This window comes from Gilvimarinus chinensis DSM 19667 (assembly GCF_000377745.1).
In the GTDB taxonomy this organism is placed as follows: Bacteria; Pseudomonadota; Gammaproteobacteria; order Pseudomonadales; family Cellvibrionaceae; genus Gilvimarinus; species Gilvimarinus chinensis.
On record NZ_KB898709.1, the window covers coordinates 120,344 to 178,014 of the forward strand.

General features: G+C 52.1%; 48 protein-coding genes and 1 tRNA gene (2 of these 49 running past the window's edge). 16 read left to right on the forward strand and 33 right to left on the reverse strand.

All coding sequences use genetic code 11. The features are described 5' to 3' along the window. Positions 1 to 797, reverse strand: partial view of a pilus assembly protein PilM gene (locus D568_RS0112070; RefSeq protein ID WP_020209862.1) — the 5' portion only. 271 nt of this gene lie to the left of the window's left edge; 797 of the gene's 1,068 nt are visible here — the first part of the coding sequence; the start codon lies at positions 795 to 797; the stop codon falls past the left edge of the window. Between the two features lie 155 nt (positions 798 to 952). Between D568_RS0112070 and D568_RS0112075 the strand changes: the two genes are divergently transcribed. Then, positions 953 to 3,385, forward strand: a complete 2,433-nt coding sequence (locus tag D568_RS0112075; RefSeq protein ID WP_020209863.1) for a penicillin-binding protein 1A — start codon at positions 953 to 955, stop codon at positions 3,383 to 3,385. Positions 3,386 to 3,477: 92 nt separating this feature from the next. On the opposite strand, the gene rpmE is transcribed toward D568_RS0112075, so the two are convergent. Then, positions 3,478 to 3,699, reverse strand: a complete 222-nt coding sequence (gene rpmE, locus D568_RS0112080; protein ID WP_020209864.1) for a 50S ribosomal protein L31 — start codon at positions 3,697 to 3,699, stop codon at positions 3,478 to 3,480. Between the two features lie 234 nt (positions 3,700 to 3,933). Here rpmE and D568_RS0112085 point away from each other — a divergent pair, with 234 nt between their 5' ends. From D568_RS0112085 to D568_RS0112110, 6 genes are all read left to right on the forward strand, one after another. Continuing rightward, positions 3,934 to 6,132, forward strand: a complete 2,199-nt coding sequence (locus D568_RS0112085) for a primosomal protein N' (RefSeq protein ID WP_020209865.1) — start codon at positions 3,934 to 3,936, stop codon at positions 6,130 to 6,132. Between the two features lie 62 nt (positions 6,133 to 6,194). Continuing rightward, positions 6,195 to 6,782: an SPOR domain-containing protein gene (locus D568_RS0112090; RefSeq protein WP_020209866.1), complete on the forward strand. Its 588-nt coding sequence runs from the start codon at positions 6,195 to 6,197 to the stop codon at positions 6,780 to 6,782. Between the two features lie 145 nt (positions 6,783 to 6,927). Next, a complete protein-coding gene (hslV, locus tag D568_RS0112095; RefSeq protein ID WP_020209867.1) occupies positions 6,928 to 7,467 on the forward strand; it encodes an ATP-dependent protease subunit HslV in 540 nt (179 codons plus the stop codon). Between the two features lie 14 nt (positions 7,468 to 7,481). Further along, positions 7,482 to 8,798 (forward strand): ATP-dependent protease ATPase subunit HslU, encoded by a 1,317-nt coding sequence (gene hslU / locus D568_RS0112100; RefSeq protein ID WP_026287023.1) that lies wholly within the window; start codon positions 7,482 to 7,484, stop codon positions 8,796 to 8,798. An 8-nt stretch (positions 8,799 to 8,806) separates the two neighbouring features. Further along, positions 8,807 to 9,181 carry a gamma-butyrobetaine hydroxylase family protein gene (locus D568_RS0112105; protein ID WP_020209869.1) on the forward strand — a complete coding sequence of 125 codons (375 nt, stop codon included), beginning with the start codon at positions 8,807 to 8,809 and terminating at the stop codon, positions 9,179 to 9,181. Between the two features lie 73 nt (positions 9,182 to 9,254). Next, complete coding sequence (locus D568_RS0112110) at positions 9,255 to 9,932, forward strand: hypothetical protein (protein ID WP_020209870.1); 678 nt, start codon at positions 9,255 to 9,257, stop codon at positions 9,930 to 9,932. On the opposite strand, the gene D568_RS0112115 is transcribed toward D568_RS0112110, so the two are convergent. From D568_RS0112115 to tfpB, 9 genes are all read right to left on the reverse strand, one after another. Continuing rightward, entirely contained in the window at positions 9,929 to 10,804 is an 876-nt protein-coding gene (locus D568_RS0112115; protein ID WP_020209871.1) for a glycosyltransferase family 9 protein, read from the reverse strand. The two genes, D568_RS0112110 and D568_RS0112115, sit on opposite strands and share 4 nt — an antisense overlap. Before the next feature lie 140 nt (positions 10,805 to 10,944). Then, positions 10,945 to 12,375: a bifunctional D-glycero-beta-D-manno-heptose-7-phosphate kinase/D-glycero-beta-D-manno-heptose 1-phosphate adenylyltransferase HldE gene (hldE, locus tag D568_RS0112120; RefSeq protein WP_026287024.1), complete on the reverse strand. Its 1,431-nt coding sequence runs from the start codon at positions 12,373 to 12,375 to the stop codon at positions 10,945 to 10,947. A gap of 11 nt (positions 12,376 to 12,386) precedes the next feature. Continuing rightward, positions 12,387 to 14,159: a lipid A export permease/ATP-binding protein MsbA gene (gene msbA / locus D568_RS0112125; RefSeq protein ID WP_020209873.1), complete on the reverse strand. Its 1,773-nt coding sequence runs from the start codon at positions 14,157 to 14,159 to the stop codon at positions 12,387 to 12,389. 22 nt (positions 14,160 to 14,181) lie between these two features. Beyond that, positions 14,182 to 14,961 (reverse strand): glycosyltransferase family 2 protein, encoded by a 780-nt coding sequence (locus D568_RS0112130; RefSeq protein ID WP_020209874.1) that lies wholly within the window; start codon positions 14,959 to 14,961, stop codon positions 14,182 to 14,184. Continuing rightward, positions 14,948 to 16,222, reverse strand: coding sequence for an O-antigen ligase family protein (locus D568_RS0112135; protein WP_020209875.1), 1,275 nt, complete (start codon positions 16,220 to 16,222; stop codon positions 14,948 to 14,950). The genes D568_RS0112130 and D568_RS0112135 overlap by 14 nt, the downstream gene beginning before the upstream one ends. 63 nt (positions 16,223 to 16,285) lie before the next feature. Further along, a complete protein-coding gene (gene waaF / locus D568_RS0112140; RefSeq protein WP_020209876.1) occupies positions 16,286 to 17,353 on the reverse strand; it encodes a lipopolysaccharide heptosyltransferase II in 1,068 nt (355 codons plus the stop codon). Positions 17,354 to 17,356: 3 nt separating this feature from the next. Further along, complete coding sequence (locus tag D568_RS0112145; protein WP_020209877.1) at positions 17,357 to 18,286, reverse strand: branched-chain amino acid transaminase; 930 nt, start codon at positions 18,284 to 18,286, stop codon at positions 17,357 to 17,359. A 59-nt stretch (positions 18,287 to 18,345) separates the two neighbouring features. Beyond that, entirely contained in the window at positions 18,346 to 21,261 is a 2,916-nt protein-coding gene (gene glnE, locus D568_RS0112150; protein ID WP_020209878.1) for a bifunctional [glutamate--ammonia ligase]-adenylyl-L-tyrosine phosphorylase/[glutamate--ammonia-ligase] adenylyltransferase, read from the reverse strand. A 14-nt stretch (positions 21,262 to 21,275) separates the two neighbouring features. Then, a complete protein-coding gene (tfpB, locus tag D568_RS0112155; RefSeq protein WP_020209879.1) occupies positions 21,276 to 23,054 on the reverse strand; it encodes a type IV pilus assembly ATPase TfpB in 1,779 nt (592 codons plus the stop codon). A gap of 131 nt (positions 23,055 to 23,185) precedes the next feature. Between tfpB and D568_RS0112160 the strand changes: the two genes are divergently transcribed. The 5 genes from D568_RS0112160 to ilvD all read left to right on the forward strand — a co-directional run bounded on the left by D568_RS0112160 (position 23,186) and on the right by ilvD (position 29,733). Continuing rightward, positions 23,186 to 23,866, forward strand: a complete 681-nt coding sequence (locus tag D568_RS0112160) for a TIGR00153 family protein (RefSeq protein ID WP_020209880.1) — start codon at positions 23,186 to 23,188, stop codon at positions 23,864 to 23,866. Between the two features lie 50 nt (positions 23,867 to 23,916). After that, complete coding sequence (locus D568_RS0112165; RefSeq protein ID WP_020209881.1) at positions 23,917 to 25,191, forward strand: inorganic phosphate transporter; 1,275 nt, start codon at positions 23,917 to 23,919, stop codon at positions 25,189 to 25,191. 106 nt (positions 25,192 to 25,297) lie between these two features. Next, positions 25,298 to 26,467 carry an acetylornithine deacetylase gene (gene argE / locus D568_RS0112170; protein WP_020209882.1) on the forward strand — a complete coding sequence of 390 codons (1,170 nt, stop codon included), beginning with the start codon at positions 25,298 to 25,300 and terminating at the stop codon, positions 26,465 to 26,467. Beyond that, a complete protein-coding gene (argA, locus tag D568_RS0112175; protein ID WP_020209883.1) occupies positions 26,464 to 27,783 on the forward strand; it encodes an amino-acid N-acetyltransferase in 1,320 nt (439 codons plus the stop codon). Before argE ends, argA begins: the two co-directional genes overlap by 4 nt. Before the next feature lie 108 nt (positions 27,784 to 27,891). Further along, positions 27,892 to 29,733, forward strand: coding sequence for a dihydroxy-acid dehydratase (gene ilvD, locus D568_RS0112180; RefSeq protein WP_020209884.1), 1,842 nt, complete (start codon positions 27,892 to 27,894; stop codon positions 29,731 to 29,733). A 148-nt stretch (positions 29,734 to 29,881) separates the two neighbouring features. Here ilvD and D568_RS20065 read toward each other — a convergent pair whose 3' ends face one another. The 10 genes from D568_RS20065 to D568_RS0112230 form a co-directional block, all read right to left on the reverse strand. Next, a complete protein-coding gene (locus D568_RS20065) occupies positions 29,882 to 31,264 on the reverse strand; it encodes a tetratricopeptide repeat protein (protein ID WP_020209885.1) in 1,383 nt (460 codons plus the stop codon). A 12-nt stretch (positions 31,265 to 31,276) separates the two neighbouring features. Continuing rightward, entirely contained in the window at positions 31,277 to 31,897 is a 621-nt protein-coding gene (locus D568_RS0112190) for an energy transducer TonB (RefSeq protein ID WP_020209886.1), read from the reverse strand. A gap of 6 nt (positions 31,898 to 31,903) precedes the next feature. Beyond that, positions 31,904 to 32,308 carry an ExbD/TolR family protein gene (locus D568_RS0112195; RefSeq protein WP_020209887.1) on the reverse strand — a complete coding sequence of 135 codons (405 nt, stop codon included), beginning with the start codon at positions 32,306 to 32,308 and terminating at the stop codon, positions 31,904 to 31,906. Between the two features lie 40 nt (positions 32,309 to 32,348). Beyond that, positions 32,349 to 32,876: a MotA/TolQ/ExbB proton channel family protein gene (locus D568_RS0112200; RefSeq protein ID WP_020209888.1), complete on the reverse strand. Its 528-nt coding sequence runs from the start codon at positions 32,874 to 32,876 to the stop codon at positions 32,349 to 32,351. A 10-nt stretch (positions 32,877 to 32,886) separates the two neighbouring features. Further along, positions 32,887 to 34,263 (reverse strand): MotA/TolQ/ExbB proton channel family protein, encoded by a 1,377-nt coding sequence (locus D568_RS0112205; protein ID WP_020209889.1) that lies wholly within the window; start codon positions 34,261 to 34,263, stop codon positions 32,887 to 32,889. After that, on the reverse strand, positions 34,260 to 35,042 hold the full coding sequence (locus tag D568_RS0112210) for a DUF3450 domain-containing protein (RefSeq protein WP_020209890.1): 783 nt from the start codon (positions 35,040 to 35,042) through the stop codon (positions 34,260 to 34,262). The genes D568_RS0112205 and D568_RS0112210 overlap by 4 nt, the downstream gene beginning before the upstream one ends. A 783-nt stretch (positions 35,043 to 35,825) precedes the next feature. Next, positions 35,826 to 36,665 (reverse strand): thymidylate synthase, encoded by an 840-nt coding sequence (locus D568_RS0112215; protein WP_020209891.1) that lies wholly within the window; start codon positions 36,663 to 36,665, stop codon positions 35,826 to 35,828. Then, complete coding sequence (lgt, locus tag D568_RS0112220; RefSeq protein ID WP_020209892.1) at positions 36,662 to 37,486, reverse strand: prolipoprotein diacylglyceryl transferase; 825 nt, start codon at positions 37,484 to 37,486, stop codon at positions 36,662 to 36,664. The genes D568_RS0112215 and lgt overlap by 4 nt, the downstream gene beginning before the upstream one ends. Positions 37,487 to 37,553: 67 nt before the next feature. Beyond that, positions 37,554 to 39,818 (reverse strand): phosphoenolpyruvate--protein phosphotransferase, encoded by a 2,265-nt coding sequence (gene ptsP, locus D568_RS0112225; RefSeq protein WP_026287026.1) that lies wholly within the window; start codon positions 39,816 to 39,818, stop codon positions 37,554 to 37,556. Positions 39,819 to 39,858: 40 nt separating this feature from the next. After that, positions 39,859 to 40,356, reverse strand: coding sequence for an RNA pyrophosphohydrolase (locus tag D568_RS0112230; RefSeq protein WP_020209894.1), 498 nt, complete (start codon positions 40,354 to 40,356; stop codon positions 39,859 to 39,861). Between the two features lie 208 nt (positions 40,357 to 40,564). On the opposite strand from D568_RS0112230, the gene D568_RS0112235 reads away from it, so the two are divergent. Together D568_RS0112235 and D568_RS0112240 are read left to right on the forward strand one after the other, a co-directional pair. Beyond that, on the forward strand, positions 40,565 to 41,221 hold the full coding sequence (locus D568_RS0112235) for a histidinol-phosphatase (protein ID WP_020209895.1): 657 nt from the start codon (positions 40,565 to 40,567) through the stop codon (positions 41,219 to 41,221). A 6-nt stretch (positions 41,222 to 41,227) separates the two neighbouring features. After that, positions 41,228 to 42,274, forward strand: a complete 1,047-nt coding sequence (locus tag D568_RS0112240) for an imelysin family protein (RefSeq protein WP_020209896.1) — start codon at positions 41,228 to 41,230, stop codon at positions 42,272 to 42,274. On the opposite strand, the gene D568_RS0112245 is transcribed toward D568_RS0112240, so the two are convergent. The 7 genes from D568_RS0112245 to doeB2 form a co-directional block, all read right to left on the reverse strand. Continuing rightward, positions 42,242 to 43,429: a class I SAM-dependent rRNA methyltransferase gene (locus D568_RS0112245; RefSeq protein WP_020209897.1), complete on the reverse strand. Its 1,188-nt coding sequence runs from the start codon at positions 43,427 to 43,429 to the stop codon at positions 42,242 to 42,244. The two genes, D568_RS0112240 and D568_RS0112245, sit on opposite strands and share 33 nt — an antisense overlap. Before the next feature lie 99 nt (positions 43,430 to 43,528). Beyond that, the gene (locus D568_RS0112250; RefSeq protein ID WP_020209898.1) at positions 43,529 to 43,957 is read right to left on the reverse strand and encodes a hypothetical protein; all 429 of its coding nucleotides are present in this window, start codon (positions 43,955 to 43,957) and stop codon (positions 43,529 to 43,531) included. 51 nt (positions 43,958 to 44,008) lie between these two features. Continuing rightward, positions 44,009 to 45,484 carry a glycoside hydrolase 5 family protein gene (locus D568_RS0112255; RefSeq protein ID WP_020209899.1) on the reverse strand — a complete coding sequence of 492 codons (1,476 nt, stop codon included), beginning with the start codon at positions 45,482 to 45,484 and terminating at the stop codon, positions 44,009 to 44,011. Between the two features lie 185 nt (positions 45,485 to 45,669). Next, positions 45,670 to 47,031: an NAD-dependent succinate-semialdehyde dehydrogenase gene (locus D568_RS0112260; RefSeq protein WP_020209900.1), complete on the reverse strand. Its 1,362-nt coding sequence runs from the start codon at positions 47,029 to 47,031 to the stop codon at positions 45,670 to 45,672. Between the two features lie 8 nt (positions 47,032 to 47,039). Then, positions 47,040 to 48,308 (reverse strand): ectoine hydrolase, encoded by a 1,269-nt coding sequence (gene doeA, locus D568_RS0112265; RefSeq protein WP_020209901.1) that lies wholly within the window; start codon positions 48,306 to 48,308, stop codon positions 47,040 to 47,042. Continuing rightward, on the reverse strand, positions 48,308 to 49,579 hold the full coding sequence (locus D568_RS0112270) for an aspartate aminotransferase family protein (RefSeq protein WP_020209902.1): 1,272 nt from the start codon (positions 49,577 to 49,579) through the stop codon (positions 48,308 to 48,310). The genes doeA and D568_RS0112270 overlap by 1 nt, the downstream gene beginning before the upstream one ends. 48 nt (positions 49,580 to 49,627) lie before the next feature. Continuing rightward, positions 49,628 to 50,788, reverse strand: coding sequence for a N(2)-acetyl-L-2,4-diaminobutanoate deacetylase DoeB2 (gene doeB2, locus D568_RS0112275; RefSeq protein WP_020209903.1), 1,161 nt, complete (start codon positions 50,786 to 50,788; stop codon positions 49,628 to 49,630). A gap of 516 nt (positions 50,789 to 51,304) precedes the next feature. On the opposite strand from doeB2, the gene D568_RS0112280 reads away from it, so the two are divergent. Further along, positions 51,305 to 52,327 (forward strand): sulfite exporter TauE/SafE family protein, encoded by a 1,023-nt coding sequence (locus D568_RS0112280; RefSeq protein WP_020209904.1) that lies wholly within the window; start codon positions 51,305 to 51,307, stop codon positions 52,325 to 52,327. A 16-nt stretch (positions 52,328 to 52,343) separates the two neighbouring features. Here D568_RS0112280 and D568_RS0112285 read toward each other — a convergent pair whose 3' ends face one another. Next, on the reverse strand, positions 52,344 to 54,374 hold the full coding sequence (locus D568_RS0112285; RefSeq protein WP_211211686.1) for a PKD domain-containing protein: 2,031 nt from the start codon (positions 54,372 to 54,374) through the stop codon (positions 52,344 to 52,346). Between the two features lie 206 nt (positions 54,375 to 54,580). Between D568_RS0112285 and D568_RS0112295 the strand changes: the two genes are divergently transcribed. Next, entirely contained in the window at positions 54,581 to 55,369 is a 789-nt protein-coding gene (locus D568_RS0112295; RefSeq protein ID WP_020209907.1) for a polysaccharide deacetylase family protein, read from the forward strand. Positions 55,370 to 55,408: 39 nt separating this feature from the next. Here D568_RS0112295 and D568_RS0112300 read toward each other — a convergent pair whose 3' ends face one another. From D568_RS0112300 to mutY, 4 genes are all read right to left on the reverse strand, one after another. Then, positions 55,409 to 56,770, reverse strand: coding sequence for a sugar MFS transporter (locus D568_RS0112300; protein WP_020209908.1), 1,362 nt, complete (start codon positions 56,768 to 56,770; stop codon positions 55,409 to 55,411). 450 nt (positions 56,771 to 57,220) lie between these two features. Next, a tRNA-Phe gene (locus tag D568_RS0112305) sits at positions 57,221 to 57,296 on the reverse strand. Between the two features lie 81 nt (positions 57,297 to 57,377). Continuing rightward, entirely contained in the window at positions 57,378 to 57,656 is a 279-nt protein-coding gene (locus tag D568_RS0112310) for an oxidative damage protection protein (protein ID WP_020209909.1), read from the reverse strand. After that, positions 57,653 to 57,671, reverse strand: partial view of an A/G-specific adenine glycosylase gene (mutY, locus tag D568_RS0112315; protein ID WP_020209910.1) — the end only. It continues 1,052 nt past the right edge of the window; the window shows 19 of its 1,071 coding nt (coding positions 1,053-1,071); its start codon lies beyond the right edge, outside the window; the stop codon is at positions 57,653 to 57,655. The genes D568_RS0112310 and mutY overlap by 4 nt, the downstream gene beginning before the upstream one ends.

Below are 57,671 nucleotides of genomic sequence, written 5' to 3' on the forward strand. Positions count from 1 at the left end.
TTGAATGGCTCAAGCACTTCTGAGTGATAATCATCAGGCAAACCACCTTGCTTTTTCGCAAGCCCGGCTTCCTCCATCGATAATCCATAGCGCCGCTGTATTTCTTCGGTGAGCTGGCGCCCCCCAAACAGCTGTTCACGCGTATAGATAGTACGGCCATCGACCAAGACACTTAATGTGGTCATTGTTGCACCCACATCAAGCACCGCCACCACTTGATTGTCCTGATCTTCGAGCTGCTCTAGCACCAACTCAAAAGCTCGCTCCATGGCATACGCTTCAACGTCGACCACTTTTTCTTCTAGGCCAGCCCCCTGAAGTGCCTCTACCCGAGAATCCACGTTCTCGGTCCGACACGCGGCCAGCAACACCTCGACCATCTCAGGATCGTTTGGAGACTCTCCAACCACCTCGAAGTCAATGGACACTTCGTCTGTGTCAAAAGGAATGTACTGGTCGGCTTCTAAGTAAATACGATTTTCCAGGTCGTCATCACTTAAGCCTACGGGCTGCTCAATAACCTTGGTGATGACCGCAGACCCCGCTACCGATACAGCCGCCTGCCTCAACTTGGTTTTTGACTGTTTCACCAGAGTGCGAATAACTTCCGCCACTGCGCCCGGGTCATTTATGTTTTTTTCGACCACAGAGTTGGGAGGTAGAGGTCTCACCGCATAAGTTTCTACACGGTAGCGATCCCCATTACGGCTCAACTCCAGAAGCTTGACTGAAGTAGAGCTTATATCGACCCCCAGCACCGGCTTGGTCTTTTTATCCAAGAATCCGAAAATGCCCATTTTTCTATCTATATCCGTAACTTAGCTGTCGTTTATGTTATAGCACTTTAACTTAAGCCTGCAACAAGTACACACGTATGTAAACCGATAAAAACCCCGTATAATGCACACCTCTTACGGCAAGTGTTGCTAACCCTCTAATTCCCATAGAAAAAATGCTTAAAAAATATTCTTTTATCAAAGTGCTTTTATGGTTAATCGCAGCCGGATGCGGCGTGACAGCCATCACATTTGCCGGCCTATACCTATATCTCGACCCCAAATTGCCCGAAGTTCAGACACTAAGGCAAGTAAAACTGCAAACGCCCCTGCGCATTTACTCTAGCGATAATAAGCTGATAGGCGAGTTTGGTGAGCAGCGACGAACCCCTATCAGCTATAACGAAATCCCGCCCTTATACATAAAAGCTCTACTTTCCGCAGAGGATGCACAATTCTACGGCCATAACGGCGTCTCTATTAAAGGACTTTTGCGAGCAGCGTCACAATTATTGCAAACAGGGCAAATCCAGTCGGGCGGCAGCACGATCACCATGCAGGTCGCAAGGAACTTCTTCCTGACCTTTAACCAGACTTTTGCCCGTAAATTCAACGAAATCTTGCTCGCCCTGCAAATAGAGAGAGAACTCAGCAAAGCCGAAATCCTCGAGCTTTACAACAACAAAATCTATTTTGGAAATAGAGCATACGGCATACAAGCGGCGGCTAATGTCTACTATGGCAAAGATATTGGCGATTTAAACTTAGCTCAGTGGGCCATGATTGCCGGCTTACCCAAAGCGCCGTCCGCTTACAACCCTTTGGCAAACCCTTCGCGTGCTTTAATTCGTCGAAACTGGATTCTCGGACGGATGTACGAGCTAGGCCACATTGACCAGAACACTTGGCGCAGCACAACAGCTGAGCCAATTACCGCCCGCTACCATGGACTTACACCAGAACTATACGCCCCCTATGTTGCAGAAATGGCTCGCCAAGAGGCCATTGATCGTTTTGGCCAAAGCGCCTACACGGACGGCTACAACATCTACACCACAGTAAACGCTCACTTACAAGAAGTCGCCCAAAAAGCGGTGACTCAGGGTGTTGTTACTTACGATCAGCGCCATGGCTATCGCGGCCCTGAGCAGAGCTTTGCCAACACCGACCCAACTGCATGGCTCGAGCAAGTGAAAAATATCCCTGCTTACGGCGGCCTTGAACCCGCCGTGGTGACCCAAGTAGAAGAGCAGTCGGCCGAGGTATTACTGCGCGACGGCAGCACTGTGACATTAAGCTGGGAGCAGGGGCTGTCCGATGCACGGCCTTATCTTAACGAGAACTACCGGGGCAAAAAGCCGTCCACAGCAGCCGACGTGCTCTCTGCTGGCGATTTAATTCGCCTGCGCCAATCCGCCGCAGGATGGCAGCTGAGCCAATTACCCGCAGCAGAAGCAGCTCTTATTTCTCTCTCCCCTGAGAATGGCGCTATTGTTTCCATGGTTGGAGGCTTCGACTTCAACCAAAGCCACTTCAACAGAGTCACACAAGCGACTCGACAGCCAGGCTCATCTTTTAAACCTTTTATTTACACCACCGCTCTAGAAAACGGTTTTACGCCCGCCACAATCATTAACGACGCGCCCATCGTCATTGAAGATGCGAGCCTTGAAGGCACATGGAGACCTGAGAACGATGGCGGGAAGTTCCTAGGCCCCATGAGAATGCGAACCGCCCTCTATCGATCACGAAACTTGGTTTCAATCCGAATTTTACGCACGCTGGGCATGAAAACGGCGCATGAGAGCTTAGCCAGGTATGGCTTTGACGCAGATGCAATGCCTTACGATCTCTCATTAGCTTTGGGCAGCCACGACGTAACCCCCCTCAAATTAGCTGAAGGTTACGCTGTCTTTGCTAACGGTGGCTATAAAGTCGCCCCCTACCTTATAGAGCGCATTGAAACGGTAGACGGAGAGCTTCCTTTTAAGGCAAACCCGGCTACTGTATGCCGTGAATGCGATACTGAAATGGATAAAACCAATACTGAGGCCAACACCTTAGAAGAGTTGCTTGCCACAAACTCAGCCCCAACAACTCCTACCCCAGCCCCCATGAAAGCACCACGTATTCTGGATGCGCAAACCGCTTTTATTGCCGACTCTATGCTCCGTGATGTCATTGCTCGGGGCACAGGGAAACGGGCACGAGTACTGGAGCGAGGTGATATTGCAGGAAAAACAGGCACCACAAACGGCCCACGTGATGCCTGGTTTGCGGGCTACAGCCCCGACATTGTCACAGTGACCTGGCTCGGCTTCGATAACAACACGCCGCTCGGCAACAACGAATACGGCGGCTCCGCAGCGCTACCCATCTGGATTGACTATATGCGCGCAGCCTTGGCAGACAAACCCGAGAAGCCCAGCAAAAGACCCAGCGGTATTGTTACAGTGCGTATAGACCCGGAAACCGGCAAACGTGCTGGCCCGAATGACCCAGACGCAATATTCGAAATATTCCGTGAGGACAATATTCCACCACTGCAAGGCTCTGGAACCAGAGCAGAAGACAAAAGCTCGCAAATGATTCCTGAAGAACTTTTTTAAGTAAGAGAAAACAATAATTGCCAACAAAAAAGCCCGTCATAAAGACGGGCTTTTTTGTTGGCCTGAGAGAGATCCCCTCAACGCACTCTGTCTTACTTTTTAGCGCCGCCGATACGACCGCCAAAACGCTTGTTAAAGCGATCAATACGACCACCGGTATCAACAACTTTCTGCTTACCAGTAAAGAACGGGTGGCACTCAGAGCAGACGTCAATGTGGAAGTCTTCGCCCAGAGTAGAACGAGTTTTGATTTGATTTCCGCAGCTGCAGCTCGCAGTCACGTCGGTATAATTTGGATGGATATCAGCTTGCATGATCTTAGCCTATGTTGTGTATACCGCCACCTGAACACAAGGTCAAAGCCTCTTTGCCTGGCACGGTATCGCGGGTTATCGCAATTTCGGGGCCGCGATACTACCACAGCCACACCCCAAATCAAGGGGAATGTGCATTTTTTAGCCGCAACGGCCCCGCCAACTTTAACCGATGAGTTCTAGCCCCAATTAACGTAAGATTATTAGCCACTTAAGCGTTAGTGTCAGCCTCAGATGCCCTACTCCAACAGTGTACAAGTCGCCTTGCCAGTACCCTTGCGGCAGCTCTTCGACTACCACTTACCTATCGCCACTTCTGATGCCAGCGTCGGGGCCCGTATTCGAGTCCCTTTTGCAGGGCGTGAGCTGATCGGCATTGTTATGTCTAAGACAGCCAGCGGCAAAATTGACGACGCAGACATTAAACCTGCGAAGGAGCTTTTAGATTCTTCGCCAGTTATACCTGAGGATGTGATCCAGCTGCTTCGCTGGGCTGCGAATTACTATCACTGCCCATTAGGCGAAGCCATGCAAGCGGCTTTACCCAGCCTTTTACGCCAGGGAGAACCTCCCAGGTATCAGCAGGATTCTAACGAGTGCTACTGGCAGCTGACTGCGGAGGGGCAGGGACTGCCCGACGCACCGTTACCCAAGGCGCCTCGCCAAGCGGAACTCGTCCTCCACCTAAGGAAGCAGGGCTCCTGCAAGTGGGAAGAACTCAAATCTCTTGGCTTTACCCGTGACACTCTTAAACGCCTGACCGAACGCAACCTTATTGAACCCAGCTCAAGCCCTGAACGTTTACGCCCAATTCAACCACCACTCCCCCTAAACACTGAGCAACAACAAGCGCTTGATCGTATTCAATTGGGGAGCTACAACACCTATTTGCTTGATGGAATTACCGGTAGTGGCAAAACTGAGGTTTACCTGCAAGCCATCGCGCGCTCTTTTGAACTTAATCCTCTCTCCCAAACGTTAGTGCTAGTGCCTGAGATTGGATTAACCCCGCAAACAATTCGCCGTTTTGAACGCCGTTTTCAGCAGGAAATCGTCACCCTGCACTCTGGCTTAACAGACCGTGAGCGACTCAACGCATGGGTGAAAGCGTCTGATGGCAGAGCCCGTATCATCATCGGGACCCGCTCGGCGATATTCACACCATTACGCCATCCGGGTTTGATCATCGTAGATGAAGAACACGACATCTCTTTTAAGCAGCAGGACGGGTTTCGCTATTCGGCCCGGGATTTGGCATGTCTTCGGGCTAAGAACCTAAACATCCCGGTCATACTCGGCAGCGCCACACCGGCACTTGAATCGCTACACAACGCCCAAACCAACCGTTTTGTTCATTTATTATTGCGCCAGCGAGCCAATCAGCAAGCCGCCCCGGCAATACAAATCGTCGACAGCTCCCTGTGCCCTCCGGACCGGAATATTACGGATATAAGCCTCCAAGCCATCCGCCAACATCTCAGTGCAGGCAACCAAGTACTGGTATTTATAAATCGTCGCGGATACGCCCCTACCTTGCAGTGTCACGACTGCGGTACTCAAGTGCTTTGCCCCAACTGCGATGCACGCCTTACGTTACATCAACAACCCAGACATCTGCACTGCCACCACTGTGACTACCAGTGCTCAGTACAGTCGCGCTGCCCAAGCTGTAACAGTCACAGGTTAATTGCGATAGGCGCAGGAACCGAACGCAGTGAAGCGTTTTTATCCCATGAGCTGCCCGGCACCGACATTATCCGAATAGACCGCGACTCCACCCGCCATAAAAACTCACTTGAAAGCAAGCTAGCCAGCATCAAAAAAGGCGCTCCCTGCGTGCTTGTCGGAACACAAATGATCGCCAAAGGCCATCATTTTCCCGACGTCACCTTAGCGCTTATTTTGGATGTAGATAGCGGTTTATTGAGCGCCGACTTTCGTGGCCCAGAGCGTATGGGGCAGCTCATTACTCAGGTCGCAGGCCGAGCGGGGCGCGCCGAAAAGCCCGGCGAAGTCATTTTGCAGACGCGCAACCCGGACCACCCACTGCTCGGTTTATTAGTCGAACAAAATTACCAGCATTTTGCGACCGCAATAATGACCGAGCGGGAGATCACCCAAATGCCTCCTTTCGGCCATTTAGCCATGCTTCGAGCAGACGCCCCCAGTGCAGAGCAGGCTCAGCATTTTCTGCAACAATTGCGAATGTACAGCGATAGCCTACCGGCTAACCCAGCACTGCAGGTACTCGGCCCCATGCCCGCGCTGATGGAGAAACGCGGTAAACGCTTCCGCTACTTGATTCAGTTAAAATCAAACAGTCGCGGAGCACTCAACTCGCATCTTCAGCACCTGACACACTACATCGCTAACCTCAAACCGCCTCGTCATCTGCGCTGGTCAATCGACGTTGATCCTCAAGATATGGGCTGAGTAACAATTGCAGCCTGGATCCGACTGCCCGTAAAATACCCGCTTTTGCAAGAGCGCCCACCATGACCCGAGATTACGCCAAGAAAAAGCGCCCTGCGGCGAAAAAAGCCGCACCCAAGCCCCAGGTTCCCTGGTGGGTATGGCTTTTTATCGGCTCAATGCTGGGTGCTTTTATTATGTTTTTGGTTTACTTGGCCGGGTTATCGCCCAGCCAACAGGCATCCCCCGCCGCCCCGGCACCTGTCCCTCAGGCCAAGGTATCTCAACCTGAACCCGAAACCGAAAAAGAAAAGCCCGACCTTCCCAAGCCACGGTTTGACTTCTATAAACTGCTGCAAGAAAGTGAAGTGATTGTTCCCGCCACCGAACCGGTAGAAACAGGACAAACCGTCAAACAAGAGCCCGCGGTAGAGTACTTATTGCAAGTAGGCTCATTTCGCAAAGCGGAGGATGCCGACAAGCTGCGAGCGCAATTAATTTTACTGAATCTTGATGCGCGCACTGAGGATGTCACTATTCGCAATGGTGAACTCTGGCACCGAGTGGTGGTAGGGCCGTTTGACAATCAATCGCGCTTAGCCAAAGCCCGTTCAACGCTAGTGTCCAACCGCTATAACGCGCTTGTACTGAAACGCAAGCCAGGCGGTTAATCCAATTTGGAGGGGGCATAGCCATTGCCCCCTAACGCGACCACCCATTTCCGCTTGAATTCTGAAAACTTGCCCCCACCGTGAAGTTACTCGTGGCGCTACTCTCCTAGCACCCTATCCAATTACCGACAGCAAAGGATACACAGTGGAACAGTACCGAGGTACCACCATTCTCTCCGTGCGCCGTGGCAATACTGTTGTCATTGGTGGCGACGGCCAGGTCTCACTGGGCAACACCATTATGAAAGGCAACGCCCGTAAGGTAAGACGCCTGTATAAAGATCAGGTTTTAGCGGGTTTCGCCGGCGGCACTGCCGATGCCTTCACCCTTTTTGAGCGCTTTGAAGCCAAGCTCGAAGCCTACGGTGGCCAGCTTACCCGCGCGGCAGTCGAGCTTGCCAAAGACTGGCGCACCGAACGCTCGCTGCGCCGCTTGGAAGCTCTACTTGCGGTAGCGGACAAAGAAGCCTCGCTGATCATTACCGGCAATGGCGATGTCATTCAGCCAGAAGACGATCTGATAGCGATTGGCTCCGGTGGCGCATTCGCCCAATCGGCGGCCCGCGCCCTGTTAGATAACACCGAGCTGGATGCAAAAACTATCGTCGAGAAAGGGCTGTCCATCGCAGGCGACGTTTGCATTTATACCAACCACAACCAGACCATTGAATCTCTGGATTACTGATTGCGAGTAACTTTATGTCCAGCATGACCCCACGAGAAATCGTGCACGAACTCGACCGTTTTATCGTCGGCCAACACGATGCCAAGCGTGCCGTCGCTATCGCGTTACGCAACCGCTGGCGTCGCATGCAAGTGAATTCCGACTTGCGCGGTGAAATCACCCCAAAAAACATTTTAATGATCGGCCCAACCGGGGTGGGCAAAACCGAAATCGCCCGCCGCCTGGCCAAGCTTGCCAAGGCACCTTTTATTAAGGTGGAAGCCACTAAATTTACCGAAGTTGGCTATGTGGGTCGTGATGTGGAATCCATTATTCGCGACCTGGTAGAAAGCGCCATTAAAATGCAGCGTGAACAGGCCATGAAGCGTGTTGAAGTACGCGCAGCCGAAGCCGCCGAAGAACGCGTGTTAAATGCCTTGTTGCCCAAAGCCCGCGGCGAAACCGATAGCGAATCAGGCGCGAATACGCGTCAGGTTTTTCGCAAAAAGCTTCGCGAGGGAGACCTGGACGATAAAGAAATCGAAGTGGATGTGTCCGCCACACCAGTAGGCGTTGAAATAATGGCACCCCCTGGCATGGAAGAAATGACCAGCCAGCTGCAAAACATGTTTTCGTCCATGTCCAACGGCAAAACCCAGACCAGTAAAATGACCGTTAAACAGGCGCTGAAAACACTTCAGGAAGAAGAAGCCGCCAAGCTTGTAAATCATGACGACATTAAGAGCCTGGCCATTGAATCAGTCGAACAAAACGGCATCGTATTTCTGGATGAAATCGACAAAGTCGCAAAACGCGGTGAAAGTGGCGGTGCCGACGTGTCCCGTGAAGGCGTGCAACGCGATTTACTGCCGTTAATTGAAGGCTGCACGGTAAGCACGAAACACGGCATGGTCAAAACCGACCACATTCTCTTTATCTCCTCGGGGGCGTTTCATTTATCCAAGCCTTCAGACTTGATACCCGAACTGCAGGGCCGGCTACCGATTCGCGTGGAGCTCAGCGCTTTGACACCCGATGATTTTGAGCGAATTCTCACCGAACCTTCAGCTTCTCTTACTGAGCAACATCACGCCCTGCTACAAACCGAAGGGGTAGATATTGAATTTACCAAAGAGGGAATTCGTCGCATTGCCGAGACAGCGTTTGAGGTTAACGAGCGCACCGAGAACATTGGCGCACGCCGTTTACATACACTACTTGAACGCTTGCTTGAAGACATATCCTTTGATGCGGGCAGTGCCGACAGCCGTTTTGTGATCGATGCCGACTATGTGGAAAAACATTTAGGCGAACTGGCACAAAACGAAGATCTGAGCCGGTATATTTTGTAAAACCCGTTATGCAGGCACCCCGCAAAATCAAACTGCACCGGGACACCGCCGAACTGGAAATCCAGTTCGGTGCAGACTCCCACCGCTTGAGCGCAGAGTTTTTGCGGGTGTACTCCCCCAGCGCCGAAGTGAAAGGCCACGGCCCGGGGCAGGCCATCCTTCAGCATGGCAAGAACAACGTTGCTATCACGAGCATAGAGCCGGTAGGCAACTATGCCATACGGCTCACGTTCAGCGATGGCCACGACTCGGGCATATACACTTGGCAGCAGCTTAAAGATTTTACAGACAACCAGCAAAGCTATTGGCAGCAGTACACAGACGCACTGGAGAAAGCAGGACTCAGTCGCGACCCTCACACCTCGGTAATCCGGCTTAAGTAGCGGTTACTTCGCTTTTTACGCCGTCGATCCGCTATAATGCGGCGCTACATTCATTTTTCTAAGCGTAATCTGCATGCCGGACGTTCCCGCCCAACCCATTCGCTACCTGGTTCGCCTCGCTCTTCTGCTGGCAGCTTTAGTGGCTATTATCATCTACTATATCGGTGCAGGTGATGAAGCCGCGCAAGCAGCGGCTCAAGAAGGCGGCCTTATAGATTTTTCCTCTGCGCTCGGGTATTTCCTCTGCGCGGCATTAATGGCCGTTGTGGGTGGCCGGCATGTTATAAAGCACCATTACCCGCTGATACTCGCACTCACTTTGCTGGGCATGCGCGAGCTGGATCTGGATAAACGCCTCTCTACCTTCGGTATATTTAAAAGCCAAACCTTTCGCTCCGCCGATGTTTCATGGCTGGAAAAAGGCATTTCGTTAGCCGTCATCATCGGGGTTTTATGGCTGCTTATAATCATGGTTCGACGCTACACCAAGCCGCTGTGGTTTAGCGTATGGCGTTTTGAAGCCGTATCGCTGATAACCGGATTTGGCTGCGGCATGTTGGTATTGGCACGTTTGCTGGACGGCATTGCGAGAAAGCTTGCCACTCTCAACATTGCTTTTTCCGAGCACCAAGAAGTACTCACCACCATCACCGAGGAAGTACTAGAGCTGGGCGTGCCACTGTGTTTTATTCTGGCGTTTTTTGCTTATTATCGGGTTTATCATCCAGCATCTATACGCAAAAAAAACTAGCTGCCGTGGGTGATCCGGTTAAATGCTTTTAACACTCGGGAAACAGTAAGCGCCTGTTTCCAAAACTTATCTTTCAGCGGGCGGCAGAATAACCAGGCCGGAGCCAGCACTGCCTCATTTTTTTCCCAAGCCGGAGCCCACATACGTGCCGTGCCGGCGCGAATACACAATGAGACAGTAGGCAAGCCGATGCTTGAGGCCAAGTGGCCGATTCCCGAATCTGAACCGATAAAATAGTCACAACTCGTTAAGAACTCAGCCACTTCAGCCAAGTCAGGTTTACTTACTATCATGTCTTCAGGTAAACCCACCCAATCCCGAACTTCAAATGGAGCCAAAATAAATATTGGTTTAAATCCGCTATCTTTTAGCCGATTCGCCAGTGCAATAAATTTCTGCTTAGGCCACTCTTTAAAGGAATCAGCTGAGGTAGGGTGTATGGCAACCACTTTTGAGTTATCAGCCTTAGAAGTCGGCACCACCATACCGTTGCGCTGCGTAGGGTTCTTGACACCCCAGAAATTTGCGCAATACTCGGCCTGAATACTTACCATAGAGCGCTTAGCCTTAAAGAGTTTTGCATCACTCATAACCTCGACAGGCACTTGAGCCTTTCTGAGCAAAGCAACGAAAGGCCTATCGAACATCACGACAACTCGATCGAACTGATTCCAAAACACCTGATCTTTCTGCAAGTTTTCAGTGGGAGAAGGTTGTACCTGAAACTGCTCGAAATAAGCTTTTAACGAGTGAATATAGGTATTGAAAACCACCACATTGTTACCTTGGGCCACTAAATTATTAGCCGCCACCATACCGATCAGCGAATCGCCGAGACGGTCACTCAAAATTAAAGCAATTTTCTTAGGCATAAAGAGCTACTCAGTCCTTTTGAGCAATGTAAATGGGTGACACTAAGTACAGAAATTTATCTAGCCATTGAATAAATCAGCGGACACACTTTATTCGACTCAAAAGTGTGCATGGGATATAAAAACCGCAACCTAGAGAACTAATCAGATTGGGCAAGAATTTTTTCCACAATACCCGTTGTTGAACAATCATCAAGAAACTGCAGAACCTTCACATCACCACCATAAGCTCGAACGATGGGCGCACCGACCACCTGCTCTTCGGTGTAATCACCACCTTTTACCAGCACTTCGGGCTGTAGCGCTCGCAGCAAATTCTCTGGTGTATCATCGGCAAAGCTCACCACCCAGTCCACCGCCTCGAGTCCGGCCAATACCGCCATGCGCCTGTCGACGGGGTTAATGGGCCGCGATGGTCCTTTAAGTCGGGACACCGATTCATCGCTATTCACCGCCACGATTAACCTATCCCCCAGCTCACGAGCCGATTGCAAATAGCCAACATGGCCTGCGTGAATAATATCGAAGCAGCCGTTGGTAAATACGATCTTTTCACCTTTGCTGCGCGCTTCCTGCAGCGCAGTTTGCAGCTGCTCTTGAGAGACAACACCGCGCTCTACACCTTGCTCGGCCTGTACAGCCAGACGCAGCTCAGGGCCACTGATGGTTGCCGTCCCTAGTTTCCCCACGACCATGCCTGCGGCAAGGTTAGCCATGCCCACCGACTCCGGCAGGCTATAACCTGCAGCAATAGAAGCGGACAGCACCGCAATCACGGTGTCACCGGCGCCCGTCACATCAAACACTTCACGGGCGCGAGCAGGCAGATGCAGTTCGGGCTGCGCTTTACGCAACAGTGTCATCCCCTGCTCGCCACGGGTGACCAATAACGCTTCCAGGTTTAACGTCGTCATTAATTGGTTCGCTTTATCAACCAATTCCTGCTCGCTATTGCAGGCGCCAACCACGGCTTCAAACTCATGCAAGTTAGGCGTTAGCAACGTGGCCCCAGCGTAACGGGTGAAATCTGTACCCTTGGGGTCTACCAGTACGGGCACATTGGCTTTGCGAGCAGTTGCAATTAAAGCCTGACAATCCCCAAGTGAGCCTTTCGCGTAATCCGACAACACCACGACATTCACGTCGCCTATTTGTTGCTGTAACTTTTTCTGATGCTCGCTGCAATCGGCCTGAGTAAACAGCTCCTCAAAATCCATCCGCAACAACTGCTGATGACGGCTCATTACCCGCAACTTAGTGATTGTCGGCTTAGCCGAAGAAACTTGAAACTGAGTTGAAACTCCGGCAGCACGAAGCTGACCAGCCAGTACATCAGCGGCTTCATCCTGCCCCACGACGCTAATCAACGAGGCCGACGCCCCCAGAGCCGCAAGATTAAGAGCAACGTTGCCTGCACCGCCTGCGCGATCGTCCGTTTGCGAAACCTTCACCACCGGTACCGGTGCTTCAGGAGAGATGCGCGATGTGCCTCCGTGCCAATAGCGATCCAACATAACATCGCCGATCACCAAAACCCGCGCACTATCGTATCTGGGGGTAGAGAGATGCATAGTAATAAACCTTAAAGTGTCAGCGAATCCGATTGGGTCGCACTGTGTAAGCGGGCGTAGTGCCCCTGCTTCGTCATAAGCTCGGCATGGTTACCTTGCTCGACAATACCGCCATCTTCCATCACGACGATCAAATCCGCTTTTTCAATCGTTGACAAACGGTGCGCAACAACAAAGGTCGTGCGCCCGCGAGAAACCGTATCCAAGGCCTGTTGAATATAACGCTCAGACTCGTTATCCAGCGCCGAAGTGGCCTCATCCAAAATTAAAATGGGTGCGTCTTTTAAGATGGCCCGGGCGATCGCCAGCCGTTGTCGCTGGCCACCAGAAAGTTTGGCGCCACCTTCACCAATAAAGGTGTTATATCCTTCAGGCAACTCGTCGATAAACTCATCCGCGTAAGCCAGCTGCGCTGCGCGCTTGATATCCTCAAGGCTGGTTTTATCAAGCGCACCGTAAGCGATATTGGCAGCAACGGAATCGTTGAATAACACTACTTGCTGAGTCACCAAAGAAATTTGGCTGCGCAAATTTTGCAGTTGATATTCGCGAACATCAGTATCGTCTACGCAAATATCCCCTTTAAAGCCGCTGTAAAAGCGCGCCAATAGGTTCACGAGTGTTGATTTACCACTGCCTGATTTACCGACCAAGGCGACCACCGTACCCGGTTCAACCTCAAGATTAATACCTTTTAACGCTTCTCGCTCACTGCCTTGATAAGCAAAGTGCAGGTCACGCACAGACACTTTACCGCGCACGCGCGTGGGTTTGAAAAGGCCACTATCCTCTTCGGTTTTTTCGTCCAGCACCTGAAAAATGCTGTCTGCGGCTGCCACACCTTTTTGGATGACTGGCACCATTTCACTGAGCTGGCGCATCGGCTTTAGCACCATACCAACGGCTAAAAAGTAGGCAACAAAGGCACCCGAATCTTTAATTTGCATTTGGCCCAATGCCACCCACAATAAACCGCCCATGGCCAAGGCCACAATAATTTGAATCAAGGGGGTATTTAATGTGGAGGTCAAAACAATTTTTAGGTTTTGCAAATAGTTACGCCAGCTGGCTTCGCGGAAACGCTGCGTTTCATAGTCCTCGCCACCGAAGCTGCGCATCACACGGTAACCATTAATCATCTCAGAGGTTACTTGAGTTATGTCGCCCATACTGTGCTGGACTTTGGTACTGAGCCGACGCAGGCGTTTACCCACGTAACCGACCAGCGCCGCAATTAACGGCACCACCCCCATCATCAGCAGAGTTAATACCCAGTCCTTATAAAACAGGTAACCGAGCAGTGCGATGACGGTGGTGCCCTCACGAATCATGGTTTTCAACGCTTCAGTAGAAGCGGTGGTGACATTATTAACATTAAACGTCACCAGCGACATCAACTGCCCCGAATCATTGCGCTCAAAATATTCGCCAGGCAAATACACCATGTGGCTGAACAATTGCACCCGCAAGGTATCGACAATACGGTAAGAAACTTTGGCAATAAAAAAGTTACCCAAAAAACCACCAAAACCGCGAATCGCAATAATGCCAATAATAATCAACGATGGCAGCCACAAAGGGCCTCGCTCCTCAGTCTCGATAAAATTCAGCAAATACTCCATATACTGAGCCATCGCCGGCTGCGAAGCGGAGTAAACGATAAAGCCGACAACACTGATTAAAAAGCTCAGCCAATGAGGTTTAACATAGCTGAGCAGGCGAAAATAAACCGTTAAGGATGCTGAATCAGATGATGCGTTGGGTGAGCTTTTTGTGTCACTCATAGGCTCGTACCAAATAATTAATTTACGAAGAGGTGCGCGTGCGCACCCAAAGATCGGCGTATTTCACAAACGTCGCGTGAGACATCACTAACGCAACAAGTAAACCCTGACCGCCATCAAGAAAACCACGCTTAAGAACATACATACGTAAAAAACAGGATAGGCCATGCAAGCAAGCGGACCACAGTGACCCTGTTTTACCGCTCTCTTGCTTTGCAATCGCCCAGTGTTCTGCATAAAGGGCGGACTTTGTAACCAGATGCCGAACACTATCATAAACGTAATGCAATAAATCACCCTGTAGACGTTTTACCGGCAGACGATTTGAATTTCGCAATCGCTCGTGCACACGAGTGTCATCAAAGCCGGCGAGCAATCTGGGGTAAAGGCGTGGTATCCAATCGGGGTACATATCGGTGTGCCGCATGTAACGACCAAAGCACCAGCTCAGGCGATTAATTTCGTAAATACAGTCATCGCCATCTATAACCTGTAGCATCTCTTGCTTTAATTCATCACTAACGCGCTCGTCTGCATCGATGCACAACACCCATCGCCCCCGAGCAAAAGCTTGAGCACGCTGCCTTTGCACGCCAAACCCCTGCCAATCGGTATTGATTTCCACACGAGCACCAAAGCGTTTAGCCATCGCCAGCGTATCGTCGGTACTTCCGGAATCCAGCACGACAATCTCGTCGACAAAGTCCAGAGATTGCAGACACGCCTCCAGTTTTTTGGCTTCGTTTTTAACGATGAGTACGGCGGAAAGGCGTATAACCTGATTGGCACTATCGACAGGCATCAGAAACCTCCCGACGCTGGGCGCAGCGCATATAACCCCACAATGCCACCAGAAAAAATGCGTACAAAGTAACGCCGCTGTTATGCCGCAAAAACGCCTGGGTTAATCCGAACAAAGCGACCGACACAACCAATATTATTCCCGACATGGCAAACGCCTTGGCCTCAACCTGAGTACTTTTCGTTCGCACAGCTTCACGACAAAAAAGCACTAATGGAACAAGGTAAATAACCATAAGCGCCAGCAACCCTAGCACTCCTCGCTTTACAGTCACATCCAGCAGATCGTTATGAACATGAGAGAACTCACTGACTTCCACCCGAACCTCCAGGTCTTCTATCCGCTCTGCCATGGGCTTGATGTAACCTTCCTCACCCCAGCCCGCCACAGGCTTTTCGTCGATTAAACTGGACGCGGAACGCCACATTTCTAAACGCAGCCCCACCGAGCGCCCCACACTTTTTCCACTTAAATATTGAGCCGTCTCAATGGCCCCTCGATTAACGCGCTCTTGAATACCGGTTTGTGGAATTACGTAAAGTACCGTCAAAAACAATAGCGCCCCGATAGCACTCAGATACAAAACCCGACGGGGAAGATGACGCCGTAAATTAAAAAACAAAATGAGCACGATAGCGGGCAGCGCCAACCAACCGCCGCGAGCACCCGACAACATTGAGGCCAGCATTCCCAAAGCCGCAGCCACAGATAAAGCAACAATCCAGCGTCGACCATGGGTTTGCCTTTTTGCCCACCCCAATCCAGCCAGACACAAACCACTGGTTAGAATTGCCAAGTTGCCGAATTGAATCGGGTTCATTAAGCCAAAAGCTCGCTCGCTATCGTTAAACCACACCTGGAATAGCGCGTAACACCCGGCAGAAGAAGCGCCGACGATTAAACCGAGCCACCAGAACTTAACCCTTGGCTTAAAGCCAAGAATAGCCAATAACGCCCCGGCCGCTAACAGATAACGACTGGGCTCTTCGTAATATCGAGATGAGGCTCCGTGAATCACATTAACCAGCACATTTAGCGCAAAACAGCTCAGCAGCGCTGCGATCATAATGCCATCGAAGCGATTCAGGTTAAGTGCCGGGCGTTTCACCAGCAACCAAGGAAAGCCCAATAAAAAAACCAGCGCAGGCCCATAGGAATAACCACTGGGTAGCACAAAACACAGGGCACTACTTAACGCGATACACAGAGATAAAAACCAGCGAAAGCGGCTATTCTCCGCGTAAAATCCAGCAGCTGTCATAAGGTGTTATCCAAACCTAACGGGTGACCAGCAAACGTACAGTATCTTTCACGCCAAGCCATTTTACTGGCTAGCGCCGCGGTTATGATCAATGTCGGCAACTGGTCCTGAAGCCAACAATGACTGCAACGCAACAATAACCTGAGATGGCGACAAATCCTGTAAACATTTTTTATGCTCAAGCGGGCACTCACGCGAAAAGCAAGGCTGACAGTCTAACGCCAAGGACACCGTCGCCACCTTTTCTCCCAAGGGTGGAGTAAAGCGCGGGGAGGTTGATCCGTAAACGCCCACCAGAGGCAAACCTAACGCAGCGGCAATGTGCATAAGACCGGAATCGTTGCTCACGGCGGCCTTGGATAACGACATTAAATCCATCGCGTCAGCCAATGTGGTTTGGCCAGCCAAAGCAGTAGCATAAGTGTTCTCGGGTAACAGGGAGATTATTTCTGCCGCAACCGACCGATCTTTTTCAGAGCCAAATAGCCATACCTGCCAGCCATTGGCAATAAACGCTTGAGCAACTTCCGCGTAATGAGCCGCTGGCCACTGCTTCGCAGGGCCGAACTCAGCACCCGGGCACAAAGCCAAAACCGGCCGACTGAGATTCACGTGGTATTTATCGCAGAGCACCTCTGCATTATTTTGCTCTGCCACCAGCTTCGGTTTTGGCGGCTCAGGCAATGAAGCTCCCGGCGCAAACGCCAAAGCCGTAAAACGCTGCACCATAAGTGGATAGCGAGCCGCGTCGAGCTTACGAATATCGTTGAGCAAGCCATAGCGCATCTCACCGCGCCAACCTACTCTTACCGGAATACCAGCGAATGCGGGTATGAGTGCGGATTTAAGGGAATTAGGAAGAACATAGGCGCGGCTATAATGTTGCCTGGCAAGCGCCCGGGCCAGCTGCCAACGCGCTTTAAGCATGATTTTGCCATGCCCAACGGGCATATCAATGCTGGCCGAGACCTCTGGCATCCGCTCGGTAATAGGGCGACTCCAGGCGGGAGCCAGCACATCAATCGTCGCACCTGGATATTGCTGGCGCAGCACTTTGAACAGCGACTGCGCCATCACCATATCGCCAACCCAGGACGGGCCAACAATTAATATCCGTTCGCTCGCGGCCACGAATTACCCTTTAACCGGCGCCAACCACGCTTTGTGCTGAGGTAGCCGGCCTTTTACCGCATCGAAGTACAAGCTTTGTAATTCAGTGGTAATAGGACCGCGCTTACCTTCTCCGATAGCACGACCATCCAGCTCACGGATAGGCAATACCTCGGCGGCGGTGCCAGTAAAGAACACCTCATCTGCTACATAGACTTCATCGCGGGTAATGCGCTTTTCTTTTACGGTATAGCCGCACTCAGCTGCCAGAGTAAAAATGGTGTTGCGAGTGATGCCGTCCAGGCACGAGGTCAGCTCGGGGGTATAGATAATGCCGTCGCGAATCACAAACACGTTTTCGCCACTGCCTTCGGCGACATAGCCTTCGTTATCCAGCAGCAAAGCTTCTTCACAACCGCTGTCCAGGGCTTCTTGCAACGCCAACAGCGAGTTGATGTAATGACCATTGGCCTTGGCTTTACACATGGAGATATTCACGTGATGGCGAGTATAGCTTGAGGTACGCACCTTAATACCCAAATCACGGGCCTCGGGCGACATGTAAGAGGGCCAGTTCCAGGCCGCCACCATTACATGGACGCGCAGGTTATCGGCGCGCAATCCCATACCTTCCGAGCCATAAAACGCCATAGGGCGCAGATAACTCTCGTGGAGATTGTTTTCACGAACCACCAGCTTTTGCGCTTCGTTGAGCACGTCTTTTTCAAACGGCAATTTCATACGCATAATGTGCGCAGAGCGGTATAAGCGGTCGGTGTGCTCTTGCAGGCGGAAGATGCTGGTGCCATCTTCTGCGGTTTCATAGGCGCGTACACCCTCAAAAACGCCCATGCCGTAATGCAGTGTGTGGGTCAAAACGTGCACTCGCGCATCGCGCCAAGGCACCAGTTCGCCATCAAGCCATATTACGCCGTCGCGATCGGCAAATGACATAGCCAACTCCTAAATAAAGTCTCAATGTAGTATGGGATTATCGGTTTGACGGCCAGCTTTTAAGAGGCTTCCGGATCGAGCAACAATTGCCGCCACATATCGGTTACCTGTTTGCGCTCGGCGGCAAACACATCTGTGCCTTGCAAAACCGCCTGCTGGTGCTGTAGCGCCAGGCGGTGTCCGGTGGATCGATAAGCTTTGTAGGCATCGATCAATTGCAATACCCCGGCTTCAGGCAGCAAGGCCTCCTGCGCCAGGGTTTCCAAAATTCGTATATTGTCCGTATACCGGGTCAGGGCGGGCGCTTTGTGGGCCCACGCCAAAACCGCGTATTGAACCATAAATTCAATATCGACGATACCTCCGCCATCCTGCTTGAGGTGAAATTCTTCACGGCCAGCGGCGGTGCCCAGGTGAGAGCGCATTTTTTCCCGCATGTCTATGACATCGCCGCGCAACTTTGCCAAGTTGCGATCACGCTGTAATACCCGGCCGCGCACGGCCTCAAACTCTGCGGCAAGGCTTTCGCTGCCCGCCACCGGGCGGGCCCGCACCAGAGCTTGATGCTCCCACGTCCAGGCCTCGTTTTCCTGATACTTTTCAAAGGCACCAATGGAGGCAACCAGCATGCCCGAATTACCCGATGGACGCAGACGCATATCCACCTCATAGAGCTGCCCGGAAACCGTCTGAGTATTGAGGATATGAATAATGCGCTGCCCCAGACGGGTATAAAAAGTCAGGTTATCTACCGACTTTTCGCCGCCCGTAGCGCCACTGGCCCACGTGTTGTGCACAAACACCAAGTCCAAATCCGAGCCGTGCCCCAGCTCAATACCGCCAAGCTTACCGTACCCGAGGATGCATAACTCCGGCTCGCGAGCCTCACCACCGCCCTCTTGCGCAGGAAAACCGTGGCGAGACACCATTTGCTCCCAGGCAAGCGCAAGCACATGCTCTAAGATCACCTCGGCAATGTAGGTCAGATAATCGCTGACTTTCATCAGCGGCAAAGCCCCTGTCACTTCGCTGGCCGCCACTCGCAGAGCATGGGCGCTGCGAAAGTAGCGCAAAGACTCCATGTGGCCTTCTAAATCATCCCAGCCCAAACGGAGCAACTCTCTGCGCAACTCATCTCGCAGCGCATCTTTATCCGGCGGAGAGTAAAGACTTTCTGGCGTGAGCAGCTCATCCAGCAAAATGGGATGCTGCGCCAGTTGATCGGCAATCCAGGGGCTGACTGCACTTAACTGCACTAACTGGTTCAAAGCGGTTGGGTTTTCAACCAGCAACACCAGGTAAGCACTGCGTCGCGCTACAGCCTGGACAAAAGGCAGGATTCTTTTTAAGGCCGCGCCCCGGTCAATCTCTTCCTGGCTTGCCACACACGCCAGCAGCCGCGGCACAAACGCATCCAGGCGAGTACGGCTGGATGCCTGCATTGCCAACACCTGGCGGGACGTTTTTAACTCTTCCTGCCACTGCATGACGGTGTCGGGGTCGGCAAAGCCCTGCTCCGCCAAAAAGGCCGAAGCCTCTGCCCCGGCTAAGGTTCCATCCCAAAGGCCGAGCCAGTTCGCCAACTCAGCATCGTCGACACCAGCCTCAGCATCCGGGTCGGCAATCACTGCTTGAAACTCTTCATTGACGAGAGTGCGGTGAGCCGATAGCACCTCGTAAAACTCTGCCCAGCTGTCAAAACCCAGCATAAAGGCCAGACGCCGCTGGCCCTCTTCGTCCATCGGTAATGACTGGGTTTGCCGGTCTTGATAGCCCTGAATAGCGTGCTCTGTATTGCGCAAGAAAATATAGGCCTGCAACAAGGCCTCGCCGCTGCCGCTGGGTAGGTACTTTTCTTTCTCTAACAGCGGCAACAATTTACACACCTGACGCTCACGCAGCGCTTTTTCTTTACCGCCCCGAATCAGCTGAAACAGTTGCACCACGAATTCGACTTCGCGGATACCACCCTCCCCGAGCTTCACATCAAGGTCCATGCCTTTGCGCTGCACCTGGCGGTTAATTAAGCCTTTCATGTCCCGCAAAGACTCAATCACACTGAAATCCACATACTGCCGATACGTAAAAGGCGCCAGTGTTTGCATTAATTCGTCTGCGGCGGCCTGACCACCAGCACTCCAGGCTACGGGGCGCGCCTTGATCATGGCATAGCGCTCCCAGTCCCGCCCCTGAGACTGGTAATAACCTTCCATCGCATCAAAGTTTTGCACCAAAGCGCCGCTCTGGCCATGGGGGCGCAAGCGCATGTCAACGCGAAACACAAAACCATCTGCGGTTTGCGCATCCAGCGTTTTAATCAGCTTTTGCCCCAAGCGAACAAAAAACTCCTGGTTGCTCAGGGTTTTACGCTCGCCATTGGTTTCGCCCGACTCCGGATACGCGAAAATCAAATCGATATCGGATGAGACATTCAGCTCGCAGGCCCCAAGCTTGCCCATGCCCAATACAATCATGGACTGTACCTGGCCCGAGTCACGCCCCACCGGTTCGCCAAAGCGTTGCACAAGGGCTCGATAATGCCAGTCCAGACACGCTTGGATAACGGTGTCCGCAAAAGCCGACAACTCAGCCGTTATTTCGGTCATGGACGCCATGCGATTCAGATCGCGCCAGATAATACGTACCATCGCACGATTGCGCGCCAGCCTGACGCGCCGATCAAGCTCGGCCTCATCTTCAGCAGAATCTAGAGTTTCTGAGAGCGAGGTCAGTTGCTCCTGCGACTGAGAAGCAAACAACTCCCCGGACTCCACCAACGATTGCAGGTGTTGTGGATTACGGGCGCAAGTTTGGGCAATAAATTCACTGCCCGCTAAGGCGAAGTCTAACTGCCGGGAAAATGACTCCGGCGCTTTTTTGATCAGTGATTGCAGGTCACAGGTTTCAGCCAATTGCTCGCGATAACGCAATGCAACTGCAGCCAAGGGGTCGGGCAGGGGGCGGTGTTGACTCATACAAATAGTTACTCTCAGTGATCGGCGCGCTCAGGAGGTGGAGCCACCCGCAGCACTTCTTCCATGGTGGTGAGGCCAGCGGCTATTTTTTGCGCGCCGGATAAGCGCAGAGTTCGCATACCCTCGCGCATGGCCTGCTTACGCAGCGCCTGTAAATTGCAATGGCTGGTGATTAAATCTTTCACCGAATCGCTCAAAGTGAGAATCTCGTAAATGCCCTGCCGTCCCAGATAACCGGTGTTTCGGCACTCAAGACAACCGACGGGGCGGTAGACTTTCTCAGGCATATTAACCTTCCAGGGTGCCACCAAAGAATCCCACTCATCTCGCTTAATGGCTCCTTCCTCTTTGCAATGCGGGCACAGTGTGCGCACCAAACGCTGCGCCATTACCCCCAGCAAGGTGGCATTGATTAAATAAGACGGAATACCCAAATCCAGTAGGCGGGCAACAGTGGCCGGTGCGTCATTCGTATGCAGCGTAGATAACACCAGATGCCCCGTGAGCGCAGCTTGCACAGCCATTTGCGCGGTTTCTAAATCGCGCATTTCGCCCACCATAATAATATCCGGGTCTTGCCGCATAAGCGTGCGGATACCTGCGGCAAAGTCCAGCTCGATTTTGTGGTGCACCTGAGTTTGGTTAAAGCTCTCTTCCACCATTTCAATCGGGTCTTCGATGGTGCTGACATTCACCTCGCTGGTCGCGAGCTTGCGCAGCGATGAATAGAGCGTAGTAGTTTTGCCCGAGCCGGTGGGGCCCGTCACCAGCACAATGCCATTGGGGCGCGACAGCATGCCATCCCAGCGCTTAAAGTCATCCCCTACCAGGCCTAAATCGTGAAAGCTGCGCAGCAGCACTTCTGGGTCGAAGATGCGCATCACCAGCTTTTCACCAAAGGCGGTTGGCAAGGTAGATAGGCGAAGCTCTACTTCCGTGTCATCCGCACGACGGGTTTTAATACGGCCATCCTGAGGCTTGCGTTTCTCGGCGATGTTCATCCGCCCCAACACTTTAAAGCGGCTTACCACCGCCATAGCCACCGAGGCAGGGAACTCGTAGACATCGTGCAACACCCCATCAATTCGAAATCTCACCTTGCCGACTTCGCGTCTGGGTTCTATATGAATATCACTGGCACGCTGACCGTAAGCATACTGTAACAACCAATCGACAATATTAACGACGTGCTTGTCGTCTGCATCAGCATCACCGAGGGATTTAAGCTCCACCAGCTGCTCAAAGTTAGTGGCGCCACTGGCTCCAGGCCCACCACTGGCACCAGACACCGACCGGGCCAGGGTGTAAAACTCGATTTGATAACGGAAGACATCAGCCGGGTTCGCAAACACTCGGCGCACATGCTTGCGAGCGACATGCTCAACCTGAGGCTCCCACCCGGTCAGAAAAGGCTGGGCACAGGCGATAACGATTTCGTCGGAGGTAACCTCGACACAGAGAATGCTGTGGCGCTTAGCAAAACCATAAGACACCACAGAGGTAACTTTTGAGACATCAATTTTGAGCGGATCAATGTGCACTACATCCAAGCCGGCGCGCCCCGCCATCCAGTGGGTAAGTGCTTCGCCGTCCAAGAGTTTGCCGGGGCGGGCAGCATCATCAACATTCTGGCTGGCAACATACGCCATCGGATGCATGGCTATTTGTGCTCGACTGCGATTTGCCCCCAGCAATATATTGGCGTCAGCCTGGCTGATGCGTCCATCCACAAGCAACTCATTAATGATAAAACGCAAATCCAAAACCGTACCTGACGGCACCTGCTGGGGCATAGCACACTCCCTATCATTTGACTCGTGGGTCGATTGTAGCCTGCCGACAGCAAATGAGTCACCCGCTCAACGTGACCTGAGCCGGCAATGTTTTTATACTGCGCGCTGAATTCGAGAGAGGACTCAAGATTATGGCTTTCAGCAACCCGTTTTCCAATATGTTCGGGCACTCCCCTATTAAACCCATGCAGGAACACATGAGTGCTGTGGTGGAGGCCTCAAGCAAATTACCCGACTTTTTTGCCGCCGCAATCGCCGGCGACTGGGATAAGGCCAAACAGATTCAACACGACATCTCCGAGCTTGAAACCAAAGCCGATGACATGAAAAAGCAGCTGCGCCTGCATTTACCCAAAAGTCTGTTTCTACCCGTCCCGCGTACAGACCTGCTGGAGCTACTGGCAACCCAAGACCGTATCGCCAACAAAGCTCAGGACATCACCGGCATTATGCTGGGGCGCCAAATGGCTATTCCCAGCACTCTCAAAGAGCCCTTTCAGGAATTTGTTAGCTCCGCCCAGAAAACTGCAGAGCAAGCACTGTCTGCCATTAACGAGCTGGATGAGTTACTGGAAGCTGGTTTCAGTGGTCGTGAAGTAAGCCTAGTTGAGAACATGATCGAGAAGCTTGACGAATACGAACGCACCAATGACCAACAGCAGGTGGAAATTCGCTCCACACTTTTCGCTCTGGAAGCAGAGCTTCCGCCCGTGGACGTAATGTTTCTATACCAGATTATCGATTGGATTGGCGACTTGGCAGACAGGGCGCAAGCCGTAGGCAGTCGCTTACAACTATTACTGGCGCGCTGAAGACGGCCGCTTAACACACTCAAGAACTACAGAGACATTGGGGAACTTCCATGACCGTGATCGCTGAATACGGCCAGATTTTACTGATACTTGCCTGTGTTTTTGGCCTATTTATGGCCTGGGGGGTCGGCGCTAATGACGTCGCCAACGCCATGGGCACATCAGTAGGCTCCAAGGCATTGACCATCAAGCAGGCGATCATTATCGCCATGATATTTGAATTTTTAGGCGCCTACCTTGCCGGTGGCGCGGTAACATCCACTATACGTAAAGGCATCGTCGACCCAGCCATAATGGCGGGCTCTCCCGAACTCCTTGTTTACGGGATGCTTTCGGCGCTGCTCGCAGCCGGCACCTGGCTACTGATTGCCAGTATCCTAGGTTGGCCTGTGTCGACTACCCACTCCATCGTCGGTGCCATCGTCGGCTTTGCCGCCGTGGGTATTTCGGTGGATGCCGTGGCCTGGGGCAAAGTGGCATCCATTGTCGCCAGTTGGGTGGTATCTCCCATGCTTGCGGGTACCATAGCGTTTTTTATTTTCCGCTCGGTGCAGCGGCTTATCCTTAACACCGAAGACCCGTTTGCCAACGCCCGTCGTTACATCCCCTTTTACATGTTTGCGGTAGGCTTTTTGATCGCCATGGTGACCCTGCTAAAAGGGCTCAAACACGTCTTCAAGGATTCAGGATTCTCGCTAAACTTCTTAGAGAGCGCCCTCATTGCCGCGGTTATCGGTGGCATTGTGTGTGTGGTAGGCATCTTTTTGCTGCGCCGTATTCAACCCGAAGAAACACCCTCCGGCGGTAATCGCTTTGCCAACGTTGAAAAACTGTTCGCCATTTTGATGGTGTTCACTGCCTGCGCAATGGCGTTTGCTCATGGTTCAAACGATGTCGCAAATGCGGTTGGCCCCATGGCGGCGGTTATCAATGTTATTAACACAGGAGGCATAGCGGCTAAATCTGTCATGCCCAGCTGGGTCTTACTGATCGGCGGTGTCGGTATTGTGATCGGCTTGGCCACCTACGGCTTTAAAGTGATGGCGACCATTGGTAAGAAAATCACCGAGCTGACCCCAAGCCGCGGCTTTGCCGCTGAACTTGCCGCGGCGGCCACCGTGGTGCTCGCTTCCGGCACAGGCCTGCCTATCTCGACCACACACACGCTGGTCGGTGCCGTACTGGGCGTTGGTCTTGCTCGTGGTATCGGCGCCCTCAATTTGGGTGTTGTCGGTTCTATTTTCATGTCTTGGGTCGTCACCCTTCCTGCAGGTGCCGGCCTGGCCATTTTGTTCTTCTTTTTCTTCAAGGGCATTTTTGGCTGATCGGCCATCGCGCTTTTACCCTAAGAATTATTCAAGGTAAAAGCGCGACCTCTTGTGCCCCACCACCACTGTATTACACTGGCGCTTCCCAACCCGGAGACGCCCAATGTCACTCGATCTACCCCGCTATAGAAGCTTTCTTAAACAGTTAGTTGCCGAGCCGTCGGTAAGCTGTGCTGTTCCTTCATGGGACATGAGCAATCAGCGCGTTATTGAGCACCTGGCCAATTGGCTGGAAAGCTTGGGCTTCAGCTGCGAGGTCATGCCCATCCCCAACCACCCGGGTAAATTCAACCTTCTGGCCACGTTAGGCAAAGGCGATGGCGGCTTAGTCTTTGCCGGCCATAGCGACACTGTGCCCTATGACGAGCACTTATGGCAAAGCAACCCCTTGGAGTTAACCGAAAAAGAGGGGCGCCTCTACGGCCTGGGAGCTACGGACATGAAAGGTTTTTTTCCGGCAGTACTGGAGGCGGTAAAAGGTCTGGATGCCCGCAAGCTGAAACAGCCGGTTATGCTTCTCGCTACGGCCGATGAAGAAAGCAGCATGAGTGGCGCGAGAGCGCTGGCAGAAGCCGGTGGCCTAAAGGCCCGCTATGCGGTCGTCGGAGAGCCCACAGGCATGCGCCCTATCCACATGCACAAAGGTATTTTGATGGAGTCGGTGCGGGTGAAAGGCGCAGCCGGGCATTCATCCAATCCAGCCTTAGGCAATAGCGCACTGGAAGCCATGCACGAGGTAATCGGTGAACTTATCCAGTATCGCCACGAGCTGCAGCAGCGCTACCACAACCCGGGGTTTGCGGTTGCACTGCCCACGTTAAACCTGGGCTGCATTCACGGCGGCGACGGTGCCAACCGAATTTGTGGCGAATGTGAACTGCACTTTGATTTGCGCTCTATCCCCGGCATGCATAATGATGAACTACGAGCTGGCATTACCGCGCGCTTAACGCCCATCGCAGAGCAGCGCCAACTGGACATTGTATTTTCAACCTTGTTTGAAGGGGTCGATCCGTTTTACCAGAACGAGAACTCAGAGCTGATTCGCACCTGCGAGCACCTGACTGGCCAAAGCCCAACCAGCGTAGCATTCGCCACCGAGGCCCCTTTTTTCCGTGAGATGGGACTGCAAACTGTGGTAATGGGCCCTGGCTCCATTGACCAAGCCCATCAGAGCAACGAATATATTGAACTGAGTCAAATCGAACCCGCGGTCAATACCATTCGCAGAATGATTGAACACTTTTGCCTGAGAGAGATGCCTAGCGCATGAGCGAGCAACAGCACCAAGATTATGTAAAGTGGTTCCGCCACTCATCGCCTTACATTAACGCGCACCGCGGACGAACCTTCGTGGTTATGCTGCCAGGTGAAGCCTTAACCCACCCTAACTTTAGCAACATCATTCACGACTTGGCTCTGCTCTCAAGCCTTGGGGTGCGCCTGGTACTGATTCACGGCGCCAGGCCACAAATTGATGCGCGTCTGTCGACAGAAAACCGCAGCAGTGACTTTCATAAACACCTTCGCATTACCGATGCCGACAGTTTAAGTGCGGTGCTGCAAGCCATTGGCGGCGCGCGTATTACCATGGAGGCAGCCCTGTCCACAGGGCTGCCTAACTCGCCCATGCACGGCTCACGTATTGAAGTCGTCAGCGGTAACTTCATTTCTGCCATGCCCCTCGGCGTACTGGATGGAATAGACCTGCAACACACCGGTAAGGTGCGCCGTATTAATGTGGCTCAACTCACCCGTTCACTGGATGCCGGAGCAATCGCCCTGCTATCACCGCTAGGTTACTCCGCCACAGGAGAAGTCTTTAACCTGAGCTACAGCGATGTGGCCACTCAGGTAGCCAGCGCCTTAAAAGCCGATAAATTACTCGCTTTTTGCGACGGTGATGGTGTTTACGAGGCTGACAGCACACTGATTCGCCAACTCCCGCTGAGCCAGTGCAAAGACTACCTTGCGGCAAACGCTGGCGAGCTTAGCGATATGACCCGTCAGGCCCTTGAAAGCGCCTACCTGAGCTGCCTGCAGGGTGTACAACGGGCTCAACTGGTGAACTTCACAACTGACGGCGCTCTCCTGGGGGAGCTTTTCACCCGCGACGGCCAAGGCACCATGATTTATTCAGGCCAATACGAGCAGTTGCGAACCGCCACCATTGACGATGTGGGGGGTATTCTGGAGTTAATTTCACCTCTTGAAGAGCAAGGCATTTTAGTCAGGCGCTCTCGCGAGCTGCTGGAAACCGAAATCGACAAATTCAACGTAATGGAAAAAGACGGCACAATCATCGCCTGTGCAGCTCTTTATCCTTACGGTGAAGTTGCCGAGCTTGCCTGCGTCGCCACACATCCAGAGTACCGTAAAGGCGGACGCGCGAGCCAGCTGCTTGAGCAACTTGAACAGCGCGCCCGACGTAACGGCACTCACACGCTGTTTGTCCTGACCACCCAGACTGCTCACTGGTTTTTAGAACACGGTTTTGTGCCAGGAAAAATTGATCAGCTCCCCCAAGAGCGTCAATCTTTCTACAACTATCAACGGGGATCAAAAGTCTTTTTCAAACAGATCCACTGAGCCTCTGCCGTATCGCGGACTCTGTTGATACGCCAAAATCTGTTATCCTGCACGGTTACAGAAAGCCTTCGGGCGCCTTACAAGATCACCCATACAACCGGGGATGTTATGCCTACTTATCGCTCCAGAACCACTACCGCCGGCCGCAACATGGCCGGCGCTCGCGCCCTATGGCGCGCCACCGGCATGAAAGATGATGATTTTCAAAAACCCATTATCGCCATTGCCAACTCTTTTACCCAGTTTGTGCCAGGGCATGTACACCTGAAAGACATGGGGCAACTGGTTGCCCGCGAGGTAGAAAAAGCCGGCGGTGTCGCCAAAGAATTCAACACCATCGCGGTAGATGACGGCATCGCCATGGGCCACGATGGCATGCTCTACTCTTTGCCCTCACGAGACATTATCGCTGATTCCGTAGAGTATATGGTCAATGCCCACTGTGCAGACGCCTTGGTGTGCATCTCTAATTGCGACAAGATCACCCCCGGAATGTTGATGGCCGCCATGCGCCTTAACGTACCCGTGATATTCGTGTCTGGCGGGCCCATGGAAGCCGGTAAAACCAAGCTGCTCGATCATGGCCTGGACCTTATCGACGCCATGGTCATGGCAGCTGATGACAGTGTCGATGATGAAACTCTGACGGAAGTAGAGCGCAGCGCCTGCCCAACCTGTGGTAGCTGTTCGGGCATGTTTACCGCCAACTCGATGAACTGCCTCACTGAGGCACTGGGGCTAGCCCTACCGGGAAATGGCACCATCGTGGCAACGCACGCGGATCGAGAAAAGCTCTTCAAACGAGCTGGCCACAAAATCGTTGAATTAGCAAAACGTTACTACGAGGGCGACGAAGAGCACTTGCTACCGCGCGCCATTGGCAACCGCGCCGCGTTCAGTAACGCAATGGCTCTCGATATCGCCATGGGCGGCTCTACTAACACCATTTTGCACTTGCTTGCCGCCGCACAGGAAGCTGAGCTTGATTTCGGCATGTCGGACATTGACCGAATTTCCCGCGAAGTCCCACAGCTTTGCAAAGTTGCACCCAACACTCAAAAGTACCATATCGAAGATGTACATCGTGCCGGCGGCATTATGGGTATTTTGGGCGAACTGGACCGTGCCGGCGTACTTGATACCAGCGTGCCTACGGTTTACGGCGATACACTAAAAGACGCCTTAAATGAATGGGATATTATGCGGGACCCATCTCCCGAGGTTGTTGAGTTTTTCAAAGCAGGGCCAGGTGGCATTCCCACTCAAGTAGCTTTCAGCCAGAGCGCTCGCTGGCCAAGCCTAGATGGTGACCGCAAAGAAGGCTGCATTCGTAATCTGGAAAACGCTTTTTCAAGAGAGGGTGGCCTGGCCGTACTCTACGGCAATATTGCTGAAGATGGCTGCGTGGTTAAAACGGCTGGTGTCGATGACTCCATTTTAGTTTTCGAAGGCCCTGCACACGTGGTGGAAAGCCAAGAAAAAGCGGTAGAACACATTCTTGAAGGTAAGGTAAAACCGGGTGACGTGGTCATTATTCGCTACGAGGGCCCGCGTGGTGGGCCAGGCATGCAGGAAATGCTCTACCCGACCAGCTATCTCAAATCCAAGGGCATGGGCAAACAGTGCGCCCTTCTGACCGATGGCCGTTTCTCCGGAGGCACTTCTGGACTATCAATCGGGCATTGCTCCCCTGAGGCGGCGGCTGGCGGAGCCATAGGGCTGATAGAGACCGGTGACATCATCCGAATCGATATTCCCCAGCGCAGCATTGATGTGAAGCTTTCCATGCGCGAACTGCACGATCGACGCGAGCAAATGGAAGCACGGGAAGCCCCCTGGAAGCCTTTGGAGCAACGTCCGCGTAAAGTCAGCGCCTCACTCAAAGCTTATGCAAAACTTGCCACCAGTGCGGATAAGGGTGCCGTAAGAGATTTATCTCAACTGGACTAACGCATTTCATAATGTGAATGCACTAAATACCCGCTGATAGCGGGTATTTTTTTGCTCAGGCAATCTGCCCTAAGAAACACCTATTGCCAGACAAAAAAACGGCGGGTGAAGTACCCGCCGTTTTTTGTCTTACCGATCTTAAAAAGCGTTAGCCATCACTTTTTAAAGCTTCCTGGCGTTTCTTTTCACCTTCAGCGTAATTAATCCACTGGCTGGCAAATTTTTGGCTGCGCTTGTCACGAGAAGCTTTGGTAAAGGCCTCAATCGCCTCATCAAAATTACCCTGCGCCAATTCCGCCTGACCAATAGTCAGATGGACCGAATCAGGGCGACTCAAACCACCCTTTTTCAGCGCATTGCGTGCGGCAGAAACAGAGGCCTCGAAGTCATCTCGCGCAAACAATAAGCGGGATAAATTGAAATAAAGATCGCCATCTTCGGCTTTAGCCGCGGCGCGTTTCATTTCAACCAGCGCTTTATCGGTTTCTTGCGACAGACGCCAAGAGTTCGCTAACAGCTCCAGGTTGGTAGCCGTAGGATCAACAATTTTATCTGTGTTGATACCCTTATCGAGAATTTTCGCCGCCTTATAGGGGGCGTCATTTTCAATAAAGTGACCCGCAAGACTTTTCAGCTCGTTTTCTTTTTTCAAACCACCCATCACATACATGGAATCCATGGTGCGATAATAGTTTTCCAGCTGCCCCAACTCGTAGTACAAGCTCGCCATTTGCGACCAATAGCTCATTTTAGGGTAGATGCGAACTAACTCCTGAACCACCGCTAAAGTAGAGTTAAAGTCTTCTTTGTAGAAGTAAAGTGCACGCAAAAAGCTCAGCCATTCTTCACGCGGCATTTTACCTTCGGCTTCGTACATTTCGATCGCTTGCAGCATATTAGCCAAAGCTTTTTCATGCTGCTCGGCACCGTAGTAAATCTGCGCCAAAGTCGAATACTGAGTCGCAGAGATCATGGTCACCATTTTTGACCAGCGCTCTAAATACTCAACCGCTTTTTTTTCGTTCTCTTCTTGAGCGTAAAGCTGTCCCAGGAAGTAGTAGAACTGCGCTTCGGTACCAACAGGCAAATTCGGACTCTGCGCAACCACCATTTCAAAATACTTAATGGTGTTAGGCATGTCTTCACGCTCGTAGTAAAGCTGACCCAATACCTGATAAAGCATAGCCTTAGCGTATGGGTTCAAATCGCCTGCTTCACGCTCCATTTCTTTTGCCATCTGAAAAGCTTTAGCCGGGTCGGCTTTCGCACCATCAGCGACTTGCTCTTCAGAAGGCTCCATGGTCGAGGTGATTTCCGAATAGTCTTTAATAAAGTCTTGAGGCAAACCGGGTAAACGACGCGGATCTGGACGCTGCTCGGCAGGTTTCAGATACGCGGCATTAGCCGGCGCAATGCCATCTACGGCCATCGCATCAACCGATACCATGGTCAAGACGGGTGCGGCAGCAAGTACCGCAACACCAACAGACTTTTGCAAGGTGGCTGAAATTACTGATTTTAACGTCTTCATTTTCATCACCTATTACTGTGCCAGTTCAAACACGAAGCGGTTGCGTACACCGGGAACCTCAATCGGGTTTCCGTCAACGACGCGCGGCTTGTATTTAAACTTCTCCGCAGCTCGAATCGCGGCGCGGTTAAAGATGGAGGTTTCGTCGCCATCTTTGGTAATCGCCTCAATCACAACTACGTCGCGGGTTGCACCCGTGGTGGTCACTGTAAATTCTACGGTCACAAACCCCTCGACACCGCGCTGAGCTGCGCGACGTGGGTACTGCGGCGCCACCTTCACAATGGGCAGATACTCACCATCACCACCCAGGCCAGAAGTACTGATTTGAATATCAGACCCCAGATCGGGTGCCTGCATGTTCATACCTTCCGGGTTTACATCCGGCGCTTCAAAGTCAGGCTCCGGAATGTCCGGTGGTGGCTCTTGTGGCGTTTCAGGCTTATCAGGCTTTGCTGTTTCGTAGCGGGTTTCAATCTCCATTTCCGGCATGTGAATATCTTCAATGCGGGTAGTCTCAGGCTGATCTTCAGCCTGGAGATCGGAGTTGATCAAAAACTGCATCAGATACAGCAGACCAAAGGTGATAACCACCGCCAGCACGACAGCAATTAATACTCTTGCAAGTTTCATAGCGGCTTAGTTCTTCACTGTTGAAACAGCAACGTTACTCACACTCAATTGTCGAGCGGTATCGGCCACTTCTGCCAGTAATTTCACACTGGCTTCGGAGTCCGCTTGAATAACAACACTGCCGTTTGGATTTTCAGCAAGCAGACGCTCAATTTGCGCCCGCACCCCACGGGGATCCACCTGGTTTTTATCAATCCAGATTTCATCGGAGTCGGTGATCGCAATCAAAATACTGGCGTTTTTCTTTTCGTCAGCAGTGGTTGCTTCCGGCCGAGTCACTTCCACCCCGGTCTCTTTAATGAACGTGGCAGTTACAATGAAGAAGATCAACATGATGAATACCACATCGAGCATGGGAGTCAGATCGATGGCACCGGTCTGTTCATCTTCAGATTGGTTTCTACTGCTCATGGCATATCTCTTATAACTGGGTTAATACGACGTGCCAGCCTTAATGATCCATTGTCAAATGGTCGGCAAACAGCTGATTCTCACGCTCGGCAGTACGGGTCAGATACGTATTGGCAAATACACCAGACAGTGCCGCAACCATACCCGCCATAGTCGGGATAGTTGCTTTTGAGACACCGCCAGCCATTTGCTTGGCATCGCCGCCGCCGGTCATAGCGAGAACGTTAAACACTTCAATCATACCGGTAACGGTACCGAGCAGACCGAGCAGAGGACACAGGCTCACCATGGTGGCGATCATGTCCATATTGGTATTAACCTTCTGCTCGACGCGCGAAATCAGTGCGTAACGAATCTGGTGAGCATTCCAGGATTTGCGCTCAGAGCGCGCCTCCCAAGCGTCTAAGGCCTCTTGTACATCGCCCTTCAGACCGCCTTTGAAATACCACACCCGCTCGAAAATCAGGGTCCACATGACAAAGGTAAGGGCGGCGATCCATAACAATACGGTACCGCCCTGATCCAAAAAGGCTTTAATGGCTGCGATTGCTTCCATTAATGCCAGCATGCTTTATCTCCTACTTACGCTCGGCGTTCTCGGCAATAATGCCGGCCGATTGTTCTTCAAGAACGTGGATTACGCGCTTGGCACGGCCATTTACAATGGTGTGCAGCAGTACGGTAGGAATGGCAACTACCAGACCCAGTACAGTAGTAATCAAGGCAGAGGAAATACCACTGGCCATGTTTTTGGGATCACCAGCACCGAAGATGGTGATTGCCTGGAAGGTCAGAATCATACCCACAACGGTACCCAACAGACCCATCAGAGGCGCAACCGCCGCGATAATCTTCAGAATAGCCAGACCGCTCTCAATGGCAGGGCGCTCTTTCAGCACGGCTTCTTCCAGCTTCAGCTCCAGAGTTTCACCGTCCACATGCGGGTTGTCTTCGGCCACTTTCAACACACGACCCAGTGGGTTGTTGGTGTTGGCTTTCTTAGACTTCAACTGGCTGCTTACCTTGGCGTTAACCAGAGTCAGGTAAATGATGCGCCACAGACCGATAATCAGACCGATAATACCGACAATAGTAATGGCGTAACCTACACCCCCACCTTGATGCCAGCGCTCACCCCAGGTAGGGCTGTCGATCAAAGCGTTCAGCAGCGAACCGCCGGTAGGACCTGTGGGGTCAAGACCAACACCTACCAGACCGCCAGAAGCGTTCTGCAACTCTTGAGCAGCACCCAAGAAAGCTTCAGGCTGACGGGTCAGCTCTTCCATTTTGTAACCATCAGCGATGTAGTTCAGGTACTTACCTTCTGATACCAGGTTGTAAGAACCGATACGAACCACTTCTTGGTCAACTTTGTCGCCGTTTGGCTTGATAACAGTGCCGTTGAACTTAACAACTTTACCGCTTTCAACCATCTGACGCTGTTGCTCGTACCACAGACGCTCGATTTCTTCGATCGAAGGCAAACGAGTGTTGCTGTTCATTTTATCGATCAGGCCAGTCAGGAACTCACCGCGATTAGGGTACTGAGCAGAGATCAAAGAAGTGCTCAGAGTTGAGCGCAGATCGCCAGCGGTAGAGGTCAGGTGACCAAACAGCTCACGCAATGAACCCAAGCGCTCGTTGAACTGCTTGCGTTTCGCTTCAACTTCAAGCTCTTGATCGGCGTAGGTTTGCTCAAGGCGCTCTGAGCGAGCTTCTTCAGAAGCAAGCGTGTTTTGCGCTTGTTTCAGCAATGATGCTTGATTGTTCTTTTCACGCTGGAACTGTTGCTCGCGCTGCTTGTGCTCGGCAGATTCCTGAATGCGTGACTCTTTAACCATGTTCAACAGCTCGTCAAGGCTGGCAGCCTTGTCTTCCTGCGCCACGGCTACACTTGTGCTTAACAGGCCGGCAGCTACGGCTACCAGGCAGCTTTTGGCAAACTTCATTTTCATTGCGCTGCCTCCGGTGCTTGGACAGGTACAAACATAATGTCTTTCGACGCCTGGTTACGTGCAATACGCAGGCCTTTCAGAATCTGGTTACGGTAGGAATCATCCAGCTCAACCCACGCACCTTGAGTAGAATCCCAAGCACCAGACTGTTCGGTATCGGTTGTTTGATACATCAACGAAACGCGACCAACACGCAGGATGTTCACTTCACGATCCTGGCCACCGATGTTCAGAGTGTCGCGGTACGCTTCAATGAAACGGCCGTATTCGCTCTCGATTTTGTAGGCTTCGAGAACTTGACGGAACTTCTCGGCAACGGAGATATCAGCGCGCTCTTGGTTGTTACGCAACATGGCGATACGATCCAAACGCTCTTCTAACTTGAAAGGCTTGTCCAGCTCTACGAACTGTTCCAGAGCATCCAGCATACGCAGCACGAGAGGCTGAATACGACGCTCAATTACAGTGACGTTTTCGATGGATTCGTCTAGATCCTTAATTACAGCAAGCTGATTGGCAATTTGCTTTTCCAACTGGCTGTTATACAGACGGATATCTTCAATCTGCTTATTCACCTGCTTGAACTGAACCAGCAGATCATCAGTCTCCTGAGACAAGCGATCTATACGTTTCTGGGAATCCTGAGCCAAGGTTGTTTTGGCCTGGCTTACCTGGAGAATTTGATCCAGGGTTTCATCTGCCATCACCGCGCTGCCCATGAGCGCTCCGGCAGAAAGCACTGTGGACAGAGCCACGGCTTTCATTCGCTGCTTTTTCATATTTCCCCCAACTCGGGTGCTTTCAATCAGATTTGTGCGACAGACTGCTGCCACAGACGCATATCCACTGAACCTCTTTCGAGGCAGCCAAGAACGCAGCATTGTAATAAGAGGGTTCCTCTACATTCAATGCTTTATCCAAATGCCTGAATGCCTGTGTATTTGGGTAGCAAACGGGTAACACTTAACCGTGAAAACCATCAGAACCGGTAACACCTGGTTGTTTTTCAACCAGCACCAAGCGATAACTTACGCCAAACTTATACAATAAGATTATTAAGATTCAGCGTCAGTAAACTACTCCAGTATCGAAAACCGATGAGATAGCGGAGTACCCACCTCATCTGGCTGCCGGGATACATCCCGCCATTCCTATGTCGACAGATCAAGACGGCCGTGAACGAGCACCCTCTGTCACTTGCCCACCTTTGTTATATAAATTCCTGTTTTCTGTAACAAGCGGCGAGCGATAGCCCTATTCACCCTCGGCCACACCCAGAGCCTGGATGCGGTTTGCGTGTTCAGTACGGAATATTTACCGTGAGCACCAGAAGCACACTTTGAAAGGACACCCTTGGTAGCCCCAACTTACTTTAATATGTGCCTACACAGGGCGACCATCAAACTCAGCTTGCACTTCATGATACTGGGCTTACCCTAAATGGCGCACCTAAAGTATTGTAAACACGCTATTAAAATTCGAGCGTCGGATACTCCTGATGATCTGGCCACCACCTAACAGCGTGATTAACAACCACCCCCTCAGCTTCGTTACCCCCCCGATCAAACGGATATGGGTGCCGTAATCCGCGCATGAGGGTCATAGCCATCGAAATGAAAATCTTCTAGCTCATAATCAAAAATCGATGCAGGCCTACGGGCAATTTGCAATTGGGGCAAAGCTCTCGGCTCGCGAGCCAATTGCTCAAACACAATATCGTCGGTTAAATGATCATGATAAAGGTGGCAATCACCAAAGGTGTGCACAAAATCACCCACATCAAGATCACACTGCTGCGCAATCATATGAGTGAGCAGCGCGTAACTGGCAATATTAAAAGGCACCCCCAAAAACAAATCCGCACTGCGTTGATACAACTGGCAAGAAAGCTTGCCGTCCGCCACGTAGAATTGAAATAAGGTATGGCAGGCCGCTAAAGCCATGCGCCCAGCCTTCACATTCTCTTGCGGGCTAACCGATTCATCCGGCAAGTCTGAGGGGTTCCAGGCACTGACGATTAAGCGCCGGGAGCTGGGCTTGGTTTTTATTTGTTCAATCACCTGACTGATTTGATCGACCGTCGAGCCGTCTGGGCAAGCCCAGCTACGCCACTGTTTACCATACACAGGCCCTAGATCACCGTCTTGTGTCGCCCACTCGTTCCAGATTCGGCAACCGCGCTCTTGCAACCATTGAACGTCCGTTCGCCCTTGCAAAAACCACAGCAACTCAACAATCACACTTTTTAAGTGGACCTTTTTAGTGGTGACCAGCGGAAATCCCTGTTGCAAATCAAAGCGCAACTGGCGACCAAAAACCGAGCGAGTGCCGGTACCGGTGCGATCGCCACGGTCTGTGCCGTTATCCACCACATCACGCATTAGATCCAAATACTGCTTCATATTTTTTTCTGCTCCGGGGAGTCACTTTGAGGGGCAAGCTTAGGCAGCGCGTAAGCGTAGATAACCATGGCAACGCCCAGCAATAACATCGGCAGCGACAGCAGCTGTCCCCGAGTTACCCAACCGTATAAATCAAATTGAATGTGCTGATCTGGCTCGCGGGCAAACTCAGCAATAATTCTGAAACAGGCGTAACCGATCAAAAACACACCGCTAACGGCGCCGGTCGGACGCGGTTTGCGTGAGAACCAGTAAACGAGACTGAATAGCAACACCCCCTCCATCGCAAACTGGTATAGCTGCGAAGGGTGGCGTGGCAGCAGGTCCGGGTCTTTCGGGAAAACCATGGCCCAAGGCCCCTCGGTAGGACGCCCCCACAGCTCCTGACCGATAAAATTGCCGAGACGCCCAAACGCCAACCCCAAAGGCACTATCGGCGCTACGAAATCGGTTAAACGGAAGTAAGGGATGTGGATCCTGTGAGCATAAAACAACATGGCAAGTAATACGCCGATCAACCCTCCATGGAAAGACATACCGCCCTCCCAGATACGAAACAGCAGCATCGGGTCGCGCATCCAGGCTTCGAAATTGTAAAACACCACGTAGCCCACGCGGCCCCCCAATACTACGCCGAACGCACCGTAAGTAATCAAGTTTTCAACTTGGGCCTTGGTCACCGGCGAGTCCTCTCGCTTAGACCGCCGCATGGCAATAAACCAAGCAGAGGCAAAAGCAAACAAGTACATAATGCCGTACCAGTGCACCTGTAACGGACCTAAAGATAACGCAACGGGGTCAAAATCTGGGTGGGTCAACATAAAGCGAGCGCCAGTAAAAAAGTGCGGGCAATCATAACACCGGCACGTTCAAGGTAAAACCGCGCCGCTACTCGGTGTCGGAAAGAGGCCGCACCACTCGAGTCACTCCAGCCTCCTGCAGGGTTTGATCGATTCTTGCCCGAACATCCGCCGCATCAGACAGCCCCATCACGTCATCAAGCAAGGCTTCGGCCTGCGGAAGATTAAGCGCACGAATGACCGACTTCACCTTGGGCAAGTTCGTTGCATTCATGGACAGAACGTCATAGCCCATCGCCAAAAGAATAATTGCAGCACCGGGATCCCCAGCGAGCTCCCCGCATATCCCCACACTGACCCCTTGCGAATGGCCATCCTGTACCACCTGCTGCAAAGCGCGTAACACGGCGGGGTGGAAGGCCTGGTACAAATCAGCAACCCTGGCGTTATTACGGTCAACCGCCAATAAATATTGAGTCAGGTCGTTACTGCCTACCGACAGAAAATCCACCCGAGCGGCGAGCTCTCGGGCCTGGTAAACAGCAGCCGGCACTTCGATCATCACCCCCAGCGGCGGCAGCTTAACATCATAATCCTCTTCCAATAGCTCATGATACGCGCGGTAGATAAGCGTTTTTGCTTCTTCTAATTCCTGCACGCCGCTGATCATTGGAAGTAGAATCCGCAAATTATCCAGACCACTGCTGGCCTTAATCATGGCGCGAATTTGCGCGAGAAATATCTCGGGATGATCCAGGGTCACCCGAATACCACGCCAACCCAAAAACGGGTTAGCCTCTTCGATGGGAAAGTAAGGTAAGGCCTTATCACCACCAATATCGAGTGTACGCATAGTGACAGTGTGCGGAGCAAAAGCTTCCAGCTGCTCGCGGTAGATAATGCGTTGCTCTTCCTCGGAAGGAAATCGATCGCGCAGTAAGAAGGGCACTTCGGTACGGTATAAACCCACCCCCTCAGCACCGCGCTCTAATGAGCGAACCACATCAGTCATCAGGCCCGTATTCACCCATAGCGGCAAACGGTACTTATCGAGCGTTTCACAGGGTAGGTCCTTCAGGGCTTCAAGCCCCTTGACCAACTCTTCCTCTTCACGGGCAATAGCACTGTAATGCTTGGTTAACTGCGGCCCAGGATCACTATAAACAGTCCCTTTATAGCCATCGACAATGACTGGGCGGCCATCCATACGTGTGTAGGGCAAGTCCACGGCCCCCATCACCGTAGGGATACCCATTGCCCTGGCCAAGATGGCAACGTGAGAGTTACTTGAGCCTTGTACCGAAATCAAACCCGCCAGCTTATGCTCAGGCACCTCCCCAAGCATAGAAGCAGTTAAATCATCGCCAATAAGAATTGTTTGGTCGGGGTAAACTTGACACTGTTGATTCGACTCCTGCAAATACGCCAGCACGCGGCGCCCCAAGTCGCGCACATCGGTGGCGCGCTCACGAAGATACGCATCGCTCATACTGGCGAACGTATTCTCATGCTCTAGAATCACCTCACTCCAGGCATAGGGAGCGCAGGTACCCTCTCGAATTTTTGCAATGACTTCGCCACCCAAAGAGGCATCGTCCAACATGGCAAGGTAGGCATCAAATAACGCCCGCTCTTCTCGGTTCAACCGCTCTTCGAGTTGCCGCCCCAGACCCTTGATGTCTTCACGCACCGCCATCAGGCAACGCTGGAAAAACTCTATTTCGGCATCGACATCATCGCAGGAGCGATAGGGTACAGACTTTAAATCCGCAAGAGGTGCTACGACGACCGCTTCACCGATAGCAATGCCCGGGGCGCCCGAGACACCGGAGAACTTCGCTTGCGCAGCAGTGTTACCAATAGCAACCATGGTGCCGGTAGCCTCGGCGTGAGCAATCACACCGGCCAACTGAGCCGACATAGTGACGAGGAAGGCTTCATCGCCTTCATCAAAGCGCCGTCGCTCAACTTGCTGCACCACTAACACCCCAAGCACCTGCCGATGGTGGATGATTGGCACACCGAGAAAAGAACTGTAGCGCTCTTCACCGGTTTCAGGAAAATATTGATAAGACGGGTGCGATTCAGCATCTTCAAGGTTGACGGGCTCTTCACGCGATACCACTCGCCCCACCAACCCCTCGCCACGGGCCAGCCTTACCTGCCCTACCGCCGCCTGCTGAAGACCTTCGGTGGCCATCAGCACATAATCACCGGCAGAATCGCGTAAATACACCGAGCACACCTGCGTGTGCATGGCCTGCTTAACCCGAGTGACAATAATGGCCAACGCCTTGTGCAGATCACGGGCGGAATTCACTTCCTGAACAATACTGCGCAAAGAATTAAGCATAGAGGCCATTAACCGTTTTCAACCCTTATCGCACCACCGGCTAACGCGCAGCGGTGCGCTCCAACTGGCAGTGTGTCGCTGCCAACTCTTTCAGCGCCCGGCGATAAACATCACGCTTGAACGCCACTACCTTACCCAAAGGGTACCAGTAGCTTACCCAGCGCCAGTCATCGAACTCTGCGCGCCCGCCGTTCTCCAGGCACACTTTATTTTCATCAGACTTTAGGCGTAATAAAAACCATTTTTGCTTCTGCCCTATACACACAGGCTGTGAATGCTGACGGATCAGGCGTTGAGGTAATCGGTATCTCAACCAGCCGCGGGTACAACCCAAGATATCCACATCATCCTCGGTTAACCCAACTTCTTCTCCCAGTTCGCGGTACAAGGCTTGCTCTGCGGTTTCTTGGGGATTGATCCCTCCCTGGGGAAATTGCCAGGCATCCTGACCACCTACGCGCCGGGCCCATAGTAATTGGCCCTGATCATTACTGAGCATAATTCCCACATTGGGGCGAAAGCCATCGGCATCTATCACGTTGAATTCCCGTTATATATTCTGTACTTAGCCTCGGTGTGGGGACACAGAGAAAACCCTCCGCATTGTTCCACAAAACCTACGGGCTCAGCAATTCGCTCTTTTATTAATATCTGCGAAGTGCAAAACACTATAGCAAATGTCGAGCATAAGACTGGCGAGCTTACCGGGCCGGCGCTATGCTACACACTTTTTTGCGGAGGCAGCCGTGGCACTGGCCATTTTCGACCTGGACAACACCCTTATTGCCGGCGACAGCGACCACTTATGGGGAGAGTTTCTTATATCAGAAAGACTGGTAGACGAAACCGAATACCGCCACCAAAACGATAAATTTTACGAAGACTACAAGGCCGCTCAACTTGATATTGACGCTTACCTTCGGTTCGCGCTCTCGCCTCTGCCTAGCCGCACCCTGGCCGAGTGGCGGGCGATCCATCAACGCTATCTTGAAAAGGCCATTAAGCCCATTCTGCTGCCCGCAGCCACCGAGCTGCTTCAAAAACACCGTGAGCGCGGCGACTATCTTCTTATTATTACTGCCACGAATGGCTTTATTACTCGCCCCATCGCCGAGTTACTTGGGGTGGATGAGATTCTTGCGACCGACCCCGAGATACATAATGGCTCGTATACCGGCGGTTATGTAGGTACACCCTGTTTTGCAGATGGCAAAGTCACCAACTTAAACCAATGGCTTAAGAACTCTGACCACACTTTACAAGGCAGCTACTTTTATAGCGACTCAATCAACGACCTGCCATTACTGAAGCAAGTCAGCTTCCCGGTCGCGGTTAACCCCGACGAGCCATTGCTCAACATTGCCTCAGAAAATCAGTGGCCCGTGCTGGATTTACGGAGTTAACCGCCTGTGCGCGTATTTTTTCTTCTTGCACTCATCGCAGTTTGTGCGGGTTGTAACAGACAGGAAGCACCCCCAGCACCCCCTGATGCCGCTGCCATCAAAGCATCGGGCGCTGAACACACGAGCACAGCCGCCACTGAGCTTGGTAATAAGCTTTGGCAAACGGCGGCCGAGAACTGGCACAGTAATCAGCAACTTTGCATAAGCCAGCAACAAGCTGTCAGCACACTTTTGCAAAGCCCTAGCGCGCAGACTCTGATGGACGCACAAGATACATGGCTCAAGCTCCAAGAAGGCATGCAGAAAAACTCTGCGGCAACGGCCTTCGCAATAGTCAGCCCAGACTTATTCGCAGAGTTAGACGCCCTGTTGCAACTCACTGAAAGCCAGCCCATCGCCCCGGGATTTATTGACGCCATCGTCGGCTATCCCTACAGCGGCCTGGTGCACGATTTCTCCACACCGATCAATCGCACAACCCTGCTTGAGCAACATCAGCTGACCGATGACAGCGAAGCCCTGCTCGGCATGTATGTTGTGGAGTTTTTATTATTCGGTGAAAAGGGCGAACGCCAAGCCACCGATTTTGTAGCTGAGCTGCAAGGTACCGACTCTCTAAGCGCTCAACAAAGACCGCACAACCGTAGACGGAACTTACTCAAGCTAACCTCGACACTTTTATGTGACCATATCAAAGCCGTAAAGACCAACTGGATAGACACAAGCTCAAACATCAGCCGTGCCTATTTCACTTTGCCTCCGTTAGGACAACTCATGCTATGGAGAGAGGCTATTGCGGCAAGGCTGGAAGATGCCGCACCGCAGGACTGCGCATTCGCCAAGCAGCAATGCCAGAACACAACCGCCACGCTGATCGGTCTAAACCGCTATCTAGAGGCTACGCTGCAAGCTGAAGCCGAACTTAGTACGAGCGATAAAACGCTCTATGACAGTATTGAGCTGCAACTGGCCAACATTAAGTCTGGCGCGCCCTTAGATACCGAGGCTTCGCTGGAGGTACTACGCAAAAACCCGGGCAAACACCGCCTTTAGGTAACACGTCTCGGCAATAGCCGGGTGAACAGGGTGATCTGCGCCCTGCCCCTGGCGCGCAATCACTCGTGCATCACGCCCTAATTTGCGAGCGCTGCCGCGTACAATGTCCATTAACGTGTCTTCCGCTAAATGCATTGAGCAAGAAGCAGACACCAATAAACCGCCGTCGTTGAGCAGCTTTAAGCCCAGCTCATTGATGTGCCGGTAGGCCGCCTCGCCCGCTTTTTGGTCTTTGCGTTTTTTGATAAACGCGGGTGGGTCCAATACGACGACATCGAATTTTTCACCGTTCGCGATCAGTTGCTTTAAGACATCAATCGCCTTACCGGTTTGCACACTGACTTTGTCCTCGACGTTATTCAGTGCGGCATTACGCATTACCTGATCGGTCGCGCTTTGCGATGCATCAACACAGACAACGTCGCGGGCCCCCGCAACAGCGGCTTCAATGCCCCAGCCGCCGATGTAGGAAAACACATCCAGAACGCGTTGCCCCTGCGCCCAGTTATTTAACAACGCACGCCCCATACGGTGATCGTAAAACCAACCGGTTTTCTGCCCGGTTTGTACGGGTGCCAAAAATCGCGCGCCGTTTTCTATCAGCTCTACCTCGGCGGGCACCTCACCGTGGACAACCTCGGTATAGCGTGCCAACCCTTCAAGCTCACGAGCACTGTGATCGTTGGCAAGCAACACCCCACGCGGACTCAGTAAGTCGACCAACGCCTGCACTAAAGGCTCTTTTAATTGTTCCATTCCGGCGCTGGCGATCTGCACCACCAGATAGTCACCAAACCTGTCCACCACCAAGCCTGGCAGCCAATCGCTGTCACCAAACACCAGCCGATAGTAAGGCTCGGCAAAAGCCGCTTGGCGCAACTGCAGCGCAAGCGCTAAACGATGGTAAAGCAGATCATAAGCCAGCGGCTGGGCGTCGCGACTGATAAGTCGGGCGCAAATCAAATTAGCTGGATTCACCTGCGCCACACCCAGCAATTGCTCTTTGGCACTGTACACCTGAACCTGGGTGCCGGACTCAAGCACCTTGAGCGGGGTGCGTTTTACATCCACTTCATTGCTGTAAATCCAAAGATGGCCACGTTTTAGACGGCGATCCATCTGTGGTTTTAGGTAAAGACTGGCTAATGACATGAAAAGCACTCCGGCGAAATGAACGGCATTATAGCGCAATGCCACGATCGGTCCTGAGCGCAACAACACGGCATTCTGAATGAACTTGTAAGCTGGCGGTTATTCTTCTGGCAGGTTATTTAAGGGCAAGCTGGTCTTATCACCAAAGGCTTGCATATCTTCTGCCGAGGCGCCATCGCGGCATTCACCACGAAGCCACTGCACATAATTACTGAGGCGATAGTCCAGCTTCAGAAATCCGTCACGACAATAACCGGTGGCTGCAACCACAAAGCCTGCCCGCGCTTTGAGCTTTTCGTAATCACGCTCACCTGGGGGACGGCTGGGCCCACGACGAATATTCGCCTTGCGATCCATTTCTGGGGTGAGGCCAACACGGTAGATAAACTGTTTGCTGGCGTTAGGCAGAATCCGCACACTCAGCGTTTCAGGCAAGTTACCGTAGGAAGGCGTACTGGAACAACCAGAAAGTAGCGCCGCCAGCACCAGCACACCGATGAAAATCTTTTTTATGCCTAGGTCATCCATACAACCGCCCGAGTATTTATTCAGGCGGTCTAGTCTATCGATGTGCCAGAATTAAGGCAAAACCACTTGGCGAACATTAGAGGGCGCAGACTCCCCGCTTTCATTGCGAGCAATCACCCGATAAAAATACATCTGCCCTGGCGTAAGGTCAGAGGTGTCTTTAAATATGGCCTGCTGCTGCGGGCGATACTCCTGCACACCATCTGAAACGTTATCGGCCACGACCTGCCAAGGACCATCTTGAGAAATGGCGCGCTCTACACGGTAGAAGCGACCCAGTGGCGCGCCCATAAAGTTAATGCGCTCACGCGGATCGACAATAGCGCGCAGTATAGGCGCCTCCGGGGCGGGTAACGCAGGCACCGCCTCCAGGCCCGCCATTTGTGCCTGGGCTTTGCGCACCAAGTCCACCACCGCTTGCTCTTCATTGGGCTCGCCCTCTGGAAAACCGGGCAGGTGATAGCTGTAATGGCCGGTATACTCTTTGTGCCAGTAGAAACCACCGTTGTGGCGATGCCCGCGGAACCCCCAAATAAAGGCACCCGCAGCACGTGCTCCTTTGTACTCGGCATGCACAGCCGCCTGCATAATGCTGTTTAATCCCTCGGCATCACGCAAACCAAACTCACCGATCAAATACACCTTCTGTGCGTTGATTTCCTGCAGGTCTTTATGCACCTGCTCGGGTGAATTATTGTTGTTGGTGGTGTAGAAATGGTTGGAAATAATGTCTACGTTCGGATCGGTCAGTGAGAACTGATTGATCTTTAAGTAGGTGCCATCAACCACCAAATGATTGTCATCCAGTGCTTTAATTAACGCAGCCGTCTTGCGCACGAAAGGCTCGGTAGATTCTTTCAGCTCGTTACCCGTCTCCCAGGCCAAAATCGCTTTTTCGTCGCGGTACTTGCGGCCGGTAATGGTGTTGGTACGGTTAATCACCTGGCGAATAACATGGTGATAAGCGGCGAAGGTTTTACTGTTGGTATCGTAAAAATCGTCAGCGGTTTCATCGTAAAATGCCGCCAGCTGTTCACGGCCACCCCACCATTTCCAGTGGTCGATAAACGGTAAAATCAAACGCAGGCCGTGTTTTTCCGACAGCGCGATCATACGGTCATAGTGCACCATGGCGGCTTCATTTAAGCGGGGCATACCGCCCTTATCTGCGGGCGCAAGAATGTGAGTCTCTCGGCCGCAGGCTTCATCGTAGGGAGTCTCTACCGACAGCACATACACACGCATCGCTTTGTGGCCACTTTTCACCAGCGCTTTAATCCAGTTTTCCTGCTCATCGGCCGTGGGCCAGCGAAAATACTGCCCCCAACCTCGCGGGTCGGCCTCGCAAACCCCACGCGCGTCATCCTCAATTCGGTGCAGCTCGGGGGCGTGAATTCCGGCAAAGCGAAATTCCTGATCCCCCTCCATTAAGCGGTGACCGTCACGGGTTATAAATTCGTCAAAGGCGAGGGCTTGAGCACAGAACAAAGACAGAGCAGAAAGGGAAAGACGCTGCAGTAAATTCATAGGGCACCAGTGTTTCTAAGCGAAAATAACGCATTCGTTGTTATGAGCGTTGTTATCAAAACGGGGCAAGCTTAGCAGCTTTTTATTAAAATGTAACCCGTTACACCGAGACTGGAGTATAGCTTACGGGGCGCGATAGCGGGCGACAAAACAACCCATTACCCACCCCGCTAATGGTTTACCGTTTATTTAACCCAAACCTGTTTAGCGTTGACGAATTCGCGAATACCGTGGGGGCCGAGTTCCCGGCCAAAACCTGAGCGTTTGACCCCACCGCTCGGCAGCCGGGGGTCTGTTTTGACAATACCGTTTATGGCCACCTGCCCAGTGTCGATTTGCTCTGCCCACTTTTCGGCCTTATCGACCTGAGCCGTCCAGATAGCAGCCCCCAAGCCGTACTCGGTTTGATTGGCAAGCGCCAGCGCTTCGTCAATATCGGCTACAGATGTCAATGCCATCACCGGGCCAAAGGTTTCCTCGCAAAACGCAGGCATTTCCGGGTGCACATCAGCAAGCAGTGTGGGGGGATAAAAATACCCTTCGCCCGCCGGCAGCTCTCCGCCCAACAGGCAGCTGGCGCCTTTGGCTATGGAATCGCTTACCTGGCGATGCAGGTTTTGCCGTAAGTCTTCGCGGGCAATTGGGCCAATGTCAGTATCGGTCAGCTGCGGATCGCCCATGGTCAGCTTCGCCAACCGCTCTTCCACCATCACAGTGAACTCGCTGTAAATGGACTTTTCCACCAATATGCGTTTTGCCGCAATACAGGACTGCCCGGCATTGATGATCCGCGATAAAACCGCCGTGTCAGCCGCGGCGGCCAAATCCGCATCGGCCAGCACGATACACGGGTCGGACCCACCCAGTTCTAACACGCAGTGCTTAATTTCACTGCCCGCGACAGAAGCCACTTTTGCGCCAGCATTCGCCGAGCCGGTAAAAGAAACCGCAGAGATATCGGGGTGCCGAATAGCAGCCTCGGCTAAGTCAGTAGCGATGGGCAAGTTCACCATAATATTTTCCGGCGCGCCGGCAGCGGCGAAAGCCTCGGCAATGGCTTGAGCACAAGCAGGCACATTCGGGTCATGCTTCATGACACAGGTGTTACCCACCATCAACGCCGGGGCTAAATACCGAAAAGCCAACCATAGCGGCGCATTCCACGGCAGAATGCCTAATAACGCACCAAGCGGCTGATAGCGAACGTAACTGCGGGATGCGTCCGACTCAATAACATCACTTTGCAAAAAGCGCTCGGCATTTTGCGCATAAAACTCAGCGCACCAAGCGGCCTTCTCAACCTCTGGCCCACCTTCTTTGATCGGCTTGCCCATCTCTTGCGCCATGAGTGTTGCCAGATGATCCTTGCGCTTGCGCAGTTCAGCAGCCACCGCATTAAGCACTTTAGCCCGGCCAGCAAAGCCCGTATCACGCCACGCGGGAAACGCCGCTTTTGCATCGGCAATACGTTGCGACATTTCCTGCTCGCTGAGCGATGGATACTCTGCAATTTTTTCTCCGGTATAAGGATTATTTGCCGTTAACATAATGCCTCCTAGGATTGACTTTCAACGTCTTCAGCCTGAGCCTGCTTGGCTTTTTTTTCTGCTTTGGCCGCCTTGCCCCGATGTTCATCCAGCTTGGCGATACCCGCGCCTTGATCAGCTTTCACGGTAAAATCTCTGTCCATGGTAAAGAAAGATTCACATCCCTCGGAGGTAATATGAATGGTGTCAGAAATGCCACAGGTTTTATCGCCATCCACACCCCACATCCAGGGAATAATATGAAAAGTCATGCCCTCTTTTAATACCGTGGACTCACCCTGCTTGAGACTGACCATATAGCCTTCGTCCCAACTGGGCGGAAATGCGATACCAATAGCATAGCCAGAGCGGGTAATTAAACGCGCGCCCACATCGTTATCAGAAATAATATTACGGATTAAATTATCGGCATCGGAAACCGTCATACCCGGTTGAAAATAATCGTGCACTACACTCAATGCCTGCTTCATTTTTTCCTGCGCTTTGTACATGGAGTCCGTTAAATCACCGAGCACCACCGTGCGCATCATGGCAGTATGGTAGCGCCGATAACAACCGCCCACCTCAAGAAACACATGTTCGCCAGGCTGCACGGTACGTCCTTCCCAGGTCGCATGGCCAATCATGGTGCGCGGCCCTGAGGTCACGTAAGGCATGACCGCTGGTGGCTCACCGCCGGCGCGAAACATACCGGCACTGATGGCCGCGCCAATTTCATTTTCGGTAGCGCCCGCCATGCATGCCTCAATGCCAGCTTGCATCCCTTTTTCAGTAGCCACAGCGGCTTTGCGCATAATGTCGATCTCAAGCGGAGATTTTTGTATGCGTCCTTCCTCTACAATACCGAAACAATCCAGCAGCTTACCTTCGGTTAAGGTTGTGTGAATAAAGTCTTGCTGATAGGCAGGAAAGAAATAGCTATTACGCTCGTAACCGATACGCTTATTAGAAAGACCAAACTCGCGCAATGCGTCAACCAGCATTTGAATGGCGCCACCGGTGTCCGGATACGGACGCGTGCGCTCCACCCAGGTGCGGGCAAAAATATTGGACTCTTCCATGGCCCGCGTAATCATAAAAGGCTCTTGTTCCAGCGGCACCACCAATGCCTGAAAAAACGAATAACCAGTGGTTTGATAATCCGTTAGATACATAATGTTTTCAGGGTCGGTAATCACCACGGCGTCCAGATGGCGCTCAGCAATGCGGGTGCGTAGCTCGCCCAAACGGCGCTCGTATTCCTCAAAGGGAAACGTCATATCATCGCGTTGAATCATTAGGCGGCCTCCATCACTTTTTGCGTATGGTGAATCAGGGTTTTCAACCCTTCCTCTAAGTCGCTATCGGGTATGGTTAGCGGCGGTATTAACTTCACCACTCGGCCACCAGAGCCACAGGCAGACACCAACAAGCCATCGGCAAAGCAAGCGCTGACAATTTCTTTAGCACGCTCACCCGAACCGACATCAAGCCCGTAAATCATGCCCTTGCCTCGAACCTGAACATCCGCAAAGGTTTTTTCCAAAGGCGCAATCATCGAGAGCATTTTCTCGCCTTTGCTCACCACCTCTTGCAAAAAATTCTCGTCTTCGAAATAACTGATCGCTTCGGTACCCGCCACAAAACTCAAACCTTGGCCGCGAAACGTGCCCGTGTGCTCACCAGGCTTCCAATGTTTATCCACCTCGGGCTTCACCAAATTTAACGCCAAGGGTGTGCCCCAGCCGCCGATGCCTTTTGCCAGGCAAATAACGTCTGGATCTATATCGCAATCGTCAAAACTGAAGAATGAACCCGTACGACCACACCCCACTTGAATATCGTCTACGATCAATAACGCACCCACTTCTTTCGCCAGTGCCTGTAGATCTTGCAGCCACTGCTTATCGGCCACATTCACGCCGCCCTCTGCTTGAATGGTTTCGACCAAAAAAGCCGCCGGAGGTAAAATTCCACTGGAGCCGTCTTTATAAAGTGCGCGCAGCTCATCAATCACGGTTTTGCCATCACTCAATGGATTATCGCTGGTGTGTTTGTCAGCGCCAAAAGCAAAGTGCGACACATGATTAAGCGGTACGCCCGCCGCGCCACGAAACGCTTGGTTCGCCGTGCAGGCAAGTGCACCCAAGGTCATACCGTGAAAACCGTGAGTAAACGCAACAATTTCAGTGCGCCCGGTTGCGCGGCGTGCAATTTTTAACGCAGCCTCAACGGCATTGGTTCCGGTGGGCCCCATAAATTGCATTTTGTGCGGCATATTGCGCGGCTCTAACACCACGCGGGTAAACGCCTGCATAAACTTTTCTTTGGCTGTACTGTGCATATCCAAATGATGAGTCACACCGTCGTTTTGAATGTAATCAATCACCGCTTTTTTCATTCGCTCATTGTTGTGCCCGAAATTAAGCACACCAGCACCAGCAAAAAAATCAATGTATTCTTTGCCATCGCTGTCCGTTTGCCTGGCGTTACTCGCGGTATCGAAAATCACCGGATAAACGCGGCAGTAACCACGAATTTCTGATTCACGCTGTTCGAAAATACTCATAACTTTCTCCTTAGTCACGCGGGTAGCGTTAGCTGTATTTTGCTGTCGTTAATCGGGCAGTGGAGCGCCTACTAGTTGACTGTAAAGTCGGGTTACAGGCTCTAGCAGTCGGTCATTAAAATCGTAGTAAGGACTGTGACAGGGGTGGTGATGAGCATTACCATCATCAGCCCCAATCAAAGCGAAGGCACCGGGTATCTCGCGCAGGTAATAGCTGAAATCTTCCGAGGCCATAATGGGCACGCGGCTTAAACTGTCGAGAGCGTCGGTGCCGTAAAGCTGCGCCCAGGCGCTGCGCATAGCCGCGGCAGGCTCGGCATGATTTATCGTCACGTGGTAACGCGGGAAAATATTGACTTCACACTCAACGCCGTAACTGGCCGACACCTGCGAGCTAATACTTTGAATAAGCTGGTTGACTTGATCGCGCGCAATTTCATCCGAAACGCGAATGCTGCCCCCAATCGTCGCCTTGGCGGGAATAACGGTTGCCGCGCTGGGTGCGTTGATGGACGTAACACTGACTACGGTAGCCTGTTGCGGTGCCAAGCGGCGGCTGACAATTTGTTGCAGTGCTTGTACAACCGCGCTTGCAGCGAGCACCGGATCGCGGCAAAGCTCTGGCTGACTGGCGTGGCCGCCCACGCCGTGTAGCTCAATTTCAAACGTGCCATTACCGCACATGACAATACCGTCGGGGCAAAGCAATTTGCCAAATTCGATCGCCGGCCAATTGTGCCAGCCGTAAATACGGCTTACCCCTTCCAACGCGCCGTCGTTAATCATTTCGCGGGCGCCATGGCCACCCTCTTCGGCGGGCTGAAAGATCAGTGTTACGGGGCCGGGCAATCTCGCTTCAACGCGTTTAAGCCACGCCGCGCTGGCCAGTAAGGCGGCCGTGTGGCCGTCGTGCCCACAAGCATGCATACAACCGGGCTGACTCGACTGCCAAGGTTTATCCGTTTGCTCAAGGATGGGAAGCGCATCGATATCACCACGCAGTGCAAGGTGTTCACCTTTGCCATCCGGGTTTAGTCTGGCCAAGGTGCCTGTTTTTGCACAAGCACTCCAGGGAATAGATAGCTTGTCTAGCTGCTGGCGAATGGTTTTCGCCGTACTCACTTCTTGCCAGCCAAGCTCGGGTTGGCTGTGAAGTTGCCGACGTATGCGCTGCGCCTCACTCATCAGTTGCTGCCAGTACTGCGTCATAAGCCCTCAAGTAAAACAAGGAATAGGTATCAGTGATTTCTCTCTGATACTAGACGCTACGCAAGGGTTGTTCCAATGAGTAAATCGAGGGTTTACAACACTTAAGATCACAAAAATAGAGCAAAGAGAAGGCAAACCGAAAAAATGCGCCCCGAAAAAGCGCAAACCGTGCAGGAATTTGAAAAATTCACAGAGTGGGCTCTCTATTTTTCTTGAATCTAGCCTTTGTAAAAAGCATAAGCCTTGTGACCGCATCGAAACGACTTTGCGACATTTTTGTGAAATTTGGGGGGCTATTTTATTCACCCCGTATTTAATTTCCCCGCAGGCCTTTTGCCAGCACTCATTCACGGTTTTACCACAGTTAACAGCCACTACCGACTTACAGTACCGTTCAATCGCTTGGCGCTATACCTTTATACTCGCGCCGCCCAAGCTCATCTGGGTCTAGGGGCCAATATAACGTATGATAGCTCGCGATTTAGAGTCAGTAACGCATACCGGAGTCCCCCCATTATGTCTATTAAACCGCAGCCCAGACCCCATTTATGGGTTTGGTTTTTATGGCTTGCTCTATTTTATGTAGCCTGGGTGTGGTTAATTCAGGAGGACGGTGCCTGGGAAGCAGCCAAGGCCCACTGGCCCATTGCCCTCGCTATGGCGATAGGAAGCTACGCGGCAGGCTCCACGCCTATGGGAGGGGGCACAGTAGGGTTTCCGGTGCTGGTTCTGTTTTTCGATCTGCCCGCGAGCCTGGGGCGTGACTTCAGCTTTGCGGTGCAGTCGGTCGGCATGGTTAGCGCCAGCATTTTCATTTTTGCACGGCGCCAACCGCTCGCTTGGTCTTTGCTTAAGGGGGCCACCGCAGGTGCCCTCATCGGCACACCAATAGGGATTTTTTTTCTCGCCCCCCTGTTTGCGGACTTATGGATAAAAGTCGCTTTTGCTGTGCTCTGGGGTAGCTTTGGGCTGCTCCATCTCTACCGGATCGGTGAAATTGCCAGTCATACAGGCATGACCGATTTTGACGAAACCTGGGATTTAAAAGTCGGTTTTAGTTTAGGGCTTACCGCCAGCGCACTGGCCGTTGCAGTAACCGGCGTGGGTATTGATATGGTGATTTATGCCGCTTTGGTACTGCTGTGCCGCGCGGATTTAAAGATCGCCATTCCCACATCGGTTGTCATTATGGCCTTTAACTCGGTATACGGAGTGATTCTAAAAAGCGCCACTGACAGCTGGCAACCGGGTGTTTACGACAACTGGCTAGCCGCTGCACCGGTGGTAGCACTTGGCGCCCCCTTGGGCGTATTTATTGTGGATTTGATTGGCCGCAAACCGACGTTATTGGTCGTCGCTACTTTATGTGTTGGGCAGTTCATCTGGACTTGCTTCGCAGAACAAGAAGCGCTAGGCGTTTGGGGAATTGGGGCGGCAATTGCCGCTGTACTATTATGTTTAGCTGGCTTCGAAAAACTGCGCAGCTGGGGTATCAAACTTGTAACAGCGGCACAAATAAAGGCGCACACCGATCGTTAATCGGTGTGCGCCGCATTTAAAAACGGCTACTGCTCAGCAATACCTTATCTCCAGTTACTGTATCGACCACTTGCAGCCTCTGGTAATAATCATCGCCGCCAACCACATACACCAGGCCGCTTTCACTTTGAAATACCATATCCTTGGAAGCGGCTCCGCGCGGGTCAACATCTTCAACTAACACGCTACGCTCGCCAGTAGCTAAATCTACAGCGGTAATATCATCCGCTGTACTGGTTAGAACAAAAGCACGATTGTTAGGAGTATCGACGTCCAAAGCGACTGATGTTTCAAGCGGCTTGGGGCCGAACGATACAGAGTCCCCCGGCGACAAAATTTCTGCATAAGCGGGCAACTGAGTCACATCAATCCCCAGCAGATCGACCGCACTGGAAAGACTTTGTGTCGCCAGCAGACGCTGCCTATTTTCATCCCATGAAACATGAGTAGGGGTAGTCACAGGCTCACCCGGCGTAGAGGCATCAGAGACCAGCTGCGTTTCCTGCGTGTCCAACTGAAGCCTTACCACACGTCCGGCATACTCATCTGCGATGTAGAGATTTCTGTCTGAGTGTAAGTACAACCCCTGTGGCCCCACCAGCGCATTCTCATCATTAAGGGTTAAATGCAGTGGCTGTCGTTGACCATTTGCCCGTGACACAGTAACCAGCTTCCCCTGAATTTCCGTAAAGGTTTCTCCTGTGTCCGGGTCTTGTGTCTCCGTCTCGGACCAGCCGCTCAAATAAAACAGCTCTTGTTCAGCGTCATAAATAATATCGGTAAACGTTGTTGCCGTATCGCCCTCAGCCACGTCAGAAAAATCTGTAATATTGGCTGAGCGATACCCGCTGGCCAAGTCGATCGAAATGAGCTTGAGATCCGACGCCTGTGTACCGCTGGCCAACACCCACGCCTCTGCCCCGTTCGGAGCAAGTACCATTGCGGTGGTTTGCACCCACAGCTCTCCACCGCCAGCACGCGCAGATGGCGACAATGCAAGAACCGATTCGGAATAACCTACACGGCCCATATTGTCGTACGCAGACACCATAAGCCGAGCGCTGGCAGCACCTTCTGGCAACATAACATCGCTGGCGCGCCAATGACCGTCGGCACCAAGTGTTGCCTCTACTGGCGTCACACCAGCATCAACGGTTACTTTTGTCAGCTCAGATTCATCGGCAACCGACACTTTGCCAAATACATCAATGTCGGTAGAGGAGTAGGCACCCTGCGCAGGAGGAAACTCAAGATTTACCACTGGGACATCCGCGCTCGTGGCGACAATTGTAACGGTATCGCTTGCAGCGGCTCCTTCATCATCCTCTACCCGCAAGCTAAAACGAAAGCGCTGCTCCTGCTCCGAATCTGGCACCTCAAAGCGCGCCGTTTTTTCATTCGCAGCCTCTAACTGCACCGCAGGACCGTCCACCTGCTGCCACTGATAATGAACAATTTCTCCATCGGGGTCATAAGCCGTTGCCCCCAAAGTTACGCTCGCCCGGTCCGATACCGTACGCAGATTCCCCGCGTTTACAATCGGCGTCTGGTTTACGCGATTAATAGTGACACTCATAGTGTCAGAACTTTCTGCACCTTGATCATCGCCTACCGTTAAGCGAAATTGCATTACCGCCGTGGAGTCCACGCCCGTATTTGGCGCGACAAATCGATAATGTCCGGAGCCCTGGTCAACTATTGACAATGGCGCACGCGGACCTGACACCTGCTCCCAAACCAATGAGGTAACGTCACCATCCACATCTCGGGCGTCGGCCATTAAATCAACCGTGTCGCCAGCAGCTACCGTTTGATCAGCACCGGCGTCGACTACGGGTGCCGTGTTTTCACCCATCGAACTCGAAGAAGATGAGGACGCACTACTTTCCTCCGAACTGCTGGAACTACTAATAACAGAACTGCTCGAGGATGAGGCAATTGAGTTCGATGAATCATCGCTGTCACTACCGCAGGCCGATAATCCCAAGGCCAATACGCATGTCGCCAGCAACGTCCGTTTTGATAAAGGGTGGTGTACATTACTCATACGCGTTTTCCGTTTTGCTTGTATTGTGCGGGCTAAAGCAGAAACCATACCAAAGGAAATAACCCTTTACTTTCAATAACCTACACATAAAACCATGGATTTCACAAGCACAAGAAAACGTAAATTTCGCGCATTTTGAAAAACTGACAAGAACCAATAGCGGCCATCAATATTTCAATAACAGACAAAAGCCTCGGGAGATCACCATGAACTTACGTCAGCTCAGCTTTTTAACTCTGACATTCAGCCTAGCCAGTGTGCAGGCAGAAACCTTACATAAACCCAGCAAAAGCATCGAGTGGCCCCAGAACCAGCGCGCCGCTGTCAGTCTCTCTTACGACGATGCCCTCAACAGCCAACTGGACAATGCTATTCCAGCCCTAAACCACTACAACTTGCGCGGCTCGTTTTATTTGACCCTCGCCTCAGAGGTTATCCCAAACCGTCTGCCACTATGGCGCTCGGCCGCGGCCGATGGGCACGAGCTAGGCAATCACACGCTTTACCACCCCTGCAGTAAATCTCAGCTAGGCACAGACTGGGTAAAACCCTACAACAATATGGATGAAAGAACCCGTGAGCAAATGCGTGACGAGGTGATACTCGCCAACAGTTTTTTGCACGCGATAGACGGCCAGAGCAAGCGCACGTTTACCCCGCCATGCGGTCATACGCAAACCTCAGACGGTGATTATTTAAACAGCGTCAGCGATTTATTTATCGCCATCAAAGGCGCTGAAGAAAATCTACCTGAGGGCTTTAGCTCATTCGTTTTACCGCACGGCCAAAGTGGAGACGAATTAATCGAGTGGGTAAAAAACGAAGCCGCCGACGGCGGTCTGATACAAATTATTTTTCACGGTATTGGCGGGGACCATTTATCCGTAAGTGCTCAAGCGCACCGCGAACTACTGGAATTTTTAAGCAATAATCGAGAAACTTACTGGACCAACACCTACCGCAACATCATGACGCATGTGAATCAACAGCCATAAAAAAGCCCGGCCTAGGCCGGGCAAATAGTTCAGCTATGATTAAACTTGTTCCGGTGCAGCCTTCTCTGACTTAGCACCCCAGCGCGTTATTTTATGCCCCTTAACCGCGTAGAAAAGAATGTAGAGGTAAGCAGGAATCGACACTGCATAAGCCAGCTGGCCGTCGCCTGTGTCCGCAAAATGTCCGTAAATAGGCGGCAATACCGCGCCACCGGCAATCCCCATAATCAATAGGGCTGCACCTTTTGAGGTGTACTTACCCAGCCCTTGTAAAGACAGCGGCCAAATGGCAGGCCAGCACATGGCGTTGGCAAAACCAAGCAAGGCAACAAAATAAACCGCGTTGGGAATTTCAGGCATTCCAAACAAGCTCAAGGTGGCCGATGACATGGCCGTACTCTGCAATGAGCCTGTCATTACACAAGCGGTAAAAATCACCCCCAAAATGGCGGACATCATCAACGCTGCCTGCTGACTGATAAAACGCGGGATAGCAACCACACCAACCACATAGCCAATCACCATGAATATCATGGTAAAAGAAGTCAGCATTGAAGCGACTGAGCCATCCAAACCGGCCTGCTTACCCAGTAAGCCAATGGCATCACCGGCAATAACCTCAACTCCTACATAGAAAAACAGAGCTAAAGCGCCGAGCACCAGATGAGGAAACTGAAACACACCTGACAAGCGAATGTCGCCATCTTCCTGACCGTCAAGAACCTCATCCTCAATATCGGGAATAGGAGCAAAAATCATAGCCGCCCCCAGCACCGCCAACACAATGGCCATGCCGATATAAGGGTTTACAAGCTGGCCGGCAAGCTCGTTTAACTTAATGTCGCGCGCAGCTTCCGACAGTACCGCCAGCTCCGCTTCGGACACGCCCGTAATACCGGATAAAACCAGCGCCGAAAATACGATGGGGGCAACCACGCCTGCCCCCTTATTCAAAAGCCCCATAATACAAATGCGTACAGCGGCCGACTCGGGTGGCCCCAATTTCACGACATAGGGGTTTGACGCCGTTTGCAGAATGGTCAGACCCGAACCCACCACAAACTGCGCTAACAAGAAAATAGAAAAGTCACGGCCATAAGCGGCGGGAATAAAAATTAACGCACCTACCGCCGTAATAAAAAGCCCCACAGCCATACCATTTTTATAGCCAGTGCGCTCAATGATGTAAGCCATCGGCAATGCCATAAACGTGTAAGCAGCGTAGAAAGCCGAGGCCACCAGCATCGCCTCAAAGGCGCTCAAATCACAAATGGTTTGCAAAAACGGAATCAGCGCCCCATTCAGCCAGGTGACAAAGCCAAAGATAAAAAACAAACCGGCGATGATCGCCATCGGAATGACTACACTGCCAGAGGCCTGCGTCGATTTTTGTTCAGTCATAATGAATACCCATTTAGCGCCTTAGCCAGAGTTGTTATTTATTGTGGTTATAGATACCAGCACAGCTACTGTACTGCCTGATAAGTATACCTATGAGTTGGACATTAACCGCTCAAGACAACGTTGTCAATTTTAATTATAGAGCAAACCCAAAGTTCATCTGAACCGAGGTTCAACCTTTAATCATCCAACAATCGGCCAGCCACAATCAGGGCTAGGCGCCTTCGCAGGGCCCGAGGAAAACCGGCGAACGAAGCAGACGCTTTAAACAGCTGCACTGCCCGAAGGGCGAGTGCGCCATGGACAAGGTGAAATGCGCAGTAAGGGAAGGCAGCCTGGGCTGAAGCTCTCGTCAATCGAACCACCGACAAAAAGCTGGTTCGATTTCGCACGTACTCAACTGCAGATACAAAAAAGGCCCGATCCGAAGACCGAGCCTTTTCGTTGGTATGGTGCCCAGAGGCGGAATCGAACCACCGACACGAGGATTTTCAATCCACTGCTCTACCGACTGAGCTATCTGGGCAATTCTTGTTCGGGGTGCCCCGTCACAAGAGGCGCGTATTAAACCGTTTGCGCCTTTTAGAGTCAAGGGCTTAGAACAAATTTATTTGTCGTTTTGGGGAGGAACATAACCTTCGGCGGCGTCGTAGTCGTCACCGGACAAAAACTTGGTCATTTGTTCACCAAGATACACCCGTGTAGCGGTATCCATCAGGTTTAATTGCTTTTCGTTGATGAGCATGGTTTGGTGGCTTAACCACTCTTGCCAGGCTTTGGCGCTCACGTTTTCAAAAATATCCTGACCTTTGGCGCCGGGGTAAGGCGGTTGGGCCAGCCCGGGCAGCTCTTGTTTGTATTTGCGACAAAATACCGTGCGGCTCATAGGGTCTCCTGCGAG

Excerpts from the sequence above, each read along its gene's own strand:
- D568_RS0112075 (WP_020209863.1), top strand. The coding sequence starts at position 953 with ATGCTTAAAAAATATTCTTTTATCAAAGTGCTTTTATGGTTAATCGCA.
- rpmE (WP_020209864.1), bottom strand. The coding sequence starts at position 3,699 with ATGCAAGCTGATATCCATCCAAATTATACCGACGTGACTGCGAGCTGC.
- D568_RS0112085 (WP_020209865.1), top strand. The coding sequence starts at position 3,934 with ATGCCCTACTCCAACAGTGTACAAGTCGCCTTGCCAGTACCCTTGCGG.
- D568_RS0112090 (WP_020209866.1), top strand. The coding sequence starts at position 6,195 with ATGACCCGAGATTACGCCAAGAAAAAGCGCCCTGCGGCGAAAAAAGCC.
- hslU (WP_026287023.1), top strand. The coding sequence starts at position 7,482 with ATGTCCAGCATGACCCCACGAGAAATCGTGCACGAACTCGACCGTTTT.
- D568_RS0112105 (WP_020209869.1), top strand. The coding sequence starts at position 8,807 with ATGCAGGCACCCCGCAAAATCAAACTGCACCGGGACACCGCCGAACTG.
- D568_RS0112110 (WP_020209870.1), top strand. The coding sequence starts at position 9,255 with ATGCCGGACGTTCCCGCCCAACCCATTCGCTACCTGGTTCGCCTCGCT.
- D568_RS0112115 (WP_020209871.1), bottom strand. The coding sequence starts at position 10,804 with ATGCCTAAGAAAATTGCTTTAATTTTGAGTGACCGTCTCGGCGATTCG.
- hldE (WP_026287024.1), bottom strand. The coding sequence starts at position 12,375 with ATGCATCTCTCTACCCCCAGATACGATAGTGCGCGGGTTTTGGTGATC.
- msbA (WP_020209873.1), bottom strand. The coding sequence starts at position 14,159 with ATGAGTGACACAAAAAGCTCACCCAACGCATCATCTGATTCAGCATCC.
- D568_RS0112130 (WP_020209874.1), bottom strand. The coding sequence starts at position 14,961 with ATGCCTGTCGATAGTGCCAATCAGGTTATACGCCTTTCCGCCGTACTC.
- D568_RS0112135 (WP_020209875.1), bottom strand. The coding sequence starts at position 16,222 with ATGACAGCTGCTGGATTTTACGCGGAGAATAGCCGCTTTCGCTGGTTT.
- D568_RS0112145 (WP_020209877.1), bottom strand. The coding sequence starts at position 18,286 with ATGTCATTTGCCGATCGCGACGGCGTAATATGGCTTGATGGCGAACTG.
- glnE (WP_020209878.1), bottom strand. The coding sequence starts at position 21,261 with ATGAGTCAACACCGCCCCCTGCCCGACCCCTTGGCTGCAGTTGCATTG.
- tfpB (WP_020209879.1), bottom strand. The coding sequence starts at position 23,054 with ATGCCCCAGCAGGTGCCGTCAGGTACGGTTTTGGATTTGCGTTTTATC.
- D568_RS0112160 (WP_020209880.1), top strand. The coding sequence starts at position 23,186 with ATGGCTTTCAGCAACCCGTTTTCCAATATGTTCGGGCACTCCCCTATT.
- D568_RS0112165 (WP_020209881.1), top strand. The coding sequence starts at position 23,917 with ATGACCGTGATCGCTGAATACGGCCAGATTTTACTGATACTTGCCTGT.
- argE (WP_020209882.1), top strand. The coding sequence starts at position 25,298 with ATGTCACTCGATCTACCCCGCTATAGAAGCTTTCTTAAACAGTTAGTT.
- argA (WP_020209883.1), top strand. The coding sequence starts at position 26,464 with ATGAGCGAGCAACAGCACCAAGATTATGTAAAGTGGTTCCGCCACTCA.
- ilvD (WP_020209884.1), top strand. The coding sequence starts at position 27,892 with ATGCCTACTTATCGCTCCAGAACCACTACCGCCGGCCGCAACATGGCC.
- D568_RS20065 (WP_020209885.1), bottom strand. The coding sequence starts at position 31,264 with ATGAAGACGTTAAAATCAGTAATTTCAGCCACCTTGCAAAAGTCTGTT.
- D568_RS0112190 (WP_020209886.1), bottom strand. The coding sequence starts at position 31,897 with ATGAAACTTGCAAGAGTATTAATTGCTGTCGTGCTGGCGGTGGTTATC.
- D568_RS0112195 (WP_020209887.1), bottom strand. The coding sequence starts at position 32,308 with ATGAGCAGTAGAAACCAATCTGAAGATGAACAGACCGGTGCCATCGAT.
- D568_RS0112200 (WP_020209888.1), bottom strand. The coding sequence starts at position 32,876 with ATGCTGGCATTAATGGAAGCAATCGCAGCCATTAAAGCCTTTTTGGAT.
- D568_RS0112205 (WP_020209889.1), bottom strand. The coding sequence starts at position 34,263 with ATGAAAATGAAGTTTGCCAAAAGCTGCCTGGTAGCCGTAGCTGCCGGC.
- D568_RS0112210 (WP_020209890.1), bottom strand. The coding sequence starts at position 35,042 with ATGAAAAAGCAGCGAATGAAAGCCGTGGCTCTGTCCACAGTGCTTTCT.
- D568_RS0112215 (WP_020209891.1), bottom strand. The coding sequence starts at position 36,665 with ATGAAGCAGTATTTGGATCTAATGCGTGATGTGGTGGATAACGGCACA.
- lgt (WP_020209892.1), bottom strand. The coding sequence starts at position 37,486 with ATGTTGACCCACCCAGATTTTGACCCCGTTGCGTTATCTTTAGGTCCG.
- ptsP (WP_026287026.1), bottom strand. The coding sequence starts at position 39,818 with ATGCTTAATTCTTTGCGCAGTATTGTTCAGGAAGTGAATTCCGCCCGT.
- D568_RS0112245 (WP_020209897.1), bottom strand. The coding sequence starts at position 43,429 with ATGTCATTAGCCAGTCTTTACCTAAAACCACAGATGGATCGCCGTCTA.
- D568_RS0112250 (WP_020209898.1), bottom strand. The coding sequence starts at position 43,957 with ATGGATGACCTAGGCATAAAAAAGATTTTCATCGGTGTGCTGGTGCTG.
- D568_RS0112255 (WP_020209899.1), bottom strand. The coding sequence starts at position 45,484 with ATGAATTTACTGCAGCGTCTTTCCCTTTCTGCTCTGTCTTTGTTCTGT.
- D568_RS0112260 (WP_020209900.1), bottom strand. The coding sequence starts at position 47,031 with ATGTTAACGGCAAATAATCCTTATACCGGAGAAAAAATTGCAGAGTAT.
- doeA (WP_020209901.1), bottom strand. The coding sequence starts at position 48,308 with ATGATTCAACGCGATGATATGACGTTTCCCTTTGAGGAATACGAGCGC.
- D568_RS0112270 (WP_020209902.1), bottom strand. The coding sequence starts at position 49,579 with ATGAGTATTTTCGAACAGCGTGAATCAGAAATTCGTGGTTACTGCCGC.
- doeB2 (WP_020209903.1), bottom strand. The coding sequence starts at position 50,788 with ATGACGCAGTACTGGCAGCAACTGATGAGTGAGGCGCAGCGCATACGT.
- D568_RS0112280 (WP_020209904.1), top strand. The coding sequence starts at position 51,305 with ATGTCTATTAAACCGCAGCCCAGACCCCATTTATGGGTTTGGTTTTTA.
- D568_RS0112285 (WP_211211686.1), bottom strand. The coding sequence starts at position 54,374 with ATGAGTAATGTACACCACCCTTTATCAAAACGGACGTTGCTGGCGACA.
- D568_RS0112295 (WP_020209907.1), top strand. The coding sequence starts at position 54,581 with ATGAACTTACGTCAGCTCAGCTTTTTAACTCTGACATTCAGCCTAGCC.
- D568_RS0112300 (WP_020209908.1), bottom strand. The coding sequence starts at position 56,770 with ATGACTGAACAAAAATCGACGCAGGCCTCTGGCAGTGTAGTCATTCCG.
- D568_RS0112310 (WP_020209909.1), bottom strand. The coding sequence starts at position 57,656 with ATGAGCCGCACGGTATTTTGTCGCAAATACAAACAAGAGCTGCCCGGG.